The 56,212-nt window shown below is 68.1% G+C and carries 52 protein-coding genes and 1 pseudogene (1 of these 53 cut by a window edge); 29 read left to right on the top strand and 24 right to left on the bottom strand.

Annotated elements, in window-relative coordinates:
- Nucleotides 1-240, bottom strand: a 240-nt coding sequence (locus ACFYTE_RS34510) for a serine hydrolase (protein WP_388719145.1), incomplete at its 3' end; no start/stop codon positions are given.
- Complete coding sequence (locus ACFYTE_RS34515; protein ID WP_388719147.1) at nt 237-1,094, bottom strand: IclR family transcriptional regulator; 858 nt, start codon at nt 1,092-1,094, stop codon at nt 237-239. The genes ACFYTE_RS34515 and ACFYTE_RS34510, both read right to left, overlap by 4 nt.
- An 87-nt stretch (nt 1,095-1,181) precedes the next feature.
- Between ACFYTE_RS34515 and ACFYTE_RS34520 the strand changes: the two genes are divergently transcribed.
- From ACFYTE_RS34520 to ACFYTE_RS34540, 5 genes are read left to right on the top strand one after another with little or no spacing between them, the layout of a single operon-like run.
- Complete coding sequence (locus ACFYTE_RS34520) at nt 1,182-2,720, top strand: ABC transporter substrate-binding protein (RefSeq protein WP_388719149.1); 1,539 nt, start codon at nt 1,182-1,184, stop codon at nt 2,718-2,720.
- Nucleotides 2,717-3,709 carry an ABC transporter permease gene (locus ACFYTE_RS34525; protein WP_388719151.1) on the top strand — a complete coding sequence of 331 codons (993 nt, stop codon included), beginning with the start codon at nt 2,717-2,719 and terminating at the stop codon, nt 3,707-3,709. The genes ACFYTE_RS34520 and ACFYTE_RS34525 overlap by 4 nt, the downstream gene beginning before the upstream one ends.
- Entirely contained in the window at nt 3,706-4,620 is a 915-nt protein-coding gene (locus tag ACFYTE_RS34530; RefSeq protein WP_388719153.1) for an ABC transporter permease, read from the top strand. The genes ACFYTE_RS34525 and ACFYTE_RS34530 overlap by 4 nt, the downstream gene beginning before the upstream one ends.
- Nucleotides 4,617-5,456, top strand: a complete 840-nt coding sequence (locus ACFYTE_RS34535; RefSeq protein ID WP_388719155.1) for an ATP-binding cassette domain-containing protein — start codon at nt 4,617-4,619, stop codon at nt 5,454-5,456. The genes ACFYTE_RS34530 and ACFYTE_RS34535 overlap by 4 nt, the downstream gene beginning before the upstream one ends.
- The gene (locus ACFYTE_RS34540) at nt 5,453-6,376 is read left to right on the top strand and encodes an ATP-binding cassette domain-containing protein (RefSeq protein ID WP_388719157.1); all 924 of its coding nucleotides are present in this window, start codon (nt 5,453-5,455) and stop codon (nt 6,374-6,376) included. The genes ACFYTE_RS34535 and ACFYTE_RS34540 overlap by 4 nt, the downstream gene beginning before the upstream one ends.
- A 119-nt stretch (nt 6,377-6,495) precedes the next feature.
- On the opposite strand, the gene ACFYTE_RS34545 is transcribed toward ACFYTE_RS34540, so the two are convergent.
- Complete coding sequence (locus tag ACFYTE_RS34545; protein WP_388719159.1) at nt 6,496-7,455, bottom strand: ROK family protein; 960 nt, start codon at nt 7,453-7,455, stop codon at nt 6,496-6,498.
- Nucleotides 7,456-7,496: 41 nt separating this feature from the next.
- On the opposite strand from ACFYTE_RS34545, the gene ACFYTE_RS34550 reads away from it, so the two are divergent.
- The 3 genes from ACFYTE_RS34550 (at nt 7,497) to ACFYTE_RS34560 (ending at nt 9,974) form a co-directional block, all read left to right on the top strand.
- The gene (locus ACFYTE_RS34550) at nt 7,497-8,261 is read left to right on the top strand and encodes a creatininase family protein (protein ID WP_388719161.1); all 765 of its coding nucleotides are present in this window, start codon (nt 7,497-7,499) and stop codon (nt 8,259-8,261) included.
- Nucleotides 8,262-8,460: 199 nt separating this feature from the next.
- Nucleotides 8,461-9,588 carry a mandelate racemase/muconate lactonizing enzyme family protein gene (locus ACFYTE_RS34555; RefSeq protein ID WP_388719163.1) on the top strand — a complete coding sequence of 376 codons (1,128 nt, stop codon included), beginning with the start codon at nt 8,461-8,463 and terminating at the stop codon, nt 9,586-9,588.
- The gene (locus ACFYTE_RS34560) at nt 9,585-9,974 is read left to right on the top strand and encodes a RidA family protein (protein ID WP_388719165.1); all 390 of its coding nucleotides are present in this window, start codon (nt 9,585-9,587) and stop codon (nt 9,972-9,974) included. Before ACFYTE_RS34555 ends, ACFYTE_RS34560 begins: the two co-directional genes overlap by 4 nt.
- 783 nt (nt 9,975-10,757) lie before the next feature.
- Here ACFYTE_RS34560 and ACFYTE_RS34565 read toward each other — a convergent pair.
- Nucleotides 10,758-10,967: a hypothetical protein gene (locus ACFYTE_RS34565; RefSeq protein ID WP_388719167.1), complete on the bottom strand. Its 210-nt coding sequence runs from the start codon at nt 10,965-10,967 to the stop codon at nt 10,758-10,760.
- A 339-nt stretch (nt 10,968-11,306) separates the two neighbouring features.
- On the opposite strand from ACFYTE_RS34565, the gene ACFYTE_RS34570 reads away from it, so the two are divergent.
- The gene (locus tag ACFYTE_RS34570; protein ID WP_388719169.1) at nt 11,307-12,380 is read left to right on the top strand and encodes an LLM class flavin-dependent oxidoreductase; all 1,074 of its coding nucleotides are present in this window, start codon (nt 11,307-11,309) and stop codon (nt 12,378-12,380) included.
- 647 nt (nt 12,381-13,027) lie between these two features.
- Here ACFYTE_RS34570 and ACFYTE_RS34575 read toward each other — a convergent pair.
- From ACFYTE_RS34575 to ACFYTE_RS34590, 4 genes are all read right to left on the bottom strand, one after another.
- Entirely contained in the window at nt 13,028-14,197 is a 1,170-nt protein-coding gene (locus ACFYTE_RS34575) for an acyl-CoA dehydrogenase family protein (protein ID WP_388719171.1), read from the bottom strand.
- A gap of 76 nt (nt 14,198-14,273) precedes the next feature.
- Nucleotides 14,274-15,050: an SDR family NAD(P)-dependent oxidoreductase gene (locus tag ACFYTE_RS34580; RefSeq protein ID WP_388719173.1), complete on the bottom strand. Its 777-nt coding sequence runs from the start codon at nt 15,048-15,050 to the stop codon at nt 14,274-14,276.
- A gap of 510 nt (nt 15,051-15,560) precedes the next feature.
- Nucleotides 15,561-17,681: an FAD-dependent oxidoreductase gene (locus ACFYTE_RS34585; protein WP_388719175.1), complete on the bottom strand. Its 2,121-nt coding sequence runs from the start codon at nt 17,679-17,681 to the stop codon at nt 15,561-15,563.
- Nucleotides 17,682-17,946: 265 nt separating this feature from the next.
- Nucleotides 17,947-19,158: an NAD(P)/FAD-dependent oxidoreductase gene (locus tag ACFYTE_RS34590; protein ID WP_388719177.1), complete on the bottom strand. Its 1,212-nt coding sequence runs from the start codon at nt 19,156-19,158 to the stop codon at nt 17,947-17,949.
- Nucleotides 19,159-19,455: 297 nt separating this feature from the next.
- On the opposite strand from ACFYTE_RS34590, the gene ACFYTE_RS34595 reads away from it, so the two are divergent.
- The 11 genes from ACFYTE_RS34595 to ACFYTE_RS34645 all read left to right on the top strand — a co-directional run bounded on the left by ACFYTE_RS34595 (nt 19,456) and on the right by ACFYTE_RS34645 (nt 28,582).
- Complete coding sequence (locus tag ACFYTE_RS34595; RefSeq protein ID WP_388719179.1) at nt 19,456-21,144, top strand: PucR family transcriptional regulator; 1,689 nt, start codon at nt 19,456-19,458, stop codon at nt 21,142-21,144.
- 215 nt (nt 21,145-21,359) lie between these two features.
- Complete coding sequence (locus tag ACFYTE_RS34600) at nt 21,360-21,833, top strand: MaoC/PaaZ C-terminal domain-containing protein (protein WP_351744160.1); 474 nt, start codon at nt 21,360-21,362, stop codon at nt 21,831-21,833.
- The gene (locus ACFYTE_RS34605) at nt 21,830-22,282 is read left to right on the top strand and encodes a thioesterase family protein (RefSeq protein ID WP_351744157.1); all 453 of its coding nucleotides are present in this window, start codon (nt 21,830-21,832) and stop codon (nt 22,280-22,282) included. Before ACFYTE_RS34600 ends, ACFYTE_RS34605 begins: the two co-directional genes overlap by 4 nt.
- Before the next feature lie 188 nt (nt 22,283-22,470).
- Nucleotides 22,471-23,244 carry an amino acid ABC transporter ATP-binding protein gene (locus tag ACFYTE_RS34610; protein ID WP_388719182.1) on the top strand — a complete coding sequence of 258 codons (774 nt, stop codon included), beginning with the start codon at nt 22,471-22,473 and terminating at the stop codon, nt 23,242-23,244.
- The gene (locus ACFYTE_RS34615) at nt 23,244-23,894 is read left to right on the top strand and encodes an amino acid ABC transporter permease (RefSeq protein WP_388719184.1); all 651 of its coding nucleotides are present in this window, start codon (nt 23,244-23,246) and stop codon (nt 23,892-23,894) included. The genes ACFYTE_RS34610 and ACFYTE_RS34615 overlap by 1 nt, the downstream gene beginning before the upstream one ends.
- 2 nt (nt 23,895-23,896) lie before the next feature.
- Nucleotides 23,897-24,613: an amino acid ABC transporter permease gene (locus ACFYTE_RS34620; protein WP_388719186.1), complete on the top strand. Its 717-nt coding sequence runs from the start codon at nt 23,897-23,899 to the stop codon at nt 24,611-24,613.
- Complete coding sequence (locus ACFYTE_RS34625; protein WP_388719188.1) at nt 24,610-25,467, top strand: substrate-binding periplasmic protein; 858 nt, start codon at nt 24,610-24,612, stop codon at nt 25,465-25,467. Before ACFYTE_RS34620 ends, ACFYTE_RS34625 begins: the two co-directional genes overlap by 4 nt.
- Nucleotides 25,467-25,799 (top strand): hypothetical protein, encoded by a 333-nt coding sequence (locus ACFYTE_RS34630; protein ID WP_388719190.1) that lies wholly within the window; start codon nt 25,467-25,469, stop codon nt 25,797-25,799. Before ACFYTE_RS34625 ends, ACFYTE_RS34630 begins: the two co-directional genes overlap by 1 nt.
- Nucleotides 25,796-26,692 (top strand): nitrilase-related carbon-nitrogen hydrolase, encoded by an 897-nt coding sequence (locus ACFYTE_RS34635; protein ID WP_388719192.1) that lies wholly within the window; start codon nt 25,796-25,798, stop codon nt 26,690-26,692. The genes ACFYTE_RS34630 and ACFYTE_RS34635 overlap by 4 nt, the downstream gene beginning before the upstream one ends.
- A gap of 49 nt (nt 26,693-26,741) precedes the next feature.
- Entirely contained in the window at nt 26,742-27,509 is a 768-nt protein-coding gene (locus ACFYTE_RS34640) for an aspartate/glutamate racemase family protein (protein WP_388719194.1), read from the top strand.
- Nucleotides 27,510-27,523: 14 nt separating this feature from the next.
- Nucleotides 27,524-28,582 carry a tartrate dehydrogenase gene (locus ACFYTE_RS34645; RefSeq protein WP_388719196.1) on the top strand — a complete coding sequence of 353 codons (1,059 nt, stop codon included), beginning with the start codon at nt 27,524-27,526 and terminating at the stop codon, nt 28,580-28,582.
- 70 nt (nt 28,583-28,652) lie between these two features.
- Here ACFYTE_RS34645 and ACFYTE_RS34650 read toward each other — a convergent pair whose 3' ends face one another.
- Both ACFYTE_RS34650 and ACFYTE_RS34655 read right to left on the bottom strand, forming a co-directional pair.
- Nucleotides 28,653-30,884: a (Fe-S)-binding protein gene (locus ACFYTE_RS34650; RefSeq protein WP_388719198.1), complete on the bottom strand. Its 2,232-nt coding sequence runs from the start codon at nt 30,882-30,884 to the stop codon at nt 28,653-28,655.
- Between the two features lie 216 nt (nt 30,885-31,100).
- Entirely contained in the window at nt 31,101-31,940 is an 840-nt protein-coding gene (locus ACFYTE_RS34655) for a citryl-CoA lyase (protein ID WP_388719200.1), read from the bottom strand.
- Between the two features lie 386 nt (nt 31,941-32,326).
- Here ACFYTE_RS34655 and ACFYTE_RS34660 point away from each other — a divergent pair, with 386 nt between their 5' ends.
- Nucleotides 32,327-33,127: an SDR family NAD(P)-dependent oxidoreductase gene (locus ACFYTE_RS34660; RefSeq protein ID WP_388719202.1), complete on the top strand. Its 801-nt coding sequence runs from the start codon at nt 32,327-32,329 to the stop codon at nt 33,125-33,127.
- Between the two features lie 69 nt (nt 33,128-33,196).
- On the opposite strand, the gene ACFYTE_RS34665 is transcribed toward ACFYTE_RS34660, so the two are convergent.
- The 4 genes from ACFYTE_RS34665 to ACFYTE_RS34680 all read right to left on the bottom strand — a co-directional run bounded on the left by ACFYTE_RS34665 (nt 33,197) and on the right by ACFYTE_RS34680 (nt 38,084).
- Nucleotides 33,197-33,964, bottom strand: coding sequence for an enoyl-CoA hydratase-related protein (locus ACFYTE_RS34665; RefSeq protein ID WP_388719204.1), 768 nt, complete (start codon nt 33,962-33,964; stop codon nt 33,197-33,199).
- A 50-nt stretch (nt 33,965-34,014) separates the two neighbouring features.
- Nucleotides 34,015-35,571, bottom strand: coding sequence for a class I adenylate-forming enzyme family protein (locus ACFYTE_RS34670; RefSeq protein ID WP_388719206.1), 1,557 nt, complete (start codon nt 35,569-35,571; stop codon nt 34,015-34,017).
- 502 nt (nt 35,572-36,073) lie between these two features.
- A complete protein-coding gene (locus ACFYTE_RS34675; protein WP_388719208.1) occupies nt 36,074-36,511 on the bottom strand; it encodes an acyl-CoA thioesterase in 438 nt (145 codons plus the stop codon).
- A 373-nt stretch (nt 36,512-36,884) separates the two neighbouring features.
- Nucleotides 36,885-38,084, bottom strand: a complete 1,200-nt coding sequence (locus tag ACFYTE_RS34680; RefSeq protein WP_388719210.1) for an NAD(P)/FAD-dependent oxidoreductase — start codon at nt 38,082-38,084, stop codon at nt 36,885-36,887.
- Between the two features lie 369 nt (nt 38,085-38,453).
- Between ACFYTE_RS34680 and ACFYTE_RS34685 the strand changes: the two genes are divergently transcribed.
- Nucleotides 38,454-40,151, top strand: coding sequence for a PucR family transcriptional regulator (locus tag ACFYTE_RS34685; RefSeq protein ID WP_388719211.1), 1,698 nt, complete (start codon nt 38,454-38,456; stop codon nt 40,149-40,151).
- A 185-nt stretch (nt 40,152-40,336) separates the two neighbouring features.
- Here ACFYTE_RS34685 and ACFYTE_RS34690 read toward each other — a convergent pair whose 3' ends face one another.
- The 9 genes from ACFYTE_RS34690 to ACFYTE_RS34730 form a co-directional block, all read right to left on the bottom strand.
- Entirely contained in the window at nt 40,337-41,797 is a 1,461-nt protein-coding gene (locus tag ACFYTE_RS34690; RefSeq protein WP_388719213.1) for an APC family permease, read from the bottom strand.
- 265 nt (nt 41,798-42,062) lie between these two features.
- The gene (locus ACFYTE_RS34695) at nt 42,063-43,016 is read right to left on the bottom strand and encodes an electron transfer flavoprotein subunit alpha/FixB family protein (RefSeq protein WP_388719215.1); all 954 of its coding nucleotides are present in this window, start codon (nt 43,014-43,016) and stop codon (nt 42,063-42,065) included.
- A 13-nt stretch (nt 43,017-43,029) separates the two neighbouring features.
- Nucleotides 43,030-43,830 (bottom strand): electron transfer flavoprotein subunit beta/FixA family protein, encoded by an 801-nt coding sequence (locus tag ACFYTE_RS34700; protein ID WP_388719217.1) that lies wholly within the window; start codon nt 43,828-43,830, stop codon nt 43,030-43,032.
- Nucleotides 43,831-43,849: 19 nt separating this feature from the next.
- Nucleotides 43,850-44,071, bottom strand: a complete 222-nt coding sequence (locus tag ACFYTE_RS34705; protein WP_388719219.1) for a hypothetical protein — start codon at nt 44,069-44,071, stop codon at nt 43,850-43,852.
- Between the two features lie 72 nt (nt 44,072-44,143).
- Nucleotides 44,144-45,580, bottom strand: a complete 1,437-nt coding sequence (locus ACFYTE_RS34710) for an aminobutyraldehyde dehydrogenase (protein ID WP_388719221.1) — start codon at nt 45,578-45,580, stop codon at nt 44,144-44,146.
- A gap of 403 nt (nt 45,581-45,983) precedes the next feature.
- A complete protein-coding gene (locus ACFYTE_RS34715) occupies nt 45,984-46,886 on the bottom strand; it encodes a polysaccharide deacetylase (RefSeq protein WP_388719223.1) in 903 nt (300 codons plus the stop codon).
- A 53-nt stretch (nt 46,887-46,939) separates the two neighbouring features.
- Nucleotides 46,940-47,032, bottom strand: a complete 93-nt coding sequence (locus tag ACFYTE_RS34720; protein ID WP_388719309.1) for an SDR family oxidoreductase — start codon at nt 47,030-47,032, stop codon at nt 46,940-46,942.
- Nucleotides 47,033-47,129: 97 nt separating this feature from the next.
- Nucleotides 47,130-47,579: a hypothetical protein gene (locus tag ACFYTE_RS34725; protein WP_388719225.1), complete on the bottom strand. Its 450-nt coding sequence runs from the start codon at nt 47,577-47,579 to the stop codon at nt 47,130-47,132.
- Complete coding sequence (locus tag ACFYTE_RS34730; protein ID WP_388719227.1) at nt 47,576-49,213, bottom strand: GMC family oxidoreductase; 1,638 nt, start codon at nt 49,211-49,213, stop codon at nt 47,576-47,578. The genes ACFYTE_RS34725 and ACFYTE_RS34730 overlap by 4 nt, the downstream gene beginning before the upstream one ends.
- A gap of 367 nt (nt 49,214-49,580) precedes the next feature.
- Between ACFYTE_RS34730 and ACFYTE_RS34735 the strand changes: the two genes are divergently transcribed.
- The 5 genes and pseudogenes from ACFYTE_RS34735 to ACFYTE_RS34755 all read left to right on the top strand — a co-directional run bounded on the left by ACFYTE_RS34735 (nt 49,581) and on the right by ACFYTE_RS34755 (nt 52,292).
- The gene (locus ACFYTE_RS34735; protein WP_388719229.1) at nt 49,581-49,955 is read left to right on the top strand and encodes a winged helix-turn-helix transcriptional regulator; all 375 of its coding nucleotides are present in this window, start codon (nt 49,581-49,583) and stop codon (nt 49,953-49,955) included.
- Nucleotides 49,952-50,092 (top strand): hypothetical protein, encoded by a 141-nt coding sequence (locus tag ACFYTE_RS34740; protein ID WP_388719231.1) that lies wholly within the window; start codon nt 49,952-49,954, stop codon nt 50,090-50,092. Before ACFYTE_RS34735 ends, ACFYTE_RS34740 begins: the two co-directional genes overlap by 4 nt.
- A 468-nt stretch (nt 50,093-50,560) precedes the next feature.
- Nucleotides 50,561-50,608 (top strand): annotated as a pseudogene (locus tag ACFYTE_RS34745) (hypothetical protein); the annotation flags it as partial.
- 156 nt (nt 50,609-50,764) lie between these two features.
- Entirely contained in the window at nt 50,765-51,364 is a 600-nt protein-coding gene (locus tag ACFYTE_RS34750; RefSeq protein ID WP_388719233.1) for a hypothetical protein, read from the top strand.
- 388 nt (nt 51,365-51,752) lie between these two features.
- Nucleotides 51,753-52,292: a MerR family transcriptional regulator gene (locus tag ACFYTE_RS34755; protein ID WP_388719235.1), complete on the top strand. Its 540-nt coding sequence runs from the start codon at nt 51,753-51,755 to the stop codon at nt 52,290-52,292.
- Here the strand turns inward: ACFYTE_RS34755 and asnB are convergent.
- Nucleotides 52,271-54,082 (bottom strand): asparagine synthase (glutamine-hydrolyzing), encoded by a 1,812-nt coding sequence (gene asnB / locus ACFYTE_RS34760; protein WP_388719237.1) that lies wholly within the window; start codon nt 54,080-54,082, stop codon nt 52,271-52,273. The genes ACFYTE_RS34755 and asnB overlap by 22 nt on opposite strands.
- Nucleotides 54,083-54,304: 222 nt before the next feature.
- Between asnB and ACFYTE_RS34765 the strand changes: the two genes are divergently transcribed.
- Nucleotides 54,305-55,573: an MFS transporter gene (locus tag ACFYTE_RS34765; RefSeq protein ID WP_388719239.1), complete on the top strand. Its 1,269-nt coding sequence runs from the start codon at nt 54,305-54,307 to the stop codon at nt 55,571-55,573.
- 38 nt (nt 55,574-55,611) lie between these two features.
- Nucleotides 55,612-56,212, top strand: partial view of an ABC transporter ATP-binding protein gene (locus tag ACFYTE_RS34770; protein WP_388719241.1) — the start only. Its footprint extends 1,253 nt past the window's final position; the window shows 601 of its 1,854 coding nt (coding positions 1-601); it begins with the start codon at nt 55,612-55,614; its stop codon lies beyond the right edge, outside the window.

Consider the following 56,212-nt stretch of genomic DNA (forward strand, 5'->3'; position numbering starts at 1 on the left):
GGTGTCGGTCAGCCGCAGGGCGCCCTCGTCGACCAGGGCCATCACCCCGAGCCCCACCACCGGCTTGGTGACCGAGGCGAGGTCCCACAGCTCGCCGCCGTCCAGGGTCTCGCCGCCCCAGCTCCTGGTGCCGGTCCAGCCGCGGTCCCGTGTGGCGGCGGCATCGCCGACGGACCATGCCGCGGCGGAGTAGACCCCGCGGTCCCGGCCGGCCGCGAGGAGTTCGCCCAGCGCACTCATGCCCGCCCTCCGTCCCGTCCGCCGTCCCGCTCCCCCGCGGCCGGGCCGACCACGCCCAGCGTCGGGGTCCGCCCGCCGAGGCCCGCGGAGACGGTGCGGGCGGCAGCGCGCACCATCGGGCCGTACAACTGCACGCTCTCGTGGTCGAGGGTGAACGTCAGCCCGGAGACGCCGATCGCGCCGACCACACGTCCCGCCCGGTCGAGTACGGGCGCGGCGACCGAGCGCACATCCGGTTCGTCGTAGCCGTCGTCGACCGCGTAGCCGCGCTCGGCGGCCTCCCGCAGGACCGCATGGACCGCCGCCGCGCCGGCGAGCGGATGCGCGGCCCACGCCTTCGGCGGCACGCCGTCGAGCACCTCGGCGCACTCGTCGTGGGGCAGCGCGGAGAGCATCGCGAGGCCGACGCCGCTGCGGTACAGGGGTGTGCGGCCGCCGGGCGGCAGGCCCATCCGGAACTCCGGGGGCGACTCGGAGTGTTCCAGGTGGACCGCGTCGTCCCCGTGCCGCACGGCGTAGTGGGTGAACTGGCCGGTGCGCCGGTGCAGTTCCGCCAGCACGGGACGGGCAAGGCTCAGGTTCCGGTCGTCGTGCAGTGCCGCGGCGGCCAGTCCGAGCAGCCGCGGTCCCACCTGGTAGGAGCCGCCTTCGACGGGCTGGGCGAAGCCGAACTCCGCCATGGTCCGCAGATGGCGGTGGACGGTCGGTTTCGACAGGCCCGTACGCCGTGCCAGATCGCCCAGCCGGTGCGGAGCACCGGGTTCGACGAGCGCTTCGAGCACCTCCATCGCCTTGTCGGTCGGGCCCTTCGCTCGGCCCTGCTCGGTGATGTGAGTGTTGACGGTCTTCGCCATGTCGCTTAGCTTAGCCCATCATTCCATCTGCCGGAACGGATGTGATGCTCAATGGAACGGCTTCGTCAAGCGCGGAGTGTGGACCGCATGCGCCCGGCCCGGCGCGACATCCTGCGGCTCGGCGGCCTGTTGATCCCGGCCCTCGCGGCTCCGGCGGTGCTCACCGGGTGCGGCACCAGCCCCGCGAGCAGCGCGGGGAACGTCCTTCGGGTGTCCCAGGCCGGTGATCCCAAGACCATGGATCCACACAAACAGGGCGACATGACCTCCATGAATGCCCTGATCAACGTGTTCGACACGCTCACCATGCGGGGCATGGACAACCTCCTGCAGCCGCGGCTCGCGCTGTCCTGGACGGCCCGCGGGGCGGCGACCTGGCGCTTCACGCTGCGCCCCGGCGTCACGTTCCACAACGGTGAGCCGTGTGACGCGGCGGCGGTCAAGTTCAGCATCGAGCGCGTTCTCGACCCCGCGACCAAGTCGCCGATCGTCGAACTCCGCTACGTCAAGGGCGTCTCCGTCGTCGATCCGCTCACCGTGGACGTGCACACGAGCGTGCACGACCCGATCCTGCCGGACAAGCTCTCGCTGTTCGGCGGCGTGATCGTCCCCCCGCGCCACCTGGCCTCCGTCGGGGACGCGGGGTTCGCCGAACACCCCGTCGGCACCGGGCCCTTCACCTTCGTCCGCTGGCGGCGCGACCACGAGCTGCGGATGCGTGCCTTCCCCGGCCACTGGCAGGGGCGCCCGCGCGTGGACGAGCTGGTGTTCAGCCCCCAGCCCAACCCCTCGTCCTCGCTCGCCGCGCTCCAGAGCGGCCAGGTCGACCTCGTGGCCGGCCTCACCCCTGACGCGGCACAGCAGTTGGAGGGCTACGGCGGCGTCAGACTGGACGGCTACACCGGCATCAGGACCTCCTACCTGTCGCTGAACACCCTGGAGAACGGGCCCCTGAAGGACCGCCGGGTGCGCCGGGCGCTCAACCACGCCGTGGACGTCCCGCTGCTGATCAAGGCGGTGCTCGGCGGCAAGGCGACCGAGGTGCCCGCGATGATCCCGCGCGGGGCGTTCGGCTTCGATCCCTCGGTCAAGCCGTTCACCCGCTCCGTGGACACCGCCCGGCGCCTGCTCGCCGAGGCCGGATACCCGCACGGCTTCTCGACCTCGCTGACCGCCTCCAACGTCGACTCCAACATCGCGGAGGCGATCTCCGGCCTGCTGTCCCGGGCCGGCGTGCACGCACGGGTCAAGCTCCTGGACCCCGGGACCTACGCCGACCGGCTCACCTCCGACGACCACGGTGCGCTGGGGCCGATGTACCTGGCTGCGAGCACCGTCTGGACGCTGGACGGGGAGAGCATGCTCCAGTCCAACGTCCGCAGCGACCGCCGCCAGAGCAGATGGCACAACAAGGACGCGGACCGCCTCATCGACATCGAGGAGCTGTCCGAGGACCCCGCGGAACGCAAACGCGCCTTCTCCGACCTCCAGCGGCTGATCCAGCGGGAGGCCCCGTTCGTCCCCCTCTACCAGATCGACAACATCTACGCCCGCAACAACCGCCCCCGCTGGAAGCCGGGGTCCGCCGGTGTGCTGGCCATGCAGAGTGCGGAGATCTCCCGATGAGCGACCTCACCCTCCTGCCGCCGCGCGCGGCGGGGACGAGCCGGCCGCGGCCGGGCGCCCGCGCCGGACTGCTGCGCGCCGTCCTGGTACGGATCGGCACCGCGCTGCTCGTGCTGCTGTGCACGGCGACCGTCTCCTTCTTCCTCGTCCGGCTGTCCGGCGACCCGGTCAAGCAGCTGCTCCCGCCGGACGCCACGGCCCAGCAGGAGTCCGTGCTGCGCGCCGGCCTCGGCCTCGACCGGCCCCTGATCACGCAATACCTCGACTTCCTCTGGGGCCTGCTCCACTTCGATTTCGGCAACTCCATCTCCTACAACGAGCCCGTCGGGCACGTGCTGGCCGAGCGGCTGCCGGCCACCCTGCAACTCGCCGCCGCGGCCCTGGTGGTGACGCTCGTCATCGCCCTGCCGGCCGGCATCGTGGCGGCCATGCGCCGCGGCCGCGCCTCGGACCGCGGCATCATGACCGGCGTCCTGCTCGGGCAGTCCACCCCGCCGTTCTGGGTGGGCATCCTGCTGATCCTGGTGTTCGCCGTGGGACTGCACGCCCTGCCCGCCTCCGGGTACGGCAGCTTCGCCAACCTCGTGCTGCCCGCCGTCACCCTGTCCGTCTACTCCGTCGCGGTCGTCGCCCGGCTGCTGCGCTCGTCGCTGATCGACGTGCTCTCGTCCGACCACATCCGCACCGCCCGCGCCAAGGGCTTCGGCCCGGTGAAGACGGTGCTCACGCACGGCCTTCGCAACGCGTCGCTGCCGGTGGTCACCGTGATCGGGCTGGAGGTCGGCAGCCTGCTGGGTGGCGCGATCCTCACCGAACGGGTCTTCTCCTGGCCCGGCGTCGGCCAGCTGACCATCGAAGCCATCTCCAACCGCGACTTCCCCCTGGTCCAGGCGGCCGTGCTGTTCTTCGCGGCCACGTTCGTCGTGGTCAACCTGCTGGTCGACCTCTCCTACAGCCTCCTCGACCCGAGGGTGAGGACCTCCCGATGACCCTGACCTCCCAGGCCGCGCCCACCGCGGGCCCCGCCGCCAGGGCGAAGCGCGGCCGGCGCCCCGCCGCGCTGGGCACCCTGCTGCGCAACAGACTCGCCGTGGTGGCACTCACCGTCCTGGCCCTCCTCCTGGTCGCCGCGGTGTTCGCCCCGCTGCTCGCGCCCGACGACCCGAACGCGCAGGATCTGCTGGCGCGGCTGAAGCCGCCCGCCTGGCAGCACGGCGGCAGTGCCGCCCACCTGCTGGGCACCGACCAGCTCGGCCGCGACATGTTCTCCCGGGTCGTCTACGGCACCCGTGTCTCGCTCCTGGTCGGCGCCGGCGCGGCACTGCTCGCCGGCGTGATCGGCACCGTGGTCGGCCTGGCCGCCGGCTACTTCGGCGGCTGGCCGGACCGGGTGCTGATGCGGCTGGCCGACGTCCAGCTGGCCTTCCCTTCGATCCTGCTGGCGCTGGCCATCGTCGGGTTCTTCGGCTCCGGCCTGTGGTACGTCATCCTCGTGCTGGGCATCACCGGCTGGGTGTCGTACGCCCGGGTGGTCCGCTCGGAGGTGATGTCGCTGCGCTCCCGCGACTTCGTCACCGAGGCACGGGCGATCGGCGTCACCGACGTGGCCATCATGCGCCGCCATCTGCTGCCCAATGTGATGGCGCCGCTGGCCACCATCGGGACGCTGCACGTCGCCGCCGCGATCGTCGCCGAGGCGTCCCTCAGCTACCTGGGGCTGGGCGTGCCCAAGGAGACCGTCACCTGGGGGTCGATGCTCGCCGACGGCCAGCTGTACCTCGGCACGTCGTGGTGGGTCGCGGTCTTCCCCGGCATCGCCCTGATGCTCACCTCGCTCGCCGTCAACATCACCGGCGACGCCCTGCGGGATGTTTCGGACCCGAAGGCGTACCGCCGATGACCACTGACAAACCGATGACCAACGACAGCAAGCCGACCGCCGAGCCGGTCCTGGAGATCGCCGACCTGAGCGTCGACTTCCGGCTGGACACCACCACCGTGCACGCCGTCCGCGGCGTGAACCTACGCCTCGCGCAGGGCGAGACGCTCGCCGTCGTCGGCGAGTCCGGAAGCGGCAAGACGGCCACCTCGCTGTCCGTGCTGCGGCTCAACCCGCAGCCCCCCTGCGTCTACACGGGCGGCCGGATCCTCTTCGACGGGCGTGACCTGCTCACCGTCTCCGAGAAGGACCTCGGCAGCATCAGAGGCCAGGACATCGCCATGGTCTTCCAGGACCCGATGACCAGCCTCGACCCCCTGCGCCGGGTCGGCACCCAGGTCGCCGAGGTGCTCCGCCACCACCAGGGCCTGTCCCGCGCGGCGGCCGGCGCGGCGGCCGTCGAGGCGCTGGACGAGGTCGGGATCCCCGACCCCGAACGCCGGTTCCGGCAGTACCCGCACGAGCTATCGGGCGGCCTGCGCCAGCGCGTGATGATCGCCGGCGCCCTGGTGGGCCGGCCCCGCGTGCTCATCGCCGACGAGCCGACCACCGCACTGGACGTCACCGTGCAGCGGCAGATCCTCGATCTGCTCGTCTCGCTGCAGAAGCGGCACGGCATGGCCGTCCTGCTGATCACCCACGACCTCGGCGTGGTCGCGGAGACCGCCGACCGGGTGGCCGTCATGCACCAGGGGCGCGTCGTGGAGACCGGCGACGTACTCGATGTCTTCCACCGCCCGTCCGACGACTACACGCGCCGGCTGCTGGCCGCCACCCCTCGACTGGAGCCGGCATGACGACCGAAGCCGCAACGGCACCCGAGACCCGCCGGCCCCTCCTGGAACTGGCAGGACTGCGCAAGGAGTTCGGCGGGCGGCACGCGAGCGTCGCGGTGGACGACGTGTCGCTGACGGTCGGCGAGGGCGAGACGCTCGCGCTGGTCGGCGAGTCGGGCTGCGGCAAGACCACGCTGACCCGGCTGCTGCTGCGGCTGGAGCAACCCACGGCCGGCAGCGTGCACTTCGACGGGCAGGACCTCGCCGCCCTCGCCCCGGCCGAACTGCGCCGCCTCCGCCGCCAGATCCAGGTCGTTCTGCAGGACCCGTACTCCAGCATGAACCCGCGTCTGAACATCGCCGGCATCGTGGCGGAGCCGCTGGTCACCCACGATCCCGAGGCCCGCGGGCGCAGCGGCCGGCGATACGTCCGGGAACGGGTCGGCGCGCTGCTGGAGTCCGTCGGCCTGGACGCGGGCATCCAGGACCGCTACCCGCACGAGTTCTCCGGCGGGCAGCGCCAGCGCATCTCCATCGCGCGCGCCCTGGCCGTCGAACCGCGGCTGATCGTGCTGGACGAGCCGACGAGCGCCCTGGACGTGTCGGTGCAGGCCCGCATTCTCGATCTGCTCGGCGAACTCCAGCAGCGGCGCGGGCTGACCTACTTCTTCGTCTCCCACAACCTCGCCGTCGTGCAGCAGGTGGCCGACCGCATCGCCGTGATGCGGCAGGGCCGGCTGGTCGAGGTCGGCGAGGCGGCGCAGGTGCTGCGCCGGCCCCGGCACCCGTACACCCGGCAACTGCTGGACGCGGTGCCGATACCCGATCCGCGCCGGGGCCGCCGGGCCCGCGCCACCGCGACCGCCACGGCCACCTCCACCGGCAGCGGTGTCGGCGAGGCGGGCGACGGCGGCCCGGCATCCGCGGGCGACGGGCGGTGACGGGAGACCAGCGGGGCCGCCGCGCGGCGCCGTGTCTGCTGCTCGTCCCGCCGGCCGGGTGCGGCGGCCGGACGGCGGCCGACCCGGCGCGGGCCGAGGTGCGGCGGGTGGCGTCGCCGCTACACCTGCGAGAGCACCATCCCGGCGCCGCCGAGCAGCGCCACGTCGTCGACGGCGGCCGTGCTCACCACGACCCGCGGCTTCTCCGCGACCGCCCACACCACGTCCGAACGCAGCCGCTTTTCGATCAGCCCGCGGAACCGCTCGCCGCCCTCACGCGCCTCGCCGTGCAGCACGAACAGGCCGGGCGCGAAGAGCTGCTGAATGTTCATCAGGCCCAGCACGACGTTCTCCGCGTACTCGGCCAGCACCTGCCGCGCGGCGTCGTCCTCGCGTGCCACCAGGGTGGCGAGCGACATCGCCTGGCCCAGGCCCGCGGCCAGCGCCCTGGCCTGCAGCCAGCGGGTGGTGGCGACGGTCTTCCAGCAGCCGCGGCCGCCGCAGGTGCAGCGCTCCCCGCTGGCCGAGACGGTCATATGGGCGCCGCTGCGGCCACCGGGCGGGGCGAGCACCCGGCCGGCGTAGAGGATGCCCACGCCCAGCACTTCCCCGGTCGAGACCGACGCGAACGTGCGCCGGCCCCGGCCGGGACCGAACCACCGGTCGCCGAGCACCTGGAGCCTGGCGTGGTGCTCCACCCTGACCGGCACCCCGGTCAGCGCCCGCAGTCGCTCCACCACCGGATAACCGCGCAGCGCCGGCACGTCGTTGACCTCGGTGATCAGCCCCGCGTCGGGGTCGACCAGCCCGGCCGCCGCCACGCCGATGCCCTGCGGCGGGCCGCCGGCGAACACCTGGGCGGCGCGGGCGAGCGCCGCGTCCAGGTCGGCGGGCAGCGCGGTGGCCGCGTCGTACCCGGTCTCGGTCCGCTCCAGCACCGCGCCGGACATGTCCAGGACCGCGGCCCTGATCCGGCCGGGCACCAGCTCGACCGCCCCCAGCCTGCGCTGAGCACGCGGTGCGACCGGTTGCGGTTCGGGCTCGGGCACCAGTCGCAAGGGGAAACGTTCATCGGTCATGGCCCGACTCTGCCACGACCGGCTTTCAGGAAGGTAGCGCTGTGATCCACCGGAAATTGGCCGAGTCGACCTGGCAGGAGGTGCGGGCGGCCGGGGCCCGGGGAATCGCGCTGCTCCCCATCGGGTCTCAGGAGCAGCACGCCGCCCATCTGCCGATGGGCACCGACACCCTGCTCGCGGAAGCGGTGCTCGACCGGGCCACTGCCCTGCTCGCGCAGGACGACGGCACCCCGGAGCTGGTGCGCCTGCCCGCACTGCCCTTCGGTCACAGCCCGCACCACCTGTTCGCGGCCGCGGTGTCGCTCGGTGCGGCCACCCTGGGGGCGGTCCTCGACGACGTACTGGACTCGCTGGCCACCTCCGGCTACCGCCGGGTCATGGTGGTCAACGGGCACGGCGGGAACGACGAGATCATGCGGCTGGCCGTCAAGCGGTTCGCGCTGCGCCGCGACGTGACCGCCGCGGCGTGTTCGTACTGGACGGTGACCTCCGGGGAGGACGACGCGGAGCGCCCCGAGGTCACACCGGGGCATGCCGGGTGGTTCGAGACGTCGCTGATGCTGGCGGCCCATCCGCACCTCGTCCGTACCCCCGTCCCGCCGCGCCCGCCGGTGGAGCCGCCGCCGCTGTTCGACAACCCGCCCTGTCCGGGACTGACCGTGGAGCGCCACGGCGAGTGGGCCAGGGTCGGCGGGGCGACCGACGACGCCTCGTCGGCCGACGCGGCGCGCGGCCACCGGCTGCTGGAGGCGCGGGCCGCCGGGCTGGCCCACGTGATCCGGGCGTTCGATGCGGCCACCCGCTGAGCCCCGGCCTGTGCCACCACGCAGCCCGACACCGCTGAGCCCGACACCGCCGGACCTGTCACCACCGAGCCCGACACCACCGGACCTGTCACCACCGAGCCCGGACGTCGCCCAGGGCGGCGGCCAGCACCCGGCCGCCATCGGCGACGCCCCACCGGACCTGTCACCACCGGGCACCACCGAGTTGGAGAGAAGAAGCATGAAGATCGTCGATGTCGATGTGTGGGTCGTCAACCTCCCGCTGGTCAACCCGTTCACCAGCTCTTTCGAGACGAAGACGGGAGAGACCCGCACGGTGGTCCGCATCCGCACCGACAGCGGCGTCGAGGGCTGGGGCGAGACGATGTGGGGCCGGCCGGTCGCCGCGATCGTCGAGTCGCTGGGCAAGGACCTGATCGGCACCAGCCCGTTCGCGCTGGAGAGCTTCCACCGCAGGCACCACATGGTGCCCTTCTTCCACGGCTACCTCGGCTACGCGGCGATCGCCGCCATCGACGTGGCGTGCTGGGACGCGATGGGCAAGGCGACCGGCCGGCCGGTGACCGACCTGCTGGGCGGCCGGGTGCGCGACGAGGTCCCGATCACGGCCCTCATCACCCGCGCGGACGCCCCCGGGGCGAGCGGCGCCACACTGGCCGGGGCACTCGCCGAGCATGCGGTGCGGGTGGTGGAGGAGGGCGGCTTCGACGCCGTCAAGCTCAAGGGCACCAGGGACGTCCGCGGGGACGTGGCCATTCTGCGGGCGCTGCGGGCAGCGCTTCCCGAGGTGAACCTGCGGGTCGACCCCAACGCGGCCTGGTCGGTGCCGGACTCGGTGCGTGCGGGCATCGCCCTGGAGGAGCTGGACCTGGAGTACCTGGAGGACCCCTGCTCGGGCATCGAGGGCATGAGCCAGGTGAAGGCGAAGGTACGGATCCCGCTGTGCACCAACATGTGCGTGGTGCGGTTCGAGGAGTTCGCTCCCGCGATGCGGCTGAACGCCGTCGACGTCATCCACGGTGACGTCTACAAGTGGGGCGGCATCGCGGCCACCAAGGCGCTCGCCGCGCACTGCGAGACCTTCGGGCTCGGCATGAACCTGCACAGCGGCGGTGAGTTGGGCATCGCGACCGCGGCGCACCTCGCGGTCGTCGCCAGCACGCCGGTGCTCTCGCGCGCCATCGACAGCATGTACTACCTGCACGCCGACGACATCATCGAGCCGCTGCACCTGGAGAACGGGCGGCTACGGACACCGGAAGGACCCGGCCTCGGCGTCACCGTGGACGAGGACAAGCTGCGGCGCTTCGCCGCGGTCAACGAGCGCGAAGGAGATCTGACGCGATGAGCGGGCACGGAAAGCAGGCGGTGCGCACCGAGGACGCGCCGCGCCCCGCGGGGGCGTACAGCCAGGGCGTGGTGGCAGCGGGGCTGCTCTTCACGGCCGGGTTCGGCCCGCAGGACCCGAGAACGGGTGCGGTGCCCGACACGGTGGAGGAGCAGACGGCGCAGGTCCTGCGCAACGTGCGGGCGGTACTCGCGGCGCACGGGCTCACTACAGACGACGTGGTCAAGGTGACGGTGCATCTCCAGCACCTGCACCGTGACTTCGCGGCCTACGACGCGGTCTACCGGAAGTTCTTCACCGAACCGTACCCGGTGCGCACCACGGTCGGGTCGGACCTGATGGACATCCTCGTGGAGATCGACGTCGTTGCCGCGCTCCCCCGCTGAGGCTGTGGCCGCCTGCATGGGCGGCTGATGCCCGGCTGCGGTCACCGTCTCGTCGCCGCTCGACTCGTCCCGCGGCGACGGACGGTGGCCGTAAGCCGGGGCCGGGTCACCCGGGCCGTGAGTCCGGGCCGGGTCGCCCCGCACCCTTCATCCGGGAAAGGCCACCGTGCCGGGCCCCCAGCAGACCGGATGCAGGTGATCTGCTGCCAACCGACCGACGAGAACACGGCGCACCACGACGTCTCCCTTCAACACACCGCCGGCGGAGATGTCCATCGCCGGTCGTCGCGTCTCATCGGGGCGCGCGTGTTGAAGTGGGTTCCTGCATCGCTGAGGCCGCGTTTGTTAGACCGGCCGTTCGAGGATCATGTCCTGGTCCGTGGCCGTCGTCCGCCCGACATCGTAGGTAGAGGGACGTGGTGTTCTTGTTCGCGAGGCCGCCGAGCGCACCCAACGCCCAGAACCGGATGGTGAGGTCGGCGTCGTCGGACTCGGTGAGACGGATCCGGAACTGGGTGTCCTGGGCCGGTGCTCCGGTGAGTTCAGTGTCCGGGGCGTCGATCTCGACCCCGGGGACGATGGACCATCGCATCTGAAGAGGCCGGTCACATACCCCTCGTTGACGATCGCGACCGGGATGGTCGCCCAATGCCCCGGGCGCAGCGCGTCGACACCGAGGCAGGTGCGGTCGACGTTCACACGTGCTTCGGGGTTGATGGTGACGAGGAACACCGCGTTCGTCGTGCAAGGCGCGCAGCAGGTGCAGCCGGGTTCGCAAGTGCATCACTCGACCTCGCTCTCGTCGCGGCGGGTGGCATACACGGCCTTGGCGTGGTCGTACGCGGCGCGCGCCTCGTCCCGCTCGGCCGCCCTGATGAAGCCGTTCTTGACCTCCCACAGCTTGTCGACGCAGTCGTGAAGCCACTGGGCGCTGCGCCGGGAGGCACGAACGGGCCTGTCGCCGACCTCGACGAAGACCGGTTGTGTGTGCATGCTCGGCAGCACACGCAGCGCGATCCATGACGAACGTTCCAGTTCGATGTCGAAGGCGACATCCTGCTCCGTGCCGTCGGCGACGAGGTCAGTCGACGCGACCGGCTAGGCTTCCCGGGGCACACACCGCAACCAGGTCCGCTGAACAAGAGTCGGTGCGCGGCCATGGCCTGCCGGTCGCTTCAACCGCGCTGCCAGTGAAACAACGCGCCGCTTGTGGGCACGGAGAAGACTGGCGTCGGCTCTTGGAACTATTCACATGGCTTCTTCGCCTCGCCTCGCAAAGACTGGGCGCATCCCTGTAGGGACGACTCGGATCCCGTGAGAAGGTGTCGAAAATTGAGTGAGGCAGTCGAGGTTCGCTTCGGCCTGGAGCTGGGCAGTGCGTGGAACTTGCTCACGGAGCAGGGGCGATCTCTTCACGATTGCTACCGGCGTAGTCTCCGTCAGACGCAGGTAGCAGAGCGCGTCGGCTTCGACGCGATCTTCACGGGCCACTACTACGCCCGCTACCCGGTCCCGATCCTCCAGCCCTGGCCGCTGCTCGGCAACCTGGCGTCCTTCGCGGGCGATATGCAGTTGGGCACCGGAATCCTGCTGCTTCCCCTGCTTCACCCGATGGATGTGGCTGAGGAAGCGGCCACGGTGGACGTGCTCAGCGAGGGACGTTTCATTCTCGGTGTGGGGGCAGCCTACGGCGAGGAGCTGGACCACTTCGGGATCGAGAAGAAGACTCGCGGACGACGTGTCGAGGAGATGATCGAGATCATCCGCGCGATGTGGCGCGGTGATCGCTTCGATTTCTCGGGCGACTTCTTCGAACTCAAGGGCGTCGAGCCGACCTTGCTGCCCCACTCGCAGGCCGGTCCTGAGATCTGGCTGGCCGCGAACGCAGATGCGGCAGTGCGGCGGGCCGCCCGGATCGCGGACACCTGCTTCTTCAGTCCACACGCGAACCTCACCACGCTGGGTCGTCAGCAGGATCTCTTCCTTGAGCACTATGGTGCGGCTGAGCGCGGGCCCAGGCCCACCTGGTTGCCGCTGATGCGCGAGGCTTTCGTCGCCGAGACCACCGCTGAGGCCAAGCGCCTCGTGCGCCCCTATGTGGAGCGGCAGTATCACGAGTTGTACATCAGTCACGGTCAGGACAAGGTGATGCCTGCCGATGACGACCGTTTCGACCTGCCGATCGACGAGCTGGCGCACGAGCGCTTCATCATCGGCGACCCTGAGACGGCAGTCCAGGAGATCATGAAGTACGTCGAGCGTGGTTTCAACTACCTGGTCCTTCAGGTGCCTTGGTGCGAGGTCGACGACGCGGCGAACGAGCGCGCGATCGAGCTTCTCGGAACCGAGGTGTTCCCGCGCGTGCGGGAGCTGTGCGGAGCCCGCGGAGCGCGTATCGCCGAGTGAGCTGCTTCCAACTTGGTTGAGCGGCGCTTTCGTTGTCCTGTGCTCCATCATGCGCGGGCTGCTGAGCGAGGTGCCGCGCAAGAAGGTGGCAGCGGGCCGAGTTCGCGGGCCTTCCCAACTCCGGACGACCGCAGGGCTTGTGCCTGGCTGGGGAGAACACCGGGTGCGCTATGTGCTCGCGGTGCCCAAGAACGGGGTAGTTCCACTGCCGGGCGGACGCACCCGCCAGGCCCGCGAGCTGTACGCGATGGAGGGGACGGTGCCCTCAGGCGTCCGTCCCCTCCAGGCGGTTTCCCTCCCGTGGAGGCGTTCGAGCGCCGCTCGTGCGCCGAGGGTGCCAAGGGCCCCGAACTCGTCCACGGAATGGCCTACTTCCTGTGCCCACACGGCCCCGGCTCTGACCATGGCCGCACCGTCCACCGCTGCCGGGCAGCGGTGGACGGTGCGGCGTCAGCGCCGCCCGACGGACGCCACCGTCTACGCTCAGGATCAGAGCCGGCCAAACACGTATGGGACGTCGCCGCCCGCGCCACTGACCTCCTGCCGAGTCGGCAGCCTGCCCCGGCCTCGTATCCTCGGCTCTCGTGCCGGACAGGGCGGACCATGCCACGGAGCCTGTCCGGCACTCCTCAGGGAAGGCCCCGGTGTCAGCGCCGAGCCGCGAGGACGCTGTCGGCCACCATCATCATCAGGACATCGTTCGTGCCCTCGGCGATCGGCATGAGGGCCGCGTCGCGGTAGTACCGTTCGACGGGGAACTCGGTGGTGAACCCGTAGCCGCCGAGGATGCGCATGGCGTCGTACGACGCGTTGAGACAGGTCTCGGCCGCATGTGCCTTGGCCATGGCAGACTCCACGGTCGCCCGGCCCTCCCCCTGGGTCTTCACGGCGGCATTGATCATCAGCAGCCGGGATGCCTCGATCTCGACCGCCATCTTCGCGAGCCTCAGCTTGACCGCCTGGTAGTCGCCGAGCGGGTGCCCGAAGGTTTCTCGCTCGGTGGCGTACTTGGTGGCGGCCTCCAGGCTCGCGCGGGCGATGCCGACCGCGGCGCCGGCCATATAGATCCGGCCGCGGTCCAGGGCGGACATCATCTGGTAGAAGCCCTGGCCCTCGACGTCGCCGAGCAACTGTCCGACGGGGAGCCTCGCGTCGTCGAAGACGAGCTCGCACAGATCGAGTCCGCGGTGGCCCAGCTTCTTGATGTCCCGGCTGATGGTGTAGCCGGACATGTGGCGCTCGACCAGCACCAGGCTCATGCCGCGGTGGGCCGGCTGGGCGTTCACATCGGTGCGCACCAGCATCACCAGGGGGGCCGCGTGCCGGGCCTGGGTGATCATCGTCTTGGTGCCGTTGAGGACGTAATGGTCGCCGTCGCGCACCGCGGTGAGCCTGATGTTCTTCAGGTCTGTGCCGACGGAGGGCTCGGTCATGGCGATACCGCTGGTCCGCTTGCCCGCGGCCAGTTCCGGCAGGTACTTCTGTTTCTGCTCCTCGGTGCCGTACTTACCGATGAGCCAGGCACCGCTTGCCGAGCTGCCGACGACGCTGGCGAGGCCCATCCAGCCCCGGGCCAGTTCCTCGAAGACAAGGCCGTAGCTGACGTAGTCGACGTCCGAACCACCGAACTTCTCCGGGACCGACATGCCCATGAGGCCGAGCTTTGCCATCTCGGGCAGAAGGTCGGCGGGGTATTCGTCCCGTGCCTCGCGCTCCATCGCGGTGGGGATCACACGCTCGTCCACGAATTGGCGCACCACCGCACGCAGCGCCTCGTGCTCCTCGGTGACGCCGAGGACCGTACGACGGTTGGACATGATTGCTCCGATCAGACATCCGGCGAGGGTCGGGGAAGGGCAAGCCCTCTCCTGCGGAGTCGGGCCGCCATCGGCGTCAGGTGGCGATCCAGCCGCCGTCCACATGGACCACGTCGCCGCTGATGTAGGCCGCGCCCTCGCCTGCGAGGAAGAACACGGTCGCGGCGATCTCCTCCGGCAGGCCGGGCCGGCCGGCGGGGATCAGCAGGTTCATCAGGTCGGCGTTGACCCCGACGCCTCGGTTGGCGTCGACCAGGTCACCGAGGATCTCCTCGGACGTCGCCCGGATCCCGGTGCGGATGGCGCCGGGGGCGACGACATTGGCGGTGATGCCGTACTGCCCGAGGTCGTAGGCCAGACGGCGGGTAAGACCCTCGATGCCGGCCTTGGCGGCGCAGTAGGCGATGCCGTCCGGCATGGCGCGGCTCGCCGCGATCGAGCCGATGGTGATGATCCGGCCGCTGCGCTGAGTGATCATCTGCTCGGAGACTGCCTTGACGGCGTTGAAGCAGCCGGTCAGATTGATCCCGATGATCTTGTTCCAGAGTTCGGCGCCGGTCTCCTGGATGTCGGCGACCCCATCGAACACACCGGCGTTGCTGACCAGTACGTCCACCCGGCCGGTCCGCGCCACCACCCAGTCGACGAAGTCATGGAGAGCCGCGGCGTCCGTGACGTCCACCGGACGGCCCTGAACCAGTTCGGAGCCGAGCGACCGCACGGTTTGGTCCAGGCGCTCCTCGGACAGGTCAGCCAGGAAAACACGGTCACCGGCTTCCGCGAAAGTCGCCGCCACCGCCGCCCCGATCCCGCTTCCGGCACCGGTGACAACGACGCTCCTGGGTTCCGTCATATCCTCTTCCCGTTCTCGCGTTCTACGTCGGCTTTTCTCGGTCATGGCGCTGATATCACCCGACGCCTCACACATTAGGTCGGCGCTCCCCCGGCGCGTCACTGGTGGAGTTACCACATGTGGAACGACACGTTGGAACAGCACCGATTCATGGCCAGACACCCCGGTGGGTCCGACACGCTGCTGCCCTCGACGGCGCAGGGCAAGGAGATCACCGCGCGGACGGCAGTGCGCCCGGACAGCGGATCACCGGCGCGGTCGACATCCGCGCGGGCGGCGCCACGACCCAGTCGGTGCCCGCGGCGACCTACGGCGTCACCGGCAAGGTCACGGGTGGGCACACCGGTCATCACCGTCAAGCCGACGCCACCGCGCCCGATAAGGCCCCGTCCGCCCCGAGGTCGACATGCGGCTTACCGCAGCGGTCGCCGAGCGGAAGGGCCGACGGCCATCGCAACACATGAGGCGGGCCCCGCCACCGCGCGGCCCGCCTCATCGTGTTCCGCCGGGTCAGTACAGGGGCGAGGTCGCCCGCCCGCCGACGACGAAGTCGTCCTCGGTGGCGTCGATCAGACGACGCTCGCGTACGAAAGGCAGCGGCTGGGCGGGGTTCGGGGAGTCGATCTCCCGGGCGAGGCGGTGCCCGGAGAAGACGGCGTCCGCGATGAAGTTCGGCCGCACGCAGTCGCCGATCCGGTACACCGCTTCGATCCCGTTCTCGGCCAACTGCGCCGAGCGCCCCTTCAGCTCCCGGTACAGCCCGGACTGCGCCTCGCGCTGGCCGACCAGGATCACGCTGTCCACGGCCTGGTCGGATGTCTTTCCATGGCTGAGCACCTGCAAGCCGTTCGAGGTCGCTCCGGTCACCGTGCTGCCGGTCCGGATGTCCACGCCCAACGCCTCCAGGTCGAGCATCAGGCGCCGGTACTCCATCGTGAACTTGGTGTAGTGCCCCAGTGCTTCGGCGGGTGTCACCACGGTCACCGCATGGCCGTCCTTCGCAAGGTACTCCGCAAGGCCGGGGCCGACGAAGTAACCGTCGGTGTCGATGATGACAACCCGCTCCCCTACCGGCTTTCCCGCCTCCAGGACGTCCTCCGGCGTCAGCAGGCGCTCGCCAAGGGCGGAGAGGAAGTCCATCGGGCGACGGTCGTACGGGGACAGACCTGCACGGCTGTATCGGGAGCCGGTGGCCACGACCACCAATCCCGCGCCGTAGTCGAGCACTTCGTCGGCGTCGAGCCGGGTGTTGAAGATCGTCGTGACGTTGTTCAGCTTCGACAGCTGGAACTCGCGGTACTCGATGAGCCGCCGCCACTCTTCACGCCCCGGGATCTTGGTCACCCAGTTGAGGCATCCGCCGAGCTGCCCGGTGGCCTCGATGAGGTGGACATTGCGCATCCCTCGTTTCCCGAGGACCATCGCGCACTCCATGCCGGCCGGGCCCGCACCGACGACCAGCACGTCGTTGTCGTGGTTGCTCGCCTGTGTGAAGCGCTCGGGGTGCCAGCCGCGCCGGAACTCCTCGCCGATCGTGGCGTTCTGCGTGCATATCTGGTGCGCGTGGGCGACGTCCCTGGACACACAGAAGTTGCAGCCGATGCACTCGCGGATGTCCTCGATCCGCCCTGTGCGGATCTTCTCCGGCAAGAAGGGGTCCGAGATGCCCGCGCGTGCGGCGCCGATGAAGTCGCACTGTCCCGAGCGGATGACATCGACCATGGTGTCGGGGCTGTTGAACCGGCCGACGTTGACCACCGGTTTCTTGCTGTGTTTCTTCAGATGGGCGACGAACGGGGCCTCGTGGTTCTCCTTGGCCGTACGCGACGACTGGGCGTCAAGTCCCCAGTCGAAGCCTCCGATCACCAGGTCCCAGTAGTCGACGAGGTCGTCCATGTACGCGATGAACTTCGGGGCCTCGCCATGCGCCCGCATGCCGCGCTCACCGATTCCGAGCGGCTCGTCCAGTGTGTCCACCCCGAATCGGAGTCCGACCGCCGCCGAGTCCCCCAGGGCCGCCCGGGCCTTGGTGAGCGTCTCGCGCGCGAATCGGGCCCGGTTCTCGAAGCTGCCGCCGTATGCGTCGGTCCGCGTGTTGTAGTACGGGATGAGGAAGTGCGCCAGAATCGACGCCGCGTGCCCGCAGTGGAAGGTGATCAGGTCGAAACCCGCATCGCGGGCCCGCAGCGCGGCCTTGACATGCAGGTCCTGGATCTCCTCGATGTCCTCCAGCTCCAGTGCCGCGCAGGTCGCCGCGTAGCCGACCGGCAACCCGGACTCACCGGCGACCGGGATGACGCCTCGTGCGTTGAGGCCGCGCCCCTCCGTGGAGAATCCGATGGAGGAGTGGTACTCAAGTTCGATTCCGGCCAGACTGCCGTGCTCATGGATCCGGTCCACGACGTAACGCGAATTGCGTATGTCACCCTCGTCCCACAGGCGCGCGAGGGGCGCTGGCGATTTGTCCACCTCCGGTGCGATCGAGGTCGCCTCGGTGAAGACCACACCCCACCCGCCCTCAGCTTTCATCGCTCGGTAGCCGGCCATGTGGCTGGGCCGCTCGGTGCCGAAACCCGCGGCGTGGGGTGTCTGCCAGAAGCGGTTGCGAGCAGTCTTCGGTCCCAGCTGCACAGGCTCGAAAAGAATGTCGTACCTGCTCGACGATGCCATCCGGGTGGCCTCCCGTCTTTCCTTGTGTCCGCCCGATGATTAAGGGTGCCGTCACCGTAAGCGGCGCCGATTCGGGCTTCCACTGGAAATCTCATCAAGAACCCGCCCGACGTCGGTGAAGAACACAGGAGCGTGGTTTCTGCGGTCCGCACGGAAGTGATACGTGGCTTCATCGTTCACGGAGGCGGGTCTCCGCCGCGATCGGAAAGCCCGGGGATCTACAGGATCACTCCCGGTCGTGCAGCCGAGGCCGGTCCATGGCGAGATGCTCGCGCAGCGGGTCCGATTCGCCCACGATCATCTGGGCGAGGATCTCCCCGCAGACAGGACCGGTCGCCACCCCGTAGGAGTGGCCGGTGTTGACGTAGATGCCCTCGATACGGTCCACGATGGGCAGTTGGTCGCGGGTGTGACCGACCAGGCCCGCCCACAGACCGGTGACACCGAGTTCGCCCAGGCGTGCGCCTCGATCGAGGGTGGTGTCGATCATGGCCTGGGTCGCCGACATGCTGATGTGCGGATTGAGGGAACCGGGCCCGTCGAAGCTGTTGCCGATCAGCAGTGCGCCCTCGGTGTTCTGCGTGAGGGTGTCGTCGTAGCCGAAGCCGTCGTCCGCCCCCGTCGGCCGCGGAGGCGCGAACACCCGGGGGTCATAGGACGGCAGGTCGGTCAGCGCTCCGCAGGAGGCCACGCCCCGTGGACCGTGCAGCACGGCTCCCGGGGAGTACGCGATCGGCTGGGTGACCATCTGGCCCACCCGTGAGGTCACGATGGGGAGGTCGATGCCTTCCGATCGCAGATTCACCGACCAGGCACCGGTCGCCCACACCACTCCGCCGGCGTGGATGTCGCCACGGACCGTGCGGACACCGATGACGGTGTCACCTTGCCGCAGTGTTCCCAGAACCGCTGTGTTCTGAAAGACACGAACACCGCGACGCAGGCAGGCGGCACCGAGGCCGCGAGCGAATGCCTGGGTGTCGATCTGCGCGTCGTCGGGGCAGTAGACGGCGCCGATGGCGGACTCGGGCAGCACGTTGGAGTGTTTGAGTGCCTCGCGGGGCGTGACGAAGGAGACATCGAGACCGACCGCACGACGATCCTCCACATAGTCGTCCAGTACGGCCTTCTGGGCTTCGTTCTCGTAATAGAACAAGCCGCCGTTGCGGCGGAACTCGAAGGTCGGGCCGAGTTCCTCCTCGTAGGCGGCGTAGCGTTCGAGGCCGCGCCGGGCGAGCTCCAGCTCGCAGCCGCTACGGCGAAGCTGCAGCCAGAGGGCGCCGGGGTTGCGCCCAGAGGCGCCGAAGGCGAACATCCGCTGCTCCGCGATGACCACGTCGTAGCCGCGCCTGCTCAGCTCGAACGCGGCGCACAGACCGACGATCCCACCCCCGACCACTACGATGTCGGCCGTGTCGAGCGCCCGGAGCCCGTCCATGCTGCCTCCCTGTGTGCCCATGATCGAATCAGTCGCGCGAGGTCCCCGATCATCTCACCAGGGCGCGCCGCAGGCCGCCGGAGGCGGCGTCCCCTCCTTGCTGGTCCCCTCGCACCACCATAGGCAGACGCGACCAGAAGTCGTATTGGAATGCTCCCGATCACGAGGTGCCCACATTGATAACTATTACAAGCAGGACAAGACTGGATGCTGCCTAGGCTGGCCGGATCGCGAGGTGTGTAGACAGGCAGGTGAACAGATGCTCCCGGACTGTGTGGGGACCTTCACATGACAGACATGGCGACTGAGTGCACGCTCGGGGACCTCCTCAGGAGTGACCGGCTGGGCCTGACCCTGCTCGTCGGCACGCCGCACGCCGACTCGCGCGTGATCCGGGGTGCGCAACTCCTGCTGGGCAATGACCTGAGCAGCCACCAGGACGACATGGTGCTGGTGAGCGTGCACCGTCCGAAAGACGGCGCCTCGCTCCTCACCGGTCTCTCCGAGGTGCTCGATCTTCCCGGCTCGCGCATCATCGTCACTTGGCTGCCGCGGAACGGCACGTCGGAAGGGCTGGAGGCGGCCGCGGGTCAGCACATCCTGCTGGGACTGCCCGCCGACGGCGATCCGGCGGAGCTGATCTGCGAGATCGCCAGGGCGACCGCTCTCGTCGAGAAGACTCTCACCGGACGGCTCACGTCCCTGCAGCGCTCGCTGACCCAAGCACTGGCCGAACCGGTTCCCCTCAAGGCCCTCACCTCTCGTGTGGCCAAGATGTGCAACGCGGTGGTCACCGTCATCGGTGCCGCCGGCACAGCCGAGTACCCCACCGGTCCCCTTCCCCTGTCCCTGTTGATTCCCGAGATCAGCCGCACCCAGAGTGACTCCCAGACCTTCGCGATCGGCGGCTGGTACGGGATCGCCGTAAGAGTCGCCACCAGCGCGTCCACGGGAGAGAAGGACGGCTGGCTGCTCGCCACCAGCCGGCGGGCGTCCTTTCCCGACCGCTACTCAGAGGCGGCCGTGTACATCGCGGCCTCGCTCGCGGAGACGAGCTTTCACATCGACATCGCCGCTCAGCAGCAGGAGAAGGCCGTACGCAGCGCCGTCCTGGAGGAGGCGTTGGCGATGCGCCTGGAGCGCCAGAACACCGAACTGGCCGGCCGTATGGCCTCCCTGGGGATCTCCTTCGAGCAGGAGACCCGCATGATCTTCGCGGAACTCCAGCACGCCCGCTCCCCCGCCCGGGAGATGTCGGCACTTGAGAACCTGTACTTCCATCTGCAGCGTCATCTGAACAGCGACGGCATTCCGCACCTGCTCGTGCTCCGGGAGAACGCCGTCGTGGGGCTTCTGCAGGCCTCGGCCTCCACCGTCAGGCGCACATTCGTCAAAGTGGGCCAGCCGTCCGAGGACTTTCTGCTCGGCATCGGCCGCAACGCGGTCGACGTCGGTCATGTGGTCGACTCCTACCACGACGCCCAGCTCGCCGTGCGATTCCTGCGCCGCGAGGACACCACCCGGCGAAGCATGTCGAACGAGGAGTTCGACTTCGCGACCCGTCTCTTCTCCGATGTGGGTCTCGACAAGATGGGCGAGTGGGCGAACGAACTGCTGCGGCCGCTGGAGGACAAGCAGACCATGCTGCTCACGCTCTCCACCTACTTCGAGCACCGGCAGAACATCATGGAGGCGGCCGATGCGCTGTCGGTCCACCACAACTCGCTCCGATACCGCCTGTCGAAAATAGAGTCGACCCTGGACCTCAGCTTGCGGGACCCGGCCGCGGTGTCCTCGCTCTTCCTGGCCCTGACCGCGTTGTCCATGGTGGAAGCGCAGTCCCGCGCCCAGCGCGGCATCACTCCGGGTGCGAGGACCGGTCAGACGGCGATGGCGCGGGGAGCGGAGGCCGAGGGGGCCGTCTTCGACGAGGCCGGGCGGGGTCTTGCCGAGCGTTTCGGTGCGGCCGTGGGTCCGGAACGCTGACCGCCGACCGCCGCTCCGCCCCTGCCGGCTTCGCTCCCGAAGGCTTGGGAGCGAAGCCTGCTTGTTTCTGATCTTCCGATCCGTCTCTGCTCTGGAAATCTCCCGCATACGAAGCGGCTCTTTCGGAACGAGACCAATGGTGCCACCCGACATCGGAGGCGAGACTGGGATCTGTTACCGCTCAGGACGGGCAATAAACTGGAAAGTTGAGGCATATGTCCCTGTTGGAAACAGAAGTCGCCGCGCCCGGTCTGCACTTCGACGATTTCTCGGTGGGCCAGAGCTGGGTCACTCCCGCTCGCACCATCACCGAGGCTGACGTCGTCGCGTTTGCGGGAATATCCGGCGACTTCAACCCGCTGCACACCGATGAGGAATTCGCGAAGAACACACAATTCGGCGGCCGAATCTTTCACGGACCGGGCGTCTTCGCCGTGGCCACCGGGCTTGAGTCCCGACTGGGCATCAAGGACGGCACAGCCATCGCCTTCCTCGGCATGAACTGGACCCTCAAGGCAGCTGTACGGATCGGCGACACGATCAAGGTTCACCAGCAGGTCGCCGAAATCCGACCCTCCTCCTCCAAGCCGGACCGGGGAATCGTCACCTTCGACGTCCAGGTGACCAACCAGAACGACGAGGTCTGCCAAGAAGGCCAGTGGATCGTCATGTTCAGGAGGAAGCAGTGACGAACGCCGGCCCCGACGGCATCTGCGTCGGTGCCGACTCGCGGGCAGTGCCCTCGGCATTCGTCCATACGCATCGCGTGCGGTACCACGAGGCGGACGCGCAGTCGTTTCTCTTCAACAGCCGCTATCTGGAGATCGCCGACGTGGCGATGACGGAGTACTTCCGTCATCTGGGCTGGCCCTACGACAAGCTCAACGCATCGGGTGTCGATCCGTCCGTGGTCAGCGCCCAACTGCTCTTCAAGGCTCCTGCGTTCTTCGATGATGTCCTACAGGTCCAGGTGGCGTGCGTGCGGATCGGACGCACCAGCTTCGAGCTTGAGCTGAGCGTGATGCGCGACGCCGCGGAACTGGCGAGGATCAACATCGTCTATGTGAACGTCGACGCCGATACGGCAGCCGCCCGCCCGCTGCCTCCGGCCGTCGCCGCAGCCCTGACATCGGTCTGAAGCGACGCGCGACGGGGTGCGAGCTATCAAGTCGCGCCCCTGCGGAAATGCGGCTCAAATTCCTTGGACGTCTCACAGCGAGCTGCCACGCGAACCAGAATCCGACCAATGGATCGGCCGTCGGCATATCACTAGCGTCGCCTTCATCATCCACATGACGGCCAACTCCTCAAGGAAGTTGCAACGCGATGAGCACTATCAGTCCGGGTCGGCCCTTTCTGGAGGCCGAGGATATCAAAGTCGTCTTCGCGGGCAAGCCCGCGGTCAATGGCATCACCATGCAGGTTGATTCCGGAGAAGTAGTTGCCATCGTGGGTCCGAGTGGGTCGGGAAAGAGCACGTTTCTGCGGTGCATCAATCATCTTCAAGCGCCGACCTCGGGTGCCATTCGCGTGGACGGGGTCTCGGTGGTCGATCGCCCCGGCCGACACCCGAGAGCCCGTGAGCTGGCCGCGCTCCGCCGAAAGGTGGGCATGGTCTTCCAGTCGTTCAACCTCTTCCCTCACTTGACCGCGTTGGAGAACATCACGCTCGCCCAGGTCCACGCCCTGGGGCGCGGCAAGGAGGAGTCGCGGGAGTGTGCACTCGCGCTGCTCGATCGCGTCGGGCTCCGCAACCGCGCGGACCACCGGCCCACGCAGTGCTCGGGCGGACAGCAGCAGCGCATCGCCATCGCGAGGGCCCTGGCCCTGGAGCCAAAGGTCATGTTGTTCGACGAGCCGACGTCGGCCCTCGACCCTGAGTTGGGCGCCGATGTCCTGGGGGTCATGCGGGACATGGCCGCCACCGGCATGACCATGATCGTGGTGACGCACGAAATGCAGTTCGCAGAGGACGTGGCCGACCGGGTCGTCTTCATCAGTGACGGTCTCATTGTCGAGGAGGGTGAACCGTCGAAGGTGCTGCGGTCGCCGCAGCATGAGCGGACGCAGCGTTTCCTCAAAGCCGTTCTGGACCGCTGATGAACATCACACAGCACTTCCCGATGCTGGTCGACGGGATTCAGTACACGCTCCAGATCACGTTCGCGGCATTCCTCATCGGACTTCTGTTGGCCATCCCGATCAGCGCCCTGCGGCGCTCGCGTCTTCTGCCGCTGCGCGCCCTGGGCGTCGGCTACGTCGAACTGCTCCGGGCGATTCCCCCTCTTCCCTGGTTGTTCCTCGTCTTCTTCGGCCTGCCCGAGTTCGGCATCACCATGGATCCGGTCGAGGCGGGCATCGTCGTATTCGGTCTTATCTCGGCCGCGTACCTGTCGGAGATCTACCAGTCCGGGTTCCGTGCCGTCCCCACCGGGCAGACGGAGGCAGGTGAGGCGCTCGGGCTCAGCAGAACCGTCATCTACCTGCGTGTACTGATCCCGCAGGCGGTCAGGACCATGATCCCGCTGGCGATCGCCTACCTCATCGGTCTCCTCAAGGACAGTGCTGTCGCGTCGGTGATCGGGGTCCAGGACATCTCCGCGCTCGCAGTGGTGGAGAACCAGCGCACGGGCCAGGGCCTCGAGGTATTCATCAGCGCCGCCGTCCTCTATCTCGCGCTCAGCGTCCCGGTGGCCGTCGCAGGACGGTGGCTGTCGCACCGTCTGGAGCCCGTGAAGGCGAGGGCCTGACAATGAACACCCTGTCGGAATGGTGGAACACCCTCCCGAGCCTGTTGCCGGGACTCAAGGTCAGCTTCGAACTGCTCTTGGCGACCATCCTGATCGGCACGCCACTCGCCATTGCCCTGGCCCTCGCCCGACGCAGCCGACGTGCAGCCGTGCGATGGCTCGGCATCGTCCTCATGGAGATCGGCCGGGGGATTCCCTCCCTCGTGCTCGTGTACCTCGTGTACTTCGGTCTGCCCGATGCCGGAATCCGTCTGGAGGCCATCTCCGCGGCTTCGATCGCCCTCGGGCTGAACTTCGCCTCCTACACATCCGAGGCGTTCCGTTCCGGCCTCGACGCGGTTCCCGTCGGCCAGTCGGAAGCGGCACAGGCTCTGGGCCTGAGCAAACGTGTGGAAATGCAGCGGGTCATCCTGCCGCAGGCCATGCGGATCGTCACGCCCCCACTGATCAGCTGGGTCATCGTCTACTTCCAGACGACCTCCGTGGCCTTCGCGATCTCCGCCCCCGAACTGATGAGCACCGCGCACTCCATCGCCTCCGCGAACTTCAAGTACATGAGCACCTTCGTCCTGACAGGGCTCATCTACGCGTTCTTCTCCATCCCCGGTTCTCGACTGGTAGCGGCACTGGAGAAGAAACATCACTCACCTCCGAAGACGACGTCCCTCCTCGTGTCGGCCATACGTCGGCGCAGACCCGAAAAGGTGGAGAATTCATGAGAACCGCTCGTCCCCTCTTCATGGCCACAGCCGCTGTCTCGGTTCTGGGCCTGCTCACCGGCTGTAGTGGTGGCTCGTCGTCCTCGACCGCCAACAGCGTCAGCAAAGACTGCAAGCCCAAGTTCACCTTCCCGACCATCAGCAAGGGCACTCTCACCATCGCCGCGCCGGAAGCCCCGCCGTACTTCAGCAACGCGGGTGGCAAGCAGTCGGGCATTGATCTGGAGACCCTCAATCAGTTCGCGAAAGACGCCTGCCTCAAAGCGTCCTGGAATGTGATTCCGGCCGCCGGCGACATCGAGGCCGTCCGAACCAAGCGGGTCGACATCACGGCCGGCGGGTGGTACGCCACACCCGATCGCGGCAAGGTCGTAAACCAGTCCGATCCGGTATACGTCGAACTGCCGACCATCCTCTCGAAGAGCGCGACATCAGACGCGAACGCGCTCAAGGGCAAGACCGTCGGCACGGTCACCGGTTACGCCTGGGTGCCCGATCTCAAGAAGCTGTACGGCGACAAGCTGAAGGAGTACCAGAGCACCGACGCGGCGCTCTCGGACCTCGCCACGGGCCGGACCGCCGCCGCCGTGCTGGGCGGTATCGACGCGCCCTACCTCGTATCGCAGAGCGCGCGCTTCAAGGACATCGTCGCCAAGACGATGCGCCCGACCGCGGCCGTCGCCGTCTCCGAGAAGCCGTCCCTGCCCAATTACCCGCACACCAAGGGCAACGACAAGCTGACCGCCGCCCTCAACAAGGAGCTGGCCGAGCTTCGTTCCTCCGGCCGGATCGCGGAGATCCTCAAGAAGTACAACATCGACCCGAAGCTGGCCGACGTAGAGAAGTACCGGTGATGCAGGCGAAGACATCGGCGACGCTGTCTCGACAAACCGGCGCGGAGAAACATGAAAGGCCGGCCACCATCGACGGTGACCACGAGCTGACCTATGGTGAGCCGATCGGCCTGATGAACCACAGGGCCGCCGCGCCGGCTGTCGTGGCCGACGATCCCGACTCGTTCGGCGGCGCAGCGGTCGCCGCCCACTGCTCGGGCCGGCCGGCCTCCTGCACGGTGCCGGGCGCCTGCGTCCTCGTGCCCGAACCGCCCCAGAACACCACCGCGGACAAGGTGGGCTGCCGCCAGGTCGCGTCCGCTCTGCAGGAAGCAGGAGTCGCCTCGTCATGAGCACCTTGAAGATCGCCACCACCCAGTTCGAGCTGCGGGCCGAGCGGTCGTCGGACCATTTTCTCGCGCACGTCGAGGGACTCGTGGCGAAGGCCGCCGAGCAGGGCGCCGAACTCATCCTGTTCCCGGAACTCGCCAGCACCGGTCTGCTCGGTGCCATCACCGACCACACCGTCACGACGAAGACGATCCAATCGGACTACTGGAACGTCCTGCCCACCTTCACCGACGACATCGTCGCCGGTCTGCGGCGCATAGCGGCCGAGCACGACATCATCGTCGTCGGCGGCAGCCACAACCGCGTCGCCGAGGACAAGTCCCTGCGCAATACCGCCTACGTCGTGCACCCCGACGGTCGGATCGAGTCCCAGGACAAGCTCCATCTCACCCCCCAGGAACGCGATCTCGGCGCGCGGGGCGGCGACGACCTCCTCATCACCGAGATCGGCCCGTTCACCGTCGGCCTGCTGATCTGTGCCGACATCCAGTACCCCGAGCTGTCGCGCCACCTGATGCGCAAGGGCGTGGACCTCATCCTGTGTCCGTCCCTCACCTGGAACCGGCGCGGAGTCCACCGCGTGCGCACCGGCTGCCAGGCCCGCGCCATCGAGAACCAGCTCTACGTCGTCCATTCCCCCCTCATCGGCCACAGCGGCCTTCCCGAGGACGCCCCCATGTACGCCGTCGGCAAGGCTCTGGTAACCGGTCCGGTCGACAAGACCGTCGGTAAGAACGACGGGATCATGGGCATCACGCAGACCACCGAGGAAGACGTACTGGTGGTGGACCTGGATCACGATCTCCTTCTCGCCTCGCGCGAGAAGCCGGAGGCCCCCGGCCTGAAGCTGCACCGACCCGACCTGTACGCGAAGCTCCTGTCGTCGACCGATTGACGCGCCCGCTCCCCTTTGTCCGCCCGCCTCGACCCACCTGGATGTCACCATGCGTATCTGCTTTCTGAACCCGTTCGGCACCCCTGCTTACGACCAGTTGATCTATGACGTGCTCACACCCTCGCTCCAGAGCGGCACCGAGGTCGAGGTCCGCCACCTCGACATCGTCCCCGAGAACATGGACTACTTCGCGGCCAAGCACCTGGTCGAGGTCGGCATCATGAAAGCCGCCGTCCAGGCCGAGAAGGACGGCTTCGACGCGTTCGTCATCGGTTGCTGTTACGACCCGGGCCTGACGCAGTGCCGCGAGCTGGTCAACATTCCCGTAGTGGGACCGCTTGAGGCATCGATCATGAACACCCGCCCGTTCGGCCACCGCTACGCCGTCGTGACCGACCATCACAAGGCGGCCACCGAGATCGCGGACCGCGTCCGGATCTACGGGCAGGAGCAGAACTGCAAGGCCGTCTCGCACGTTGGCTGGTTCATCTACGACATGATCAAAGACCCGGCCGTGGTGGCCAAGGACGCCTACGACACCAGCCTGCGCATCATGAAGGAGACCGGCGCCGAGACGGTGGTCATCGCCTGCACCATCGTCTCCGCCTGCTACGAGATCACCGCGGCGAAGGACGAGAGCCTGCGCGGCATCTCCGTCATCGACCCGAACATCATCGCTGTCAAGCAGGCCGAGATGCTGGCAAGCCTCAACGCCGTCGGCCAGTACCGTATCGCCCGCACCGGCTACTACCAGCAACTGGCGACCCACAGCCCGGAGCAGGCGGAAGAGCTGTACGCTCTTTTGACCGAGAAGTGAGGGGCCGCGGCCAGATGGGTGCTTCGTACGTCGTCGATGTCATCGCGGGTGACGGCATCGGCAAGGAGGTCGCACCGGCGGCCATGCGGTGCATCGACACCGTGGCCCGCGACGAGGGTTTCACGATTCGCTGGCGTGAGCGCGACTGGAGTTCCGAGCGCTACCTCGCGGACGGGCGGATGATGCCCGAGGACGGTCTGGAGCAGCTCGCGGACGGCGACGCCATCTTCCTGGGCGCCGTCGGTACGCCCGAGGTACCCGACCATGTCACGTTGTGGGGTCTGCTGATCCCGATCCGGAGGGCGTTCCTGCAGTACATCAACCTGCGTCCGGTGCGGCTGCTGCCCGGCATCGTGTCACCACTGCGCGATGCGCAGTCCCTGGACGTCGTCCTCGTACGCGAGAACGTGGAAGGCGAGTACTCGGAGATCGGTGGCCGGGCCTACCGGGGACTGCCACAGGAAATGGCCACCCAGCAGGCGCTGTTCACCCGCGCAGGTGTGGAACGCACTGCCCGGTACGCGGCCGAACTGGCGCAGACGCGGTCCGGGTCGCTCGTGTCCGCCACCAAATCCAACGGGATCATCCACTCGATGCCGTTCTGGGACGAAGTCGTCTCCGAGACCGTCGCCCGGTACCCGGGGCTCCGGCTGGAGTCGGTCCTGATCGACGCCCTGGCGGCACGCGCCGTTCTCAAGCCTGGAACGCTCGACGTGGTCGTCGCTTCGAACCTGTTCGGTGACATTCTCTCCGACCTGGTGGCCGCCCTCGCCGGCTCCATCGGTGTGGCCCCGAGTGCCAACCTCAACCCGAGCAGAGAACACCCCTCGATGTTCGAGCCCGTCCACGGCTCCGCCCCGGACATCGCGGGCAGGGGCATCGCCAACCCCGTGGGCCAGATGTGGGCCGGCGCGATGATGCTCGACCACCTGGGAGAGGCCAAGGCCGGCCGGCGCCTCACGGCCGCGTTCGAATCGGCCCTGGCCGATGGCGTCCGGACCCGGGACCTGGGGGGAACGGCGACGACCGCAGACTTCACCGACGCTGTGCTGGATCGGTTGCGCCGCGCCTGATCCCCGAACTGCATGCCCGAAACAAGGGTTGGGCATGAGGACGTCGGTGGCCGTCGGCGCTTCGATCACCTCAGGCCACCGGTGTCTTGACGGAGTCGAGGAGTAGTTGGGCAACGTCCACGACCTGGATGGATTCCTTGGCCTTGCCTTCGTTCTTCTTGCCGTTGACGGAGTCGGTGAGCATGACGAGGCAGAAGGGGCAGGCGGTGGAGACGATGTCCGGGTTCAGGGAGAGGGCTTCGTCGACGCGTTCGTCGTTGATGCGCTTGCCGATCCGTTCCTCCATCCACATGCGGGCGCCGCCGGCGCCGCAGCAGAAGCCGCGTTCCTTGTGGCGGTGCATCTCCTCGTTGCGCAGGCCCGGGACCTTGCCGATGATCTCGCGCGGGGGCGTGTAGATCTTGTTGTGGCGGCCGAGGTAGCAGGGGTCGTGGTAGGTGATGAGGCCCTCGACGGGGGTGACGGGGATCAGTCTGCCCTCGTCCACCAGGTGCTGGAGGAGCTGGGTGTGGTGGATGACCTCGTAGTCGCCGCCGAGTTGCGGGTATTCGTTGGCGAGGGTGTTGAGGCAGTGCGGGCAGGTGGCGACGATCTTCTTCGCGGCGCGGGGTTTCCTCGACTGGCAGGTGGTGTTGCCGTCGTCGTCGAGTTCCTCGCCGAACGCGGTGTTCAGGGCCATGACGTTGTCGGTGCCCAGTTCCTGGAAGAGGGGTTCGTTGCCGAGGCGGCGGGCGGAGTCACCGGTGCATTTCTCGTCGCCGCCCATGATGGCGAAGGTGACGCCGGCGATGTGCAGGAGTTCCGCGAAGGCCTTGGTGGTCTTCTTGGCGCGGTCCTCCAGGGCGCCGGCGCAGCCGACCCAGTACAGGTACTCGACATCGGTGAGGTCGTCGATGTCCTGGCCGACGACGGGGACCTCGAAGTCGACCTCCTTGGTCCAGGCCAGGCGCTGCTTCTTGGCCAGGCCCCAGGGGTTGCCCTTCTTCTCCAGGTTCTTGAGCATCGTGCCCGCCTCGGAGGGGAACGCGGACTCGATCATCACCTGGTAGCGGCGCATGTCGACGATGTGGTCGATGTGTTCGATGTCGACCGGGCACTGCTCGACGCAGGCGCCGCAGGTGGTGCAGGACCACAGGACGTCCGGGTCGATGACGCCGTTGGCCTCGGCGGTGCCGATCAGCGGGCGTTCGGCCTCCGCGAGGGCCGTGGCGGGGACGTCCTTGAGCTGCTCGGCGGAGGCCTTCTCCTCGCCCTCCGTGGTCTTGCCGCCGCCGGCCAGCAGGTAGGGGGCCTTGGCGTGGGCGTGGTCCCGCAGGGACATGATCAGCAGTTTCGGGGAGAGCGGCTTGCCGGTGTTCCAGGCCGGGCACTGCGACTGGCAGCGGCCGCACTCGGTGCAGGTGGAGAAGTCCAGCAGGCCCTTCCAGGAGAACTGCTCGATCTGGGAGACGCCGAAGACGTCGTCGTCGCCGGGGTCGGTGAAGTCGATCGGCCTGCCGCCGGAGGTCATCGGCAACAGCGCGCCGAGTGAGGTCTCGCCGGTGGCGTTGCGCTTGAACCAGATGTTCGGGAAGGCGAGGAAGCGGTGCCAGGCGATCCCCATGTCGGTCTTCAGGGCGACCGTGATCATCCAGATGAAGGAGGTAGCGATCTTCAGGCCGGCGAAGAGGTAGGTGAGGTTCTGCAGCGTGGAGACGTCCCGGCCGCTCAGCCAGGAGACGAGGGGGTAGGAGACGAAGAAGGACGCCTCGTAGCCGTCCACGTGGTGCTGGGCGCCCTCCAGGGCGTGCAGCATGACGATGCAGACGCCGACGATCAGGATGACGGCCTCGACGAAGTAGGCCTGGCCGAAGCTGGAGCCCGCGAAGCGGGACTTGCGGCCCGGCCGGCGCGGGTGGCTCAGCTGACGCACGGCGATCAGCACCCCGATGCCCAGGACCGTCATCGTGCCGATGAACTCCACGAACACGTTGTACGGGGCCCAGTCACCGATGACCGGCAGGAGCCAGTCCGCCCGGAACAGCTGCCCGACCGCATTGACGATCGTCAGCAGCAGGGTGAAGAAACCCACCGCCACGAACCAGTGCGCCACCCCGACCACACCCCACCGGTTCATCCGGGTATGACCGAGGAACTCCCTGACCACCGTGACGGTGCGCTGCACCGGATCACCGGTCCGGGACCCCGCCGGCACCGGCTGACCAAGACGCATGAAGGCATACAGCTGAAGGAGGGCGCGGCCGAACAGAGCCACACCGACCACGATCAGGACCAGCGACACGATGATCGCGGCAAATTGCATGGCCTTGCTCTCAATTCTGTGTCATACACTGCGCGGCAGGTTCTCCGGCGCCGGGAAATCGTCGAGGTACCAGGAGACAGGTATCTCCAGGGTCCGGCTCCAAGGGCCGAACCCCTTGCCGTTCTTCCGATTGAGACGGGTCAACACACGCGCGTGGTAGGGCGCGAAGTCCCGGCGCATGAGGGAGGAATTCCGGTCAAAGCCGAAATCCTCCGGCTAGGATTCGGGAGTCCAGCCTGCTTCCTTCCAGTCAGCCTTGAAGTCCTTGCCCGCCTCGACGTCGTAGGCAACGGATTCGCCGGGGATGATCCGGAGTGGCTTTCCGTGGGCCAGCTCTTCGGAGATATGGGCCACCACACCGGGCAGTGTCGAGATCACGGCGAGACCTGTGCTCTCTTCCGGGGTGAAGCCCAGTGCAACGAGTACGGCGGCCATGGCGCCCACGTCATTGATGGGGATGTCCGCCTTGCCGGGCCGGGTCGTGAATGCCCGGTGAATCGCCTCGTACAGCTGCGCCGGCCCGTTCCACAGGCCCTCCCTGACCGCCGTTTCCCGTAGGATCGCGGCCCGCGGGTCGACCTTCTTGAAGACCGGGTGGCCCAGGCCGGGAATGCGCTCCTTACGGGCTGCCATGGATTCGACCAAGTTCGCCGCGAAGGTCTCCAGTGCCTCACCCGACTCCAGGAAGTCGGCGTGCGCTGCGACAATGAACCGCGCGGTGTCCTCCGTCGCCAAGGTGTACTTGCCGACGGCCATCGTCGCGGCGGCGAGACCGGCCACCATGCTGGGATTGGCGGACACGACATACCGGGCCGCAGCGGTCCCGGGCTTCTCCAGTGCGTAGTCGAGGACGGCGGTGAGCACGGCGTCCAGCACGCGACTCTCGCGAGGACTGGGCAGGCGCCCCCTGATCAGCAGGAAAGAGGCCGACGTGAAGGACACGCCTCCTATCAGGTCTTCGAGGTCGTATCCACGAATGAAGACCTTCTCCGGGTCGACCCGGCTGATGCTGGACCGCCAGTAGGGTTCGTTTTCATGCGGATGCTGCGCTGTCATTCGTACTCCACCGGGCTCTTCGGAATCCATCTGGTCTGCGGATTTCACAGTAGCCAAAGGGACGTCCGCACCCCATTGGTGTCTTTCCAAAGAGCACAGCCGACGTTCAGTTTTCCCCTGAACCACGGGCCCTGGTTTCACAAGGGAACAGGAGAACTCCTCGACGCGACACAGCAGCACGGACCGTCGCCGCCGGACGTGCCCGATCGAGGTCAGGCAGGGCATTGGTCTGTCTACGACGCACCACCGCATACTTCGTGGAGCTACTGATCGCCAAGGACTGCAGCAATCGAAACGATGGGCTGAGTTTCCATCAAAGATGATACCCGTCGAGCCGGCACTGCCCCGATTCCCGCCCTTGATCGACATCATGGAGGAGATTTACTGTGACCACTGAGCATGTTTGGGCTCCGAACTATCCGGACGCCCGTGTTGTCGTCGCCGGCGGTTCTTCGGGCATCGGGTACTCCTCGGCGTCGCGCTTCATCGGCGCCGGCGTGCGACGAGTGGCGTTGCTGTCATTTGATCCGGCGCGTGGCGCAGCGGCGCGGTCGGCGTTGCTCGCGCAGCACGGCAAGGAGGCCGAGATCGTTCATGTGTCCTTCGACGCGACGGATCCGGCGTCGGTTCAGTCAGCGATTGACCGGGCGCACGCCGCACTGGGACGTATCGATGTCCTGGTGAACTCGATCTCAGCTCCGGCCTTTCGACCGGAGTTGCTTCACCACACTCCCCTGGCCGACATTCCGAATATTCTGGCAGCGCAAGCGATACCTCCCATGCTGTTGACGCGTGCGGTATTGCCTTTCATGAGCGAGCAGGGCGGGGGCAGCATCGTCAATGTCGCATCCGATGCCGCCAAGATCGCCACTCCGGGCGAAACAGTGCTCGGCGCAGCCATGGCGGCCATCGTGATGTTCACTCGGGCTGCCGCCTTGGAGGTCAAGCGCAACGGAATCCGTGTCAACGCCCTGACCCCGTCGCTGATCTCGGGAACACCCACGACGGAACGCGCATTGGCCGAAGGCTTCAGCAAGAAGCTCTTCGAGCGCGCCGCGGCACAGGCACATCTCGGCTTGCCGTCCGCTGACGATCAGGCCGAAATGATCGTATTTCTTGGCGGTCCGGCGGCCGCCCGCCTGACCGGACAGGCCATCAGCGTCAACGGGGGAATCTCCGCGGCGTGAGGTGCTTCCCGGTGCCCGCTGGGCGAAGCTGTGTCACTGGAGCGGCGTCGTGGCCTGCTGGGGCGGGCCCTAGCGGTCGTAGATCTGATCGCCCATCCACTTCGGTGGGCGTTTCTCGAAGAACGCACTGATGCCTTCGCGCTCGTCAGGACCTTGCCGAACCACGGCGAAGGCGTCGGCCGTCGCCTGCCATGCCTGCTCGTCCTCGCGTTCTACGACATCGGCGACGGCACGCATCGTCGCCTCGACGGACACCGGGGAAGCGGCGGCCACGTCGTCAGCGATCAACAGTGCCTGCGCAAGTGCTTGTCCGGGCTCACTGAGAAGGTTGACCAGTCCGAGCGTCTGAGCGCGCTCGGCGGTCAAGGGCCGGCCGGTGAGCAGCATTTCCTTCGCGATATGCAGTGGGAGGGCTCGCGGTGCGCGAAAGAGCCCGCCCGAGGCTGCCAGCACCCCTCGAAGCACCTCGGGGAAGGCGAAAGTCGCGGTTGCCGAGGCGACGATCATGTCGCAGGCAAGGGCGATCTCAAAACCTCCGCCGTAGGCAAGCCCTTCCACTGCTGCGATGAGCGGCTTGGCCCGCCGACGGCGAATGAGGCCGTACTCCCCGCCTCGGTCGGTCCAGGTGTCCCCGGGGGCATTGCGTAGATCGCTGCCGGCGGAGAAGACCGAGTCGTGGCCCGTGATCACTGCGGCGCGCAGGCTGGGGTCGTCTTCGAGGGTGTTCAGCGCGGCGTCAAGGGCCAACGACATGTCCCGGTCGACGGCATTGCGTTTCGCCGGGCGATCAAGCCTGATGACGAGGGTTTTTCGCACACGTTCGGTTGCGATCGACATTGGTCCGATCCATTTCGGCAGTGGGCGAGCCGGGCAGACCCGCAAAGAGGTCAGCCGGCGGCAATCGAGCCGTGCCGTAGCAGGTCGCCGACTCGACGGCGGTCGACTTTTCCGGTGGTGGCGCTCAGCGGTAGCTCATCGAGGATCATCGCTCGGCTCGGCACCTTATAGGCGGGCAGGTTGTTCCGGCAGAACTGAAGAGCGTCCGCGACATCGAGCGGGGCGTCGCCTGAGATGACGATGGCTGCGACGACGTCTTGTCCGTAGATGTCGTCAGGCAGGGCGACCACACAGGCGTCAGTGATGTCGGGGTGTGAGCGCAGGGTCCGTTCGACTTCGGCCGGCGAAACGTTGCTGCCTCCCCGGATGATCATGTCGGACAGTCGGCCGACCACGTGGACATAGCCGGCCTCGTCGACGCGGACCAGGTCGCTGGTCCGGTACCAGTTGTCATCGGTGAGCACCGCACGGGTCTGTTCTTCGTTGCGCCAATAGCCGAGCATGACCCCAGGGCCGCGTCCCCATGCCTCGCCGATCTCGCCGGCTGCCACCTCGCGTCCGTTGCTGTCGACCACCTTGAGCTCGGAATGCGGAGCGACAACCCCGGCTGCTCCGGGTATCGGCTCCGGGCTCTGGGCCGGGTCGTACGTCACCAATGGAAAACATTCGGAGGCGGAATAGTTGTCGAAGATCGGCACTCCGGTGTGTGTCACCCATCGTAGGAAGGCACGTTCGTTACGCGGCTCACCGGCGGACAGGCACAGCCGAAGCGATGTGAGGTCGGGTGTGTCTGCGGTCTCGTCCAGGTAGTTGACCAACTTCACAAACATCGTGGTGACCCCGGGCAGGAAGGTCGCACCGTGCGTCGATATCGCCTCGACCAGCACGTCCGGCCGCGCTCGGCGTAGCGCGATCACCGACCCTCCGCGCACCAGCGTCGCCATGGCTGTCGTATCCAGACCGTAGAGCCAGGCCATCGGCAGGGCCACCACGGTGCGGTCGGACGAGCCGAGATGCCACATCGCTGAATAGGTCATGGCTCCGTTATGGAGTGCTTCATGGGAGATCATGACGGCCTTGGGCCGACTCGTGGTGCCAGAGGTGAAGCAGATCAGGCCGAGCCGTCCACGGTCTGTGTCCGGGTTCGGCAACGTGCCCTGCCGAGTCGGAGGAATGTCCGGCTCGTCGTCCGAGACAGAGGCGAGCGGCAGCGCAGGGGCGGCCTCCTCGACTTTCTGTCGAGTGTGCGCGTCCGTAAGGACCAGTACGGGATCACTGTTGGTCAGGCAGTATGCGAGGTCGGGCACGGCGGTCGACGGGTAGATGGTGACAAGCACGCCTCCGGCACGCCAGATCGCCATGGCGAAGACGAGGAAGTCAGCGGAGTTCTCCGCGACCAGGGCGATCCGGTCTCCCGCGGCGACACCTGCCCGCCGGAGGCTGCGCGCGCGTGCCTCGACCTCGGCCCACATCTGCTGATAGGTCAGCGTGGAGAGACCATCGATGATCGCGATGGCGTCAGGCCGTCGCCGAGCCTGCTGTTCGATCTCCTCGACCAGTTCCCCGGGCGAGTCATCGGCTGAGGCGACTCGGGCCGTAGTCGTCACCGTGGTTTCCCTTCGTAAGTCACGAATTATGCGTGAAGTCGTTGTGCACGGACTGCCCATCGACGGTTCTATGAATTCCGCGCCTGCGCCACGGCGCGGGTCTGTGCCACACCTCCTCTGGGGGAGTCGGCCGTCGGATTGCTGCTCGGGACGGTAGTCAGTGGCCAAGAGGCCAACAACTGGCCGGTTTCCTGTAATCGTCACCATGGGTTGTGACTTTTCCAGGGCCCTGCGCCCAGCAGATGAAGTAGGCGGCCTCGCACACGAGTTGACCGTCCTTCTTGCCTTTTCGTCGAAGGGGGAGAGCGACACGTGCGCCACCGGCGCCTGCTTCAGCATGTGCCGGGCCCGGGGCAGCGCGCCTCGTGCCCTGGCCCGGTGCCGGCCCGCTCCCGCCCGCGGTACCGGTTGTGCTGCCGCTGGACGCCGGCACTCTTGCGGACCGGTCAGCCCGGGAGCAGGACAGTCGGCTGTGAGCCAGGGGTGTCCGGCTCACAGCCGTCTATTCGGCGGTGCTGGTCAAAGCGGTGCGCACCTCGTCCGGCAAGGGCGAGGCAGAGCCCGTTTCGGCATCGCAGTGGACGGCGACGACTCTGCCCCGAGCCGCCGGCCCATCCGGACCGTGGACCTCGAACCGGTAGGCCAACGAGGTGTTTCCCAGCCGCTCAAGGAACAGGCGGACGGTGATGCACTGGTCGAAGAAGAGACGGCTCAGGTAGTCGACCTCATGTCGAACCCGCGGCATGCGGCCGTAGAGGTGCCCCAGCCCGCGGCTGCGGAACAACTCGGCCTCGGCGGACTCCACCCAGCGGATGATGGCGGTGCCATGGTGATGGCCGGCGGCGTCGGTGTCATGCCACTCGACCCTCCGTTGCATCTCGACGTCGGCCTTGTGAGCGCCATGAGGCGTTCGCAATGAGGTTGTTTCGGTGACGGCCACCGGGCCTCCAATGAAGGGAACTCAAGTCGTGCGCCGCATCGGGAGCGCTGCCTCTTCACACGTAACTCTACGGCTGCCCAGCGATGGTGCGGCCTCAACCGCGCGACCGGGCACAGTGCCGTCTCCAGGCTGCCGACGTGACGTTTGTGGTTCTGCCGGGTGTGCGGCTCAGGCCGGTGGTGTGTGGTGTTGCCGAATGGTGCCCGCGGTGTCGGCACGCGGGGTGTGCTCCCGGTTCCACTTGTCGCTGTGACGGGCTGCTTGTACGGCCTCGGTCCCAAGGGGCGGTTGCCGATCAACCGTCAAGATCGGCCATGCCCGAGCACGAGGAATCCCTGTTCAGCGAGCAGGGATTCCGTGTGCCGCGACGCGCTCAGGGCTGGGGTGTCGTCGTCCCGGCCCTGGCATGCAGGCCCGGCCGGTCCGCGGCGAGATGCTCTCGCAAGTCGCACGGCTCGTCGACGATTATCTGGGCGAGTACCTCTGCGGACGTGGGGCCTGTGGCGATCCCGAAGGAGTGCCCCGTGTTGACGTAGAGGCCGTCGATCTTGTCGACGATCGGCAGCTGGTCGGGGGTGGTACCCACGAGCCCCGCCCACAGGCCGGTGACTCCTATCTCGCCGAGCTTGCCAGTGCGGTCAAGCGCAGTGTTGATCATGGTTTGGGTGGCCGACAGGCTGATGTGGGGGTTGAGCGAGCCGCGGCCGTCCACACTGTTGCCGACGAGAAGCGACCCTTCGGTGCTCTGCGCGAGTGTGTCGGCGTACCCGAGATCGCCGGCGGTCATGTTCAAGGGGGGCGGCTCCGGGAAGGCGGCGGGATCGTGCCCGGGGAGGTCGGTGAGGGCGCCGCAGTCGGCCACACCCCGCGGGCCGTGCAGGATCGGGCCGGGTGCGGCGGCCACGGGCTGTGTGACCAGCTGACCGACCCGCGTCGTGTGAATGGGCAGGTCGATGCCCTCGGAGCGAAGGTTCACAGACCAAGCTCCCGTGGCCCACACCACGGCGTTGGCATGCACCTCTCCGCGGACCGTACGAACGCCCACAACCGTGTCACCCCGTCGCATGGTCCCCAGCACGGCGGTGTTCTCATACACGCGCACGCCCCGGCGCAGGCATGCACTGCCCATGCCGCGGGCGAAGGCCTGTGCGTCGATCTGGGCGTCGTCCGGGCAGTACACCCCGCCGAGGGCGGTGTCAGGGAGGATCGGCGAGAGCTTCCGCGCTTCGCGGCGGGTCACCATGGAGACCTGGAGTCCCGCCTTCTTGCGGTCCTCGGCGTAGCGCTCCACGTGTGCGACCTGGGTGTCGGTCTCGTAGAAGAAGAGCCCACCGTTGCGACGGAACTCGAAGGTCGGGCCTAGCTCCCGTTCCAGCGCGGCATATGCCTCACGCCCTCTTCGGGCGAGCTCCAACTCCGTGCCTGTGCGGCGCACCTGCAACCACAGTGAACCCGGGTTGCGGCCTGTGGCGCCGAACGCGAAGAACCGCTGCTCCACGATGACGACGTCGAAGCCTCGCTTGCGCAGCTCGTATGCCGTGCAGAGACCGATGATGCCGCCCCCGACCACCACGATGTCCGCAGAGTCCAGTCCTCGCGCCGTGCCGCTTCCAGCACCGGCAAAGGAAGCTGCACCTCTCTCCCTCATACCGCCTTCTCGCCTTCATTGAGCCGCGAAAGCGGCACACGCGGCCATCGAAACAGGCGCGCGGGCCGCCGAGCCACCACAAAACCGCAGAGGCCGGCCTCGGGGCGCTCACTCTTTTCAAGGACACAAACCTATAGGCGCAGTCAGCCTCCCTCCTCCGGGAACTTACTGAAGACCGGGTCGAATCATCGTGATTTTCACAGTCGTGCCTGGCAGGGGTCGCACTAAACTGGCGGAATCTGGACTGCGGTCGGCAGATGGAAGACCATCACCGCTTAGTTTAGGAAATGTTCCATGACGGAGATCACGGCCGGCTGCGCGCTCGGTGATCTGCTGGGCAACGACCGGCTGGGATTGACCCTGCTCGTGGACAGGCCCGCAGCACGCGGGCGGCTGGTGCGCGGTGCCCGGCTCCTCCTTCCGGGTGAGCACACCCAGATATGTGAAGACCACATCTTGATCTCGCTCCCTGATCCGGGTGAGGGCGCCTCGATGCGCGAGTATCTGGAAGAGCTGGAGAGTCTCCCGGGGTCGCTCATCATCGCGATTCGCGTGAAAGCGGGCACAGTTGTCAGTCTGGATGGCTGGGCGGGTCAGCACGTCGTCCTCGGCCTCCCGGGCGACGCCGATCCCGCGGAGCTCATCACCGAGGTGGCCCGTGCCACCGCGCGGATCGAGGAGACACTCACCCGCAGACTCACCACGCTCCAGCGGTCCCTCGCCCAGGCCCTGGCGGCTCCGCGCCCCCTTCAGTCGCTGACCTCACGGTTGGCCAAGGTGTGCAGCGCGGTGGCCACGATCATCAGCAGCAGCGGGGCGGCCGAGCACCCGACAGGGCCGCTTCCCCTCTCGCTCCTCCTTCCCGAGATCAGACGCACCCGCAGCGAGTCACAGATCTTCGGGATCGAGGGCTGGCACGGGATGGCGGTCAGGGTCTCCGACGGTGCGTCCGACAATGCCAAGGGCGGCTGGCTGCTGGTGGCGAGCCGACGCGCCTCGTTCCCGGACCAGTACTCGATGGCGGCGGTGTACATCGCCGCCTCTCTGGCCGAGACGAGCATGCAGATCGAACTGGCCGCCCAGCGCCAGGAGCGGGCGGTACGCAGTGCCATTCTCGAACAGGCGCTGGCCCTGCGCGCCGAACGTCACGATGCCGAGCTGGCAGAGAGGTTCGCCTCGCTGGGGTTCTCATTCGGCCAGGAGACACGGTGCATCGTGGTCGAACTCGCGCAGGAGTCGTCGTCGGTGCGCGATGCGGCCGCCCTGGACAGCATGTACCACACACTGCATCGTGAACTCACCGCCGAGGACATCCCTCATCTGCTGGTGCTGCGCGAAAATGCCGTCGTCGGCCTTCTCCAGACCACTGCCTCAACGGCACGCAGAACCTTCGTCAAGGTCAATGGAAGTCCACGCGACTTCCTGCTCGGAGTCGGCCGACAGACAAACGGGGTGGGAGACATAGTCGACTCCTATCATGATGCGCAACTGGCTGTCCTGGTCCTGCTGCGCCGTGTCGATGCGTCCCAACTCAGCATGGTCTACGAGGACTTCGACTTCGCCACTCGACTCTTCTCGGATGTGGGCCTGGAAAAGATGACGGCCTGGGCGGGCGAGTTGCTGCGTCCCATCAGGGACAACAAGCTCATGTTGCAGACCCTGGCCACGTACTTCGAGTACCAGCAGAACATCATGGAGGCCGCGAAGGTCTTGGCGGTCCACCACAATTCGCTGCGCTACCGCCTGTCCAAGATCGAGGCCGCTCTCAACGTGAGCCTGCGGGACCCGGCAGCGGTGTCGTCACTGTTCCTCGCCTTGACTGCGTACTCCATGGCCTGGGCCGAATCCGATCTCAACCGCTCCATCACGCCAAGTGCTCGGCCCACAGCCATCGGCGATTCGCGTGTCGCCGATGCCGGCGGAGCCGTACTCGATGACGCACAGCAAGGGCTCTCGTCGGGGTTCGGCGCGGCGATCGGTCCGGATCGCTAGCTCATCGCCCCTGTAGGACGCGGCGGCGTACATTTCCGTATCTCCCCCAGAGCAGCACTGGGATCTGGGATCCTGCGGCCTCCGCGTCGTGCAACGCTTCGGTGGCCACCGGAGGGGTCCAGTGGCCGCCGGACGAAAGACCGGAACAGCTCGGGTCGACTCCCTGTGCTCGCTGTGCGTGCTCCCTACTGGCGACCGATGCTGTGGTAGACGTCGGAGCGGTTCCGCTTCAGGTAGAGCGCCAGGCCGCCGCCGGCCAGGGTGACGCCCCAGATGAAGATGATCAGGACGTTCTTCAGGGTTCCCGTCGCTCCGGTGAGCAGGTCGAAGTGCTGGGTCGCCAGGACCAGCGTCACACACAGCACGGCGAAGACGATGAGCGACGCCGCCGCTGCTCCGACGGCCTTCCCGTGTACGCGGTCGCGCAGCAGGAAGACGCCGATCGCGAGCGTGACGAGCAGCAGCATGATGACGAAGACGTAGCTGTAGAGGCCGGCCAGCCGTGCGTAGAGTTCGTCCTCGGACGCGTTCATGATCGCGAAGACGGCGAGCACGAGCAGCGCGGTCACGCTGAGGGCGAGCGAGGACCTGTGCGGGGATACGTGCCGTTCGTGGGCCCGGCCGAAGCGTCGGGGGAGGATGCCGTCGGCAGCGAGGTTGAACACGTATCGCGCGCTGATGTTGTGGGCCGCGAGAGCGAGAGCGAACGAGCTGGTGAAGAGCATGATCGTCGCGGCGTCGTACGCGAACTGGCCGGTGTACTGCTTGATGCTGTCGGTCGACGCGGTCACCATGTTCTTGTCGACCACGTCCATCACGGCGGCGGCACCGTAGGAGTTGATGAAGCACCATGCGGTGAGGGCGTAGAGACCGGCGAGCAGTGCCACCACTCCGTAGGTCGCCATCGGGATGGTGCGCTCCGGCTTGCGTACTTCGTCGCGGAAGATCACGGTCGCCTCGAAGCCGCCGAAGAGACCCATGCCGAAGAGGAACGCGATCGGCATGGAGCCCGAGAAGACCTGGTTCGGTGTGAAGGAGTCGAAGCCGATGCCGTGCGCGCCGCCCTTTGCGAGAACCGAGATGTCGTAGGCGACCATCAGGAGCAGCTCACACGCCAGGAACAGGGTGAGAACACGGCTTGAGAAGCTGATGTTGAAGTGGCCGAGCACGCTCGTCACGATGAGCATCAGGCATGCCCACACCCACCATGGGGCCTGGGGGCCGTGGAAGACCTCGACGATGGCGGTGTTGAGGGCGATCCCGCCGAGCGCGTAGGCGCTGAGCAGGGCAACGAAGTAGCAGGTGAGAGCCGTGAAGCCGGAACTCAGGCCGACTCCCCTGCCCAGTCCGGCGGTGATGAGGGCGTAGAAGCCGCCGGGCTTCTTCAGTCGTGCGGACATGGTGACCAGGCCCACCGCCAGCATCGTGACGATCACTCCGCAGGCGAGGAACACCACTGGCGTTCCGACTCCGTTGCCGAGCAGGACCGCGACCGGGATGAACCCGAGGAACACTACGACCGGGCCGTTGAAGGCGACGACCGTGAAGATCAGTTCGAGCACACCCATGTTGCCGTGCAGGCCCACGGTGTTCGCGCCGCTCGAAGCCACTTCGGCACCAGCAGCGGCTTCACTCGCTGTGCTCATATGGCATCCTCCACATGTGATTTCACGGATGCGTCGCCGCCCGCTCAGGGGACCTCGGTGTGGCGTGCACCACGTGTCATTTGAGATGCCAGAACGGTAGGGATTCCTTTCGGACACCTCTATGGGAAGAAGTCCGAAACTCGGTGGCGAGCCCTGCCATCTCCACGACGAGGACCGCGTCCGGTGTGGCGCGGCAGAACGACGATGCTCCCGGCAAGCCTGCCAGGAGCATCGTTCGTGCCTCAAGGGTGGGTGTGCGGGAGGCTCAGGCTCTCCGCCGGTCGATTTCCGCGGTGAGCGCGGGCAGGACCGTATGGAGGTCGCCCACGACGCCGAAGTCGACGAGTCCGAAGATGGGTGCTTCTTCATCTTCGTTGACGGCCACGATGGTCTTCGACGTCCGCATGCCGGCACGGTGCTGGATGGCGCCGGAGATACCGGCCGCGACGTAGAGCTGCGGCGCGACGGTCTTGCCGGTCTGGCCCACCTGGTGGGTGTGCGGTATCCAGCCCGAGTCGACGGCGGCGCGGGAGGCTCCCACGGCCGCGCCGAGGGTGTCAGCAAGGGCCTCGACCGATCCGAAGTCACCGCGGGTGCCTCGGCCGCCGGAGACGACGATCGCTGCCTCGGTCAGCTCGGGGCGGCCGGTGGCCGCGCGCGGCTGGGTGTCGTCGATGCGGGCGGTCTGTGCGAGCTGGGAGATCGTCACCGCGAACGGCGTGACGGTGCCGGCGCCGGGCGACTCTTCGGGGGCGGCTGAGTTGGGCTTGACCGTGATGATCGGGGTCCCGGTGGTGACCTTGCCGGTGACGGTGTGACCGCCGGCGAAGACCGACTGCGTGGTGGTGCCGTCGGCGTCGATGCCGACGGCGTCGGTGATCAGGCCCGAGCCGAGTTTGATGGCCAGACGACCGGCGATCTCCTTGCACTCGGCCGAGGAGGACAGCAGGATCGCGGCCAGGTCCCTGTCGGCGGCGAGCTGGTGCAGCGCTTCCGCCTTGGGGGCCACGAGGTAGTCCCTGATGTCGGTGTCGTCGATGACATAGACCCTTTCGGCGCCGTACGCCTTGACGGCGTCGGCGACGGACGGGCCGGCGTCGGCGCTGCCGATGAAGACGGCCGACGGCTCGCCGAGTTGCCCGGCGATCGTGAGCATCTCGTACGTCGGCTTCTTGACCGTGCCCGCCACATGGTCGACGAGGACCAGAACCTCAGACATGTCGTGTTCCTTCTCAGATGAACTTCTTGCTTGTGAGGAAGTCGGCGAGCGCGACGGCGCCCGAGCCCTCCTCGTCCTTGACGATCTCGCCGGTGGTGCGCGGGGCGCGGGCGGCGGTGGCCTCGACGGTGGTCCGGGACGCGTCCGGGCCGACCAGGGACGCGTCGATGCCGAGGTCGGCCAGGTCCCAGGTCTTAAGGGGCTTCTTCTTGGCCGCCATGATGCCCTTGAAGGACGGGTAGCGGACCTCCCCGGACTGGTCCGTGACGGACAGCACGAGCGGCATGGTGGCACTGATCGATTCCGTGGCGGTGTCCCCGTCGCGCCGGATGTGTACCCGGTCGCCCTGGGTCTCCACCTGCGACGCGAGGGTGATCTGCGGGATGCCCAGGCGCTCGGCCAGCATGGCCGGGACGACGCCCATCCCGCCGTCGGTCGAGGCCATACCGGTCATGATCAGGTCCGGTACGGTGCCGTCGCCTGCCTTCTTCACAGCCTCGGCGAGCACCAGCGAGGTGGCGATCGCGTCGGAGCCGGCGATGGCCTCGTCGCAGATGTGCACGGCGCTGTCCGCGCCTATCTGCAGAGCCTTGCGGAGAGCGTCTTCGGCGTCGTCGGGGCCCACGGTCAGGGCCGTGACGGCGATCTCCTCGTCGCCGCGCTCCTCCTTGATCCGGAGTGCCTGCTCGATCGCGTACTCGTCGAGTTCGGACAGCAGGCCGTCGACGCCGTCTCGGTCGACCGTGTTGTCGGGCTCGAAGCTGCGGTCTGCGGTGGCGTCGGGCACGTACTTCACCAGGACGACAACGTTCATGAGAAGAGAGTTCCTTCGGTCAGTTGGCGGCCAGGGCCGCCGCACCCTTCAGGGTGACGAGATTGGAGTTGAGCACGACGACTTTGCGGTCCGGGAAGAGGTGCCGGTGCTGTTCGTAGGCGGAGGAGACGATGGTGCAGCCGATGACGACGGACTGCACCTCACCCGCCGCGGCCAGGTCGGCCACGATGTGGTCCACCGCTTCCGCCGCGCCGCGGGCTGCGGGCCCCTGCGGGTGCATCGCTGAGTAGGACCACGCCGGCGAGGTCGATGAAGTGGCGGCCGTCGGTCCGCGGATGCCCATCAAGCCGCATCAGCCCGTGGCCTTCAGCATGACGTGTTTGACCTGGGAGTATTCGTCGATGGCATGGGCCGATAGCTCCTTGCCGTAGCCGGACTGGCCGAAGCCGCCGAAGGGCATCTCGTTGGCCAGGACGAGATGCTGGTTGAGCCACACGGTCCCGAAAGCGAGTTCCCGCGTAAAACGCAGGCTCCGGGCGACGTCGGTCGTCCAGACGCTGGCGGCCAGACCGTAGTCGACCCCGTTCGCCATCGCCAGCATCTCGTCGTCCGAGCCCGCGCGCTGGATCGTGACCACCGGGCCGAACACCTCACGCTGGACGATCTCGTCGTCCTGCCGCACCTCGGTGATCACGGTGGCCTCGTGGTACCAGCCCGGGCGATCGATCCGGTTGCCGCCGACCAGGACGGAAGCGCCCGCCGAGCGGGCACGCTCGACGAAGCCCTCGACGCGTTCCAGTTGCCGCTGTGAGATGACCGGGCCGAAGTGGGACAGCTCGTCTTCGGGGTCACCGCACCGCAGGCCGGCCACGGCCTTGCAGTAGGCATCGGTGAAGGAGTCGTAGGCGGCGTCCTCGACGATGACACGGCAGGGCGCGGTGCAGTCCTGGCCGGCGTTGAGGTAGCCGGTGGCAGCCAGTTCGCCGGCGACGGCCTCCAGGGGCGCGTCGGCGAAGACCAGGGCCGGCGCCTTGCCGCCGAGTTCCAGGTGGACGCGCTTGAGCGTGGCGGAGGCCGCGGCGGCGACCTTCCTGCCGGTGGAGACGTCTCCGGTCAGGGACACCATGCGCACGGCGGGGTGTTCCACGAGGGCCGCGCCTGTGGTGCCGTCGCCCAGGACGAGGTTCAGGACACCGTCGGGCAGCACCTCCCGCGCCAGTTGGGCGAACAAGAGCGTCGACAGGGGCGTCAGCTCGGAGGGCTTGAGAACGACGGTGTTGCCCGCCGCCAGCGCCGGGGCGAGCTTCCACATCGCCTCCATGAGCGGATAGTTCCACGGAGTGATCAGCCCGACCACGCCGAGGGGTTCGCGCCGGGTCATGGAGGTGTTTCCGTCCAGGTACTCGCCGGCCGCGCCGGCATGGGCGATCCGTGCGGCGCCCGCCATGAACCGCAGCACGTCCGCGTCGTACGCGATCTCTTCGCGTGCCAGGCCCAGCGGCTTTCCTACGTTGAGGATCTCCGCCCTCGCGAAGTCCTCGCGGGCGGCTTCCAGCCGGTCCGCGAGGGTGAGCAGCAGCGTGGCCCGCTCGGCCGGTGTTGTGCGGCCCCAGGTACGGAACGCCATGGTCGCCTTGTCGACCGCGGAGGCGACTTCTTCGGGTGTCGCGTTCCGGAAGGCGGCAAGGGGCTCACCGGTCGCGGGATTGTGGGCGACGGAGACGGTGCCGTCCTCGGGGGCTGCGCGCCAGTGGTCGAAGAGCGGACCTGTGAGCGGGGCGGTGGGCATTCGGACGTGGACCTCCTGGACAACGGTGAGGCGCGGGCCGCAGGACCGGGCTGCACCGAGACGGGTACGGCCTCTTGGCTGGCCAGTCTTGTCCTGCGGCACCGGGCCGGGAACTGTGATGCGCACAAGACCCGGCCCGGTCACTTGTGACCGGTACGGGGGCCGGAGCAGGCGACGCGGCAGCGTCCGAGCAGGGCGTCGGCCGTCTACTGCGCGGTGGCGGCGGAGCGCAGCGCCTTGGTCAGATCGTCGGGAAGCGGCCGTGACATGCCCGCGTTGGATGGTGCCGTCATCCAGGCTCACGCCCCCGGTGCGGCGGGTCCGTGCGGGCCATGACGACAAGAAGGTGCCGCGTGACGGACCCGCGTGGTGGTCCTCGGTCAGGCCGAGGTCGGCGGGCTGGTCAGGGCCGCCGGGTGCTCTCCAGGCCAGTGGGGTGCGGGTCGTTGTTCGGTCGGCCGGGCTCGGTGTCCGTCCAGGCGTCGTACGCCTGCGACAGGGTCGGAAACCAGATGTCGTCGTGGCTGACGACGTGGTCCAGGAAGCGCTCAAGCATGATCATGTTGTTCGCCCGGCCGATGGTCTGCGGGTGGAGGGCGAAGGTCATGAGACCGCCGGAGCAGCGCTGGTGGGCGAAGTCGAAGCTGTCCTTCCAGCGTTCGAGGACTGCCTGGTTCGACTGCATGAGCGGGCTGCCCTTGAACGACTCGAGCTCGGGGAAGTCGTCGAGGCTCCAGTGCACGGGAAACTCCAGCGCCTGGCTCTCGGGCCCGAAGGTGTTGCCCCGTTCGAGGTCCATGTGGGTGACCATACGCGGGTGGTACGGCGTGAAGTCGCGGCCCATCAGCGAGGAGTCCCAGTCGAAGCCGTACTCGGCGAGCAGATCGAGCGTGATGTCGGTGACGTCCAGGGCCGGTGAGCGGTACCCGCGGGGCCGGGCACCGAGCAGCCGCTCGTGCTGCTCCAACTGCAGCTCGATCAGGCGCCGCTCCTCGTCCGGATCGAGTTTGGGGACGTACTCGTGAAAGACCCCGTGGGCGGCGATCTCGTGACCCGCGGAGACGATCGCGTCGACGGCGGGGCGGAAGGTCTGCATCGTGTGCGTGGGCACGAACCAGGTGGTGGTGATGCCGTACCGCTCGAAGGTGTCGAGCAGACGGGGCACACCGACCTCGGCGCCGAACTCGCCGCGTGACAGCAGTGTCTGGGAGGTGGAGCGGAAGGTACCCATCCAGACGCTGTGCGCGTCGAAGTCCGGGCCGAGCGAGAGGGCGAGTCGCTTGCCCTCGGGCAACTGAAGTGGCATGAGCACGTTCCTAGTCGGTCGGTACGGTCCGGTTGGCGGTGCCGTCGGCGGCGTCAGCCGGCGATCCAGCCGCCGTCGACGTGAATGACCTCGCCGTTGACATAGGCGGCCCCCTCACTCGCCAGGAAGAAGACAGTGGCCGCGATCTCGAGGGCTCACCGCCTCGTCGAGCGGGGATGAGCAGGTCCGCGAGGCCCGTGCTGGTGCCCACGCCGACATCGGCCGCAAGCCGGCGACGCACCGCTACTGGGGTGCGGGCACGTAGACCGCGCCGCGTGCCAGTACGGGGGCGACAAGCTCGTCGGAGCACAGCTCTTCCGGCGTGGCGAGTGTGATCGGGCGGCGGGCCTGGCCGGGGTAGCCGAGCGCGGAACGCACCTCGCTCGACATGTAGTAGGCGGAGTGCAGGGCGAACACCACCTGTTCGAGGTCCTTCCCCGTCCAACGCTCGATGTCCGCGAACGTGCACGTCTGCGAGGCGGCTGCCCGTTCGCCGGCCCTGGTGACGGCCGGTTCCAGTCGCGGGTCGGCCTCCAGTGCCTTGTCGAGCAGCTCCAGGTGTGCGCCCACCGCGCGTCCGGACGGAAGCTGTTCGGTGCCCGGAAGCAGCACATCGAGGATCGAGGCGAGACCACCGCGGGTCCGGTCGTCGATCATGTTCTTCCGCTGAGTCCGCTGAATGTCCATGGTCATACCGGAACCTTCTGATTGCTCGCCGTGTCCATCAGGTGCTCGACCGCGCGGGCGGCGAAGGCCACCACCGTCGATGTCGGATTGACCGAGGACGAGGTCACGAACACGCTGCCGTCCAGGACGAAGAGGTTGGGTACGTCGTGGGCACGGCCGTACTGGTCGACGACCGAGGTGTCCGGGTCGTCACCGCACCGGGTCGTCCCGAGCATGTGCCAGCCGACACCCGGCATCCACGGCACGACCTTTGTCTCGATCGCCCCGGCGGCCTGGTGCGCCTCCCGCATGCGCTCCACGTTCCACTCCAGGTTGCGCACGCTGTCCTCGGAGAGCCGGTAGGTGATCTTCGGTGCCGGGATTCCGGAACCGTCGACCATGTCGGGGCTGAGGGTCACGGTGTTGGTCTCGTCCGGCAGGTCCTCGATGGAGGCCGCCCACTCGAAGGCCCGGCCGAGGGCGCGTTCGACCAGTGCCTGGCCGGCCGCACCGGTCCGTTCGGCGAGGGGCAGGTCGGCGTATCGGGCCAGAATCTCCATGGGGCCCGGGATCGCCATCGCCGACCATTTGGCGCCGCGGGCGAAGCCCCGGCTCAGATCGGTCTCGGCGAACTGCAGGGAGTACAGGTTTGCGCCGAACGGACCGAGCCAGCTTTCGAGTTGGTCGGGGTAGATACCCATGACGCCGACGAAGGGGTGCATCATCAGCCGCTTGCCGACCAGGCCCGAGGAGTTCGCGAGGCCGTCGGGGAAACGGTTCGAGGTCGACAGTTGGAGCAGGCGCGGGGTGCCGACGCCGTTCGCGCACACCATGACGACCGCGGCGGATGTGTGGTGCTCCTGGCCTGTGGCGTCGATCCAGGTCGCACCGTCGGCGAGACCGGCCTTGTCGACTGTCACCTCACGCACCCGCGCCTCGGTGATCAGTGTGGCGCCCGCGGCGAGGGCCGCAGGCCACATCGCCACGTCGAACGATCCCTTCGCGCCCTCGGGACACCCGGACATACATGTGCCCCAACGCGCGCACGCGCCCCGGTCACCGTGGGTCCTGGTCATGATGGCCTGGGTGCCGGGCCACCAGTGCCAGCCGAGCTTGTTCATGCCCTCGGCGGCCTTCACGCCGATGCGGCCGATCGGCACGCCGGGCATCGGCGGTTCGACGGTCGGCGGGTACGCCGGGTCACCCGGGCGCCCGGAGACGCCGATCATCTCGTCGAGCAGGGTGTAGTAGGGCTCCAGGTCCTCGTACGTCAGCGGCCAGTCATCGGCGAATCCGTACAGGCTGCGCACCCGGAAGTCGGAGGGGATGAAGCGGGGCCATTCGGCGCCGTAGAAGATGCTGCTGCCGCCGACGCCGTTGAAGTTCAACGGATGCACGTCGGCCTCGGACACGTCGCAGGGGTAGTCCCAGGTTCCGCGCCGCACGTTGGGGTCCGCCGACCACGAACTCGCGAGCAGGACGTCCCGCTCCAGTTTGTCGCTCGGGTAGTCGATGCGGTTCACCCAGCCGCCCTGTTCCAGAACGGTGACCCGGTAGCCGCTCTCCGCCAGAATCCGGGCCGACGTCGCTCCGGCGGGACCGGCCCCGATGATCAGCACATCCATCGCTGCCTTGTCCGGCGGCGGCCCGACTGCTGTCATCTGAAGTCTCCTCGGTAGGTCCGCGACGCCCCGCTCTCCCGGCGGGGCCGTCCTGGCCGTGAGGGTGCTCACTTGTCCGGCAGCCTAAGGAGCCCCGATCCGGGACCAGTACAGTGAGCTGTCCAAATCTCTCGGGGCCCGGCGGTGAGAAGTCCAAAGTCGCTGATCAACCCAGACGCCCCCCGTTCGGGTCGCCTGCGGAACGCTCCGTCGCGGCTGCGTACGGTTCCGGTGAGGCGGTAGACCCCGAGCCCGGTGACCCGCTCGTAGGTGCAACGGGTGGTTCCGTTCCTGGAGGATCCCTTGCTGGTCCAGAACCTGCCCGCACGCCCCGGTGGTCGGTGTCTTCGCGCCCTGCGTCCTGCACGTGTTCTTCGGGCCGGATCTCGGCGCCATCAACAAAGGCGGGCCACTGACCGACGCGCAGGCGACCGCGCTGGCCCCACGGCCCAGGGACGGGAAGCGGGCGGTCGGCACCGGGCCCGTTGTGCTGGACGACCGTGACCGGCTGCTGCTCGACCTGCTGACCCGCGACGGCAGGGCGCCGGTGGGTGAACTGGCCGATGCCACGGGACTGTCGGTGTCCACGGTGCGCCGCCGCAGCAGCGATCTGCGCGCCGATGGCGTGCTGTACTTCGACATGGACTACCACCCCGACGTGCTGCACCCGTCGGCGGAAAGCTTCCGTATGGACGGGTCGCCAGGCTTGCCCGCTTGCTGGGCTACAAGGACTCCAGCATGATCTACACCCTGCGTGACAACAGCCTTGCCCGTGCCGGACAGCGGTTTGCACAAAGCGCCGCCCAGGACGACAAGAAACCCTCTGCCGAAGAGCCTGACGGCACTGACCCAGGCCGGATGAAGCCAACCGCCGCCTGACCGAACACCAAGTAGGGGAACTGCCGTTCATGACTACCGCCACCCTCGGCTCTGGGTCCGTACCCCCCATGCCCGACAGGACACCGAAGGCGCTCCGCGCCGCCATCGCCCAGCATGCGCCGCAACTCCTCGTCGACTTCGACCGGCACTGGCGCCGTGACATCGCCGACGCCTACGACCTCGCCGGGGTCGCCGAGGTGACCTGGCCTGACAACTGCACGCCGAGCGGCACGAGCGCGGTGTGCAACATCCCCGTGGTGCCCGCGATCGGGGGCGACTACGAGGACCAGGTGTTCTTGAAAGTGCGCGCGGCCGACGGCGCCGAAGCCGGCGCGCAGGGCAGGATCACCTACGAGGCGACGGCCACCGGCGGGGCCCGACGGCACGCTCACCGCGCCGCACGAGAGCTTCGAGACCACGCTCACCGTCGGCGCCGGGCCCGACCTCGCCATCGCCCCCATCGCCGACATAGAGGACGGTCAGCCCGGCGAAGAGCGGACGATCCCCTTCAAGGTCACCAACAACGGCAACGAGAGCGCGAACGGGTTCAGCGTCAAGCTGTACGCCTCGTACGGCCTGACGGATCTGACCCGGTACGACGCCTGCACGTACACCACGACGGACGGCACCGACTACGCACCGTCGAACCAGGCAATCTGCACGTTCGACCAGGTGCTGGCGCCGGGTGACTCCTTCGAGTTGCCCGAGCCGCTGACGGTGCGACTCGCCCCGCACTCGCTGAACGAGCGGCTCGACATCGACGTCGAGCCGGGCGACGGCGCCCAGGACATCGACTCCCAGAACGACTATGTGGCCGTCCAGATCGGCGCGGAGAACACCGCGGACTTCTCCGTGAGCGGTGACGCCGTCTCCGGCGCGGCGGGCGAGACGGCCACGGCCCAGCTCACGTTCAAGAACAACGGCGCGGCCTGGCTCGGCAACCTCGGCTCCGGCGACCCGGTCGCCGAGGTCCGGCTGATCGTGCCCGAGGGCACCACGGTCACCGGCGTGCCGCCCGGCTGCTCCCCGCGCACCCTCGACGGCGGCTACCACCCGAAACAGACGGGCGCCCCGCGCTACGACTGCAACCTGCGGTACTGGGTGCTGGAGGACACCCAGCGCACGTTCGCGTTCTCCGTGCGCGTCGACACCTTGGTCCCCGGCGCGACCGGTGCCGTGAGCATCCACCCGACGTTCGGCGAGTTCGGCGAGTACCCCTTCGACTTCGACCCGGACCTCACGAACAACCCGGCGGTCCTGGCCGTCAACTGACCGGTCCGGGGGTTCGGAGCAAGCCGTCCAAGCGGCTTGCTCCGAACCCGCTCTGCAAAGCGGACACCGCCGGCCGGTCACACCTGAGGGCTTTGATCCAGATCGTGGAGGCGCGCAGGTGAAGTCCGGCGCGGTGGCTGTCCGGGGTCGTGACGTGTCCGTCGGTCGCGGCCTGCGCCATCCGCCATGCGGTGGTGACGATGCCCGCGGTCGGTGATCCTTCCCGGTGGTCATGGACCGCGGTCGCCTGGGTATGGCGGGCTCGTCTCCGCGCTCGCATCGGTCGCCGCGGCGACCACGCCCTCGGCGACCAGCCGCGGCCCCGGCGGGCTCGGGGGCCGGACGCTGACTTGAGTGCGTGTGCGACGTACTTCAGGATCTTCCCATGATGTCTGAGCCACGTGACCAAGGCGAGCTTGTGGTGATCGGTGAAGCAGGCAGACGCTTCGGGCTGAGCGTCTCCACCCTGCGCTACTGGGAAGAGCGCGGCCTGATCCACGCGACACAACGGCGTGGGGGGCGCCGTTACTACGGCCCCGATCAGCTGCATCGCATCGGTCTGATCCAGATGTGGCGGGAGACCGGGCTGATGAGCGTGGACGAGATCGCCGTCGCCCTGGGCGGCGAGGGCGACTGGCGCGAGGCGGTGCAAGGACGCGTACGGGCGATCGAGGAGCAGATGGACCGGCTGCGGGTCGGCCGGGCGCATCTGGAGCACCTGTTGACGTGTCCCCGTGACGCTCCCGCCATCGAGTGCGAGTACCTGCGCAAGGCGGTCGCGGAGCAGATGAGAGGCAACCCGGTCACCCCGGAGGATCTGCGCCACGACGGCGACGAGGATGCCGAGCCACACTCTGGCCACCGGGCGCCCGCACCGGACGGTCGCCGCACGTCCGCGCCACCGGCTCAGCAGAGCACGACGCGATAGGCGCGCAACCACTCGGCGGTCTGCAGAAGCAGGGCGAGGGTGTCCCGGACCCGCCACATGCCGGGACTGTCGCAGGGGCGGGCGAGCAGCGCGAGCAGTGCCGCACGATCGACCAGGGGCGACAAAGCCGAGTTGCGGTCGGACAGTTCGGCGCGCATCTGCTCCCGCAGGCCGGCCTCGTAGTCGGGGTGCACGTTCACGGGAAACGATGTCTTGCGGCGCTCCAGGACATGGGCGGGCAGCGCGCCGGCCATGGCGTCGCGGAGCAGTCCCTTGACCCGGCCGCCCGGCGACTTGATGTGCCACGGCGTGTTCCACAGGTATTCGACGAGCCGGTGATCACAGAAAGGGACCCGGACTTCGAGGCCCGCGCGCATGCTCGTCCGGTCGGTGAAGTCGAGCATCAGCGGCAGCCAGCGTGTGAGGTTCAGATGGAACAGCTCACGGATCCGGGTGCCCAGCGGATCCTCCCCGGGAAGCCGGGGCACCTCGGTCATCGCCTGTGCGTGGTCGTCGGCCAGATGCCGGGCGACCCGCCGCCTCAGGTCGCCGTCGAGGACAGGGCAGACGGACTGGGGAATGGCCGCCCAGGGCAGGGCGTGCTGCGCGCGGGCGGCGGGCGAGTGGAACCACGGGTAGCCGCCCAGCGACTCGTCCGCCGCATCGCCCGAGAGGACGACCGTGACCTCCTTCTTCACCACCCGGAACATCAGGTACTGGGCGGCGTTGATGTCCGCGAAGCCGGGTACGTCGCGGGCGCGCAACACCTCGGAGCGTGCCCGCAGCACGTCCTCGGTGTGCAGCAGGATCTCCGTGTGCCGGGTCCGCAGTGTCTCCGCGACCGAGTGGGCGAACACGGAGTCCTGCTCGGGGCGGGTGGCGTCGGGTGTGAAGTACTTCTCCTGGTCCTGGAACCCGACCGAATAGGTGGGGGTGACGCCGTCGTGGCCGATCACGTCGGCGGCCAGGGCCGTGATCGCGCTGGAGTCGAGTCCGCCGGAGAGCAGGGCGCCGATCGGAACGTCGGACACGAGCTGCCGTTCCACGGCGTCCTTGAGCAGTCGCCGGACCGTACGGACGGTGGTGGGGTGGTCGTCCGGGTGCTCATGGCTCTCCAGTCTCCAGTACGGCCGTTCGCGCCGGCCGTCGGCGTCGGCCAGGACGAGATGTCCGGGACGCACGGCGCGGATCCGGCGGAACACCGACCGTCCAGGCACGGGTGTGACGCACAGCATGGCGGCCAGCCCGTCCGGGGTGACCTCGGGCCGCGCGAAGGGATGCGCGAGCAGTGTCTTGAGTTCGGAGCCGAACACCACCCCGTTCGGGTAGGGCAGGAAGTACAGGGGCTTCACGCCGAGGCGGTCACGGGCCAGCAGCAGCGCACGCCGGCCGGGGTCCCAGAGCGCGAAGGCGAACATGCCGTCGAGGCGGGTCACACACTCCGCTCCCCACTCCAGGTACGAGCGCAGCAGGACCTCGGTGTCCGAGGACGTGCGGAAACGGTGTCCGCAGGAGGTCAGCAGGCGGCGCAGCTCGCGGAAGTTGTAGATCTCACCGCTGAACGTCACCACACAGGGTGCCTCGCCGCCGCGGGCCGCGGTCATCGGCTGTCTGCCGCCCTCGACGTCGACCACGGCGAGCCGGCGATGGCCCAGTGCCGCCTGGCGCGACAGCCACGTACCGCCGTCGTCCGGGCCGCGTGGGGCAAGTGTCCCCGTCATCGCGTCGAGTACCCGGTGTTCGTTTCCCAGGTCCCGTTCCCAGTCGACCCAGCCCGCGATTCCGCACATACTCCCTCACTTCCCTTGTGCGGGACTAGTCCTGATTCGTCCCGTAGCGGGAGGTTCGCACCTCAAGCCGGCTTGAGTTCAAACCCGGTACGGCCGGTCGGGTCAGTCACGATCCTCAGCGCCCACACCCTTGACCTCAAGCCGGCTTGAGGATGCAGGGTGGCTGTTGCAGAAGACTTTTATCTGCAAGCAATGTGCATATACGACGCGAGGAGACAAGTGGTGAGCCGTGCCGGCAAGACGACGCTGCTGGCCACCCTGTATCTGGTTCAGGACGTCGAGTACTCCTTCTTCTTCCTGGCTCTCGGCGTCATCCTGCGCCGCCGCGGTGTCTCCCTCGAACACCTGGCACTCATGAACCTGCTGGGAGTCGCCTGGGCGGGAAAGTTCCTGCTGGCTCCCCTCGTGGACAGGTTCTCGGTGCAGCGCTTCGGTCACTACCGCGCGTGGCTGATGGGCACTCAACTCGTCCTGGTCCTCGCCCTGTTGTGTCTGGCTCCACTGGACCCTGTGCACCGGCTGCCGGTCGTGCTGGCCGTGATGACGCTCGTCCTGCTCGTCTCCGGCGCGCACGAGGTGGCGATCAACGGGCTCGCGGTACGTCTGCTGGCCCCGCACGAGCGCACCATGGCCGGCGGCTTGCAGACGGCCGCCATCAGCGTCAGCATGATCCTGGGTTCCAGCGGATCCTTGCTGCTCTATGCCTCCGCGGGCTGGCCGATCACCGTCATGGCGCTGGCTGCCGTCTTCCTGGTCCCGCTCGCCCTGCTGGCGCGTTTCCGGGAGCCGCCGGCTCCCGGCGCCCGCGGCACGGGCACGCCGAACGCGCTGCTGTCGTTCCCCCGCAGGCGGGGCGCGGCACGCTGGATGCTGCTGATCATCCCCCTCTACACCTGCGGGGTGTACGTCGCGGAGGCCGTGGTCTCTCCGATGCTGGTGGACGCCGACTGGTCGTTGTCGCGCATCGCGCTGGCACAGGGCACGTTCGGAGGGATCGCGGCCACCGGGGCGGCCCTCACGGCCGGACTGGTCATCGGGCGCATGAGCCGGCACCGTGCTCTGCTGCTGTTCGGGCTGGCGCAGGCGGTCTGGCTGCTGGGCTTGGTGCCGCTCGCCCGGGGTGTCGACGCCGGGGCGGTGGCCGCGGGCGCCGCCCTCCTCACCACGGTCGTGGTGGTCGGTGTCCAGGCCCTGAACGCCGCTGCGAACACCGCCGTCTACACCACTGCGTTGGACGTGGCCCGCCCCCGTACGGCAGCCACCGACTTCGCCGTGCAGGTCGCCGTCCTGGGCATCCTGCGGCTGCTGGCGAACTCCACCGGGCTGGCCCTGGCCGGGCTCCTCGGCTACTCGCCCCTCATCGTCGTCTCCTCGGCGTCCGCCGTGGCCGGCACGCTCGCCGCCACCGCCTGGGCCCGCACGCACCATCTCCGCCTCGTCAAGTCCGCTGCCGCGGACCCCACCGGCACCGACATCGCGACAGCGGCCTGAACCGCCTGCCGCACCCGACCACGGAGGAACGTCTGCGCATGGCCAGCCCCGCCCAGGAGGACGAGTCCCCTCCCAAGCCTCCCGTGCCCACGCCGTCCGTTCCCCCGCCCGGCGTGGGCACGGGACACCTGCAGCGCCCCGGCGCGACCGCGCGGATGCTGCGCCCGGTGCGCGGCAGGCTGATCACCGCCGCATTCCTGGCCGTTGTCGGCGCGAGCGCCGGCCTCGCCCCGTACGTGGCCGTGTCCGAACTCGCCAGAACCGCACTGGACGGGGGCGTCGACCGGCCCGGCATGGTGTGGACGTGGGTCCTCGTCGGAGCCCTCGGCGCGCTCGTCCGGCTCGTCGCCGCGACCGTCGGTACCGACCTGGGGCACTACGCCGACGCCGAGATGCAGCATGGCATCCGGTCACGGCTCGTCAGACACCTCGGCGTGGTACCGCTCGGCTGGTTCCGCGACGCGGGCTCCAGCGAGGTCAAGAGGGCACTCACCGACGACATCGAGGAGATGCACCACCTCATCGCCCACGCCACCGGGGAGATGGCGGGCGCTGCTGCGGTCGTTACCGTCAGCTTCGGCTACCTGGTCACCGTCGACTGGCGGATGGCCCTGGTCACGCTCGCGGTGCCTGCCCTGC

The organism is Streptomyces sp. NPDC004629 (assembly GCF_042873595.1).
In the GTDB taxonomy this organism is placed as follows: Bacteria; Actinomycetota; Actinomycetes; order Streptomycetales; family Streptomycetaceae; genus Streptomyces.

Excerpts from the sequence above, each read along its gene's own strand:
- ACFYTE_RS34515 (WP_388719147.1), bottom strand. The coding sequence starts at position 1,094 with ATGGCGAAGACCGTCAACACTCACATCACCGAGCAGGGCCGAGCGAAG.
- ACFYTE_RS34520 (WP_388719149.1), top strand. The coding sequence starts at position 1,182 with ATGCGCCCGGCCCGGCGCGACATCCTGCGGCTCGGCGGCCTGTTGATC.
- ACFYTE_RS34525 (WP_388719151.1), top strand. The coding sequence starts at position 2,717 with ATGAGCGACCTCACCCTCCTGCCGCCGCGCGCGGCGGGGACGAGCCGG.
- ACFYTE_RS34530 (WP_388719153.1), top strand. The coding sequence starts at position 3,706 with ATGACCCTGACCTCCCAGGCCGCGCCCACCGCGGGCCCCGCCGCCAGG.
- ACFYTE_RS34535 (WP_388719155.1), top strand. The coding sequence starts at position 4,617 with ATGACCACTGACAAACCGATGACCAACGACAGCAAGCCGACCGCCGAG.
- ACFYTE_RS34540 (WP_388719157.1), top strand. The coding sequence starts at position 5,453 with ATGACGACCGAAGCCGCAACGGCACCCGAGACCCGCCGGCCCCTCCTG.
- ACFYTE_RS34545 (WP_388719159.1), bottom strand. The coding sequence starts at position 7,455 with ATGACCGATGAACGTTTCCCCTTGCGACTGGTGCCCGAGCCCGAACCG.
- ACFYTE_RS34555 (WP_388719163.1), top strand. The coding sequence starts at position 8,461 with ATGAAGATCGTCGATGTCGATGTGTGGGTCGTCAACCTCCCGCTGGTC.
- ACFYTE_RS34560 (WP_388719165.1), top strand. The coding sequence starts at position 9,585 with ATGAGCGGGCACGGAAAGCAGGCGGTGCGCACCGAGGACGCGCCGCGC.
- ACFYTE_RS34565 (WP_388719167.1), bottom strand. The coding sequence starts at position 10,967 with ATGCACACACAACCGGTCTTCGTCGAGGTCGGCGACAGGCCCGTTCGT.
- ACFYTE_RS34575 (WP_388719171.1), bottom strand. The coding sequence starts at position 14,197 with ATGTCCAACCGTCGTACGGTCCTCGGCGTCACCGAGGAGCACGAGGCG.
- ACFYTE_RS34580 (WP_388719173.1), bottom strand. The coding sequence starts at position 15,050 with ATGACGGAACCCAGGAGCGTCGTTGTCACCGGTGCCGGAAGCGGGATC.
- ACFYTE_RS34590 (WP_388719177.1), bottom strand. The coding sequence starts at position 19,158 with ATGGACGGGCTCCGGGCGCTCGACACGGCCGACATCGTAGTGGTCGGG.
- ACFYTE_RS34595 (WP_388719179.1), top strand. The coding sequence starts at position 19,456 with ATGGCGACTGAGTGCACGCTCGGGGACCTCCTCAGGAGTGACCGGCTG.
- ACFYTE_RS34600 (WP_351744160.1), top strand. The coding sequence starts at position 21,360 with ATGTCCCTGTTGGAAACAGAAGTCGCCGCGCCCGGTCTGCACTTCGAC.
- ACFYTE_RS34610 (WP_388719182.1), top strand. The coding sequence starts at position 22,471 with ATGAGCACTATCAGTCCGGGTCGGCCCTTTCTGGAGGCCGAGGATATC.
- ACFYTE_RS34615 (WP_388719184.1), top strand. The coding sequence starts at position 23,244 with ATGAACATCACACAGCACTTCCCGATGCTGGTCGACGGGATTCAGTAC.
- ACFYTE_RS34620 (WP_388719186.1), top strand. The coding sequence starts at position 23,897 with ATGAACACCCTGTCGGAATGGTGGAACACCCTCCCGAGCCTGTTGCCG.
- ACFYTE_RS34625 (WP_388719188.1), top strand. The coding sequence starts at position 24,610 with ATGAGAACCGCTCGTCCCCTCTTCATGGCCACAGCCGCTGTCTCGGTT.
- ACFYTE_RS34630 (WP_388719190.1), top strand. The coding sequence starts at position 25,467 with ATGCAGGCGAAGACATCGGCGACGCTGTCTCGACAAACCGGCGCGGAG.
- ACFYTE_RS34635 (WP_388719192.1), top strand. The coding sequence starts at position 25,796 with ATGAGCACCTTGAAGATCGCCACCACCCAGTTCGAGCTGCGGGCCGAG.
- ACFYTE_RS34640 (WP_388719194.1), top strand. The coding sequence starts at position 26,742 with ATGCGTATCTGCTTTCTGAACCCGTTCGGCACCCCTGCTTACGACCAG.
- ACFYTE_RS34645 (WP_388719196.1), top strand. The coding sequence starts at position 27,524 with ATGGGTGCTTCGTACGTCGTCGATGTCATCGCGGGTGACGGCATCGGC.
- ACFYTE_RS34650 (WP_388719198.1), bottom strand. The coding sequence starts at position 30,884 with ATGCAATTTGCCGCGATCATCGTGTCGCTGGTCCTGATCGTGGTCGGT.
- ACFYTE_RS34655 (WP_388719200.1), bottom strand. The coding sequence starts at position 31,940 with ATGACAGCGCAGCATCCGCATGAAAACGAACCCTACTGGCGGTCCAGC.
- ACFYTE_RS34665 (WP_388719204.1), bottom strand. The coding sequence starts at position 33,964 with ATGTCGATCGCAACCGAACGTGTGCGAAAAACCCTCGTCATCAGGCTT.
- ACFYTE_RS34685 (WP_388719211.1), top strand. The coding sequence starts at position 38,454 with ATGACGGAGATCACGGCCGGCTGCGCGCTCGGTGATCTGCTGGGCAAC.
- ACFYTE_RS34690 (WP_388719213.1), bottom strand. The coding sequence starts at position 41,797 with ATGAGCACAGCGAGTGAAGCCGCTGCTGGTGCCGAAGTGGCTTCGAGC.
- ACFYTE_RS34695 (WP_388719215.1), bottom strand. The coding sequence starts at position 43,016 with ATGTCTGAGGTTCTGGTCCTCGTCGACCATGTGGCGGGCACGGTCAAG.
- ACFYTE_RS34700 (WP_388719217.1), bottom strand. The coding sequence starts at position 43,830 with ATGAACGTTGTCGTCCTGGTGAAGTACGTGCCCGACGCCACCGCAGAC.
- ACFYTE_RS34705 (WP_388719219.1), bottom strand. The coding sequence starts at position 44,071 with ATGCACCCGCAGGGGCCCGCAGCCCGCGGCGCGGCGGAAGCGGTGGAC.
- ACFYTE_RS34710 (WP_388719221.1), bottom strand. The coding sequence starts at position 45,580 with ATGCCCACCGCCCCGCTCACAGGTCCGCTCTTCGACCACTGGCGCGCA.
- ACFYTE_RS34715 (WP_388719223.1), bottom strand. The coding sequence starts at position 46,886 with ATGCCACTTCAGTTGCCCGAGGGCAAGCGACTCGCCCTCTCGCTCGGC.
- ACFYTE_RS34725 (WP_388719225.1), bottom strand. The coding sequence starts at position 47,579 with ATGACCATGGACATTCAGCGGACTCAGCGGAAGAACATGATCGACGAC.
- ACFYTE_RS34730 (WP_388719227.1), bottom strand. The coding sequence starts at position 49,213 with ATGACAGCAGTCGGGCCGCCGCCGGACAAGGCAGCGATGGATGTGCTG.
- ACFYTE_RS34740 (WP_388719231.1), top strand. The coding sequence starts at position 49,952 with ATGATCTACACCCTGCGTGACAACAGCCTTGCCCGTGCCGGACAGCGG.
- ACFYTE_RS34755 (WP_388719235.1), top strand. The coding sequence starts at position 51,753 with ATGTCTGAGCCACGTGACCAAGGCGAGCTTGTGGTGATCGGTGAAGCA.
- asnB (WP_388719237.1), bottom strand. The coding sequence starts at position 54,082 with ATGTGCGGAATCGCGGGCTGGGTCGACTGGGAACGGGACCTGGGAAAC.